Source organism: Kitasatospora sp. NPDC032121 (assembly GCF_055580145.1).
The window spans coordinates 83587-129625 of sequence record NZ_JBVILX010000016.1 but is presented as its reverse complement, the minus strand read 5'-3'; the positions used below and the strand labels follow the sequence as shown (position 1 = coordinate 129625).

Genomic DNA, 46039 nt, shown 5'->3' with positions numbered 1-46039 from the left:
AAAAAGAGAAAAAAAAGAGAGCACGCACCTAGGCAACAGCACCCCCCCCCCCCCCCCCCCTCCCCCTCCCCCCCTCCCCCCCCCTCCTCCCCCCCTCCCCCCCCCCCCCCCCCCACCACCGGGTCGGACTCACTCCGCGGGGGCGATCCGGTAGCCGCCGCGGGCCGAGTGGAGGCTGAGCGCCTCGACCGGGCAGTAGTCCACCGCCTCGCTCAGCCCGTCCGTCAACTCCGCGCCGCCGTCCGCGTACGCGGCCAGCGGCGCGGCCAGCCCGTCGGCGCCGAGGACCAGCGAGTCGGGGGCGCTGAGGGCGCACATCCCGGAGCCGATGCAGCGGTCCCGGTCGACCCGGACGACCACCGGCTCGGTGTCCGCGCGGCCCGTCACCAGGCCACCTGCAGGGAGTTGGGGCTGCGGGTGAGCAGGCCGCGCCGCCAGTCGATCCGCTCGACCGGGCCGGCCAACCGCAAGGAGGGCAGGCGGCGGGCCAGCCGGTGCAGGGCGAGTTCCAGCTCCATCCGGGCGAGCCAGGCGCCCAGGCAGTGGTGCGGTCCGGCGCCGAAGGTGAGCGTGGGGCCGGTCAGCGGGGAGAACAGCTCGGCGGGCAGGTCCCCGGCGAACACCTCCGGGTCGTGGTTGGCGGCGGCCGGGTCGGCGGCGACCACGCTGCCGGCCGGGATGACCACGCCGCCGATCTCGACGTCCTCGACGGTGCGGCGCAGCAGTCCGGGCATGTGCTCCTGGCGGTCGCCGAGCGGGATGGCGCGCAGCAGCTGCTCGGTCGCGACCGTGGCGCTGGCCTCGTCGGAGGCGAGCCGCTGCCAGGCCTCACGGCCGTCCTGGAGCAGGTAGACCAGGGCGTTGCCGAGGCTGGTCATGGTGGTCTCGTGCCCGGCCACGACCAGGCCGATGACCAGCAGGACCAGCTGGCCCTCGGTGATCGAGCCGTCCTCGGCGGCGGCCGCGAGCAGGCCGCTGACCAGGTCCTCGCCGGGGGCGGCCCGGCGTTCGGCGATCACCTCGGCGCCGAAGGCGGCGAACTCGGTCATCGCGGTGACGATCTCCTCGGCGCTGTAGGCGGTGGTGGAGAGCGCGTGGTCGCTCCAGTGCGCGAGCCGCTTGCCGTCCAGGTTGTCCAGGCCCATCAGCCGGCTGATCACCGCGACCGGCAGCGGGCGGGAGTAGGCGGCGATGATGTCGGCCGGGGAGCCGTGGTCGATCAGTTCGTCGATCAGCGACTCGACCACCGAGGCCACCCAGGGCCGCCAGCGTTCGATCGCGCGCGGGGTGAAGGCGCGCTGCACGGTGCGGCGCAGCCGCTGGTGCTCGGTGCCGTCGATGTTCAGCATGCCGTCGGGGTCGTCCAGGATGTTGGGCGTGACCGTGATCGGCGGGGCGTCCGGCGCGTAGAGCGGGGCGCGGCCCAGCCGCGGGTCGGTCAGTACCTGGCGCACGTCGGCGTGTCGGCTGACCAGCCAGACCGGCGTGCCGGTGGGCAGCGCGGCGAGGCGGGGCGGACCGGGTTCGAGCAGGCGGATGCAGTGCAGCGGGGGGAGCGGGGGGAGCGGGGCGGGGCCGGCGCTGGTCGCACTGTTCTCGGTGGACATCCGTACTCCAGACTCCAGGGTGGTGGGCCGCGGAACGCGACCCGACGGAGGGTGAATCCGGGGATGGTGCGGGGCGGGGGACGGGTGATGCGGCCGGCTGGCGGCTCGACACGGGCCGGGTTCGGTCGGGCTCCTGCGGAGGGGGTGGCGCGAAATGTGCGGGCGCGCACGGTCGGTACGCACCCGGCGCGGCCGGCTCGCGGTCGCGCGCCGACGGGTGGGGCGGGTGTGCTGAGCGTGGTCGCGTGGACCGTCTCAGCTACGACCGTACGTGGGCGGCGGGCGCCCGTCTGCGGCACTTCCAGCCAACGCCGGTGCTTTCCGGGCACTTCGGGACGGGCTGACAGGCGCTCAGTGCCACTTGTGCGCCCCCGCCGCCTCCGCCGCGCCGGGTTGTCGCCGGGCCCTCGACGGATACCCGGCGGGCACATGCCGGCTGAGCGCCCGTGAGCCGACGCGACGGCGCCGGAAGTGCCGGAAGTGCCGGGAGCGCCGGGGCGTCGGACGGCGTCGAAGCCGCCGCCGACAGGTCCGGTGAGCCGTATCACACCGCGTCACACCGGATCGCCCCGGGCGCTCCGCAGGTGGTCGGCGGGTGGGCGATACGCTTCGTGGGCAGTTCGTCTTGCAGTCTTTTGTCGCAGGTCACGCCGGTGCAGAGTCGCACCGGCCGACGGAGGTGGAATCGGATGCCCCAGCAGGTCAAGGCAGTCATCGCGCGCGCCAAGGGCGCTCCCGTGGAGGTGACCACGATCGTGGTGCCGGACCCTGGCCCGGGCGAGGCGGTGGTCCGGATCCAGGCGTGCGGCGTCTGCCACACCGACCTCCACTACCGGGAGGGCGGCATCAACGACGAGTTCCCGTTCCTGCTCGGCCACGAGGCCGCGGGCATCGTGGAGTCGGTCGGCGAGGGCGTCACCGAGGTCGAGCCCGGTGACTTCGTGGTCCTCAACTGGCGCGCGGTGTGCGGCCAGTGCCGCGCGTGCAAGCGGGGCCGCCCGCAGTACTGCTTCAACACCCACAACGCCAAGCAGAAGATGACGCTGCTGGACGGCACGGAGCTGTCCCCGGCACTGGGCATCGGCGCGTTCGCCGAGAAGACCCTGGTCGCGGCCGGCCAGTGCACCAAGGTGGACCCGGCCGCCGAGCCGGCCGTCGCCGGCCTGCTGGGCTGCGGCGTGATGGCGGGCCTCGGCGCCGCGATCAACACCGGCAACGTCGGCCGGGGCGACTCGGTCGCGGTGATCGGCTGCGGCGGCGTCGGCGGCGCGGCCGTGATGGGCTCCCGGCTGGCGGGCGCGGCGAAGATCATCGCGGTGGACATCGACGACCGCAAGCTGGAGACCGCCCGCAAGCTGGGCGCCACCCACACCGTCAACTCCCGCACCACCGACCCGGTCGAGGCGATCCGCGAGCTGACCGGCGGCAACGGCGCGGACGTCGTGGTCGAGGCGGTCGGCCGGCCGGAGACCTACAAGCAGGCCTTCTACGCCCGCGACCTGGCCGGCACCGTCGTCCTGGTCGGCGTGCCGACCCCGGAGATGACGCTGGAACTGCCGCTGCTCGACGTCTTCGGCCGCGGCGGCGCGCTGAAGTCCTCCTGGTACGGCGACTGCCTGCCCTCGCGGGACTTCCCGATGCTGATCGACCTCTACCTCCAGGGCCGCCTGGACCTCGGCGCCTTCGTCACCGAGACCATCGAGCTCGACAAGGTCGAGCAGGCCTTCGAGCGCATGCACCAGGGCGACGTCCTCCGCTCGGTGGTGGTCCTGTGAGCGAGAGCGGCACGGCGCGCATCGACCGGCTGGTGACCGCCGGGACCTTCGAACTCGACGGCGGCAGCTGGGAGGTGGAGAACAACGTCTGGATCGTCGGGAACGACGAGGAGGCGGTGGTGATCGACGCCGCGCACGACGCCGAGGCCATCGAGGCCGCGCTCGGCGGGCGCCGGCTGCTGGCGATCGTCTCCACCCACGCGCACAACGACCACATCGACGCGGCCCCGGCCCTCGCCGCCCGCACCGGTGCGCCGATCCTGCTGCACCCCGACGACCTGCCGCTGTGGCAGCTCACCCACCCCGAGCGGCTGCCGGACGGCGAACTGGCCGACGGCCAGCGGATCGAGGTGGCCGGCACCGAGCTGACGGTGCTGCACACCCCGGGCCACGCGCCGGGCGCGGTCTGCCTGTACGCGCCCGAACTGGGCACCGTCTTCACCGGCGACACCCTGTTCCAGGGCGGCCCCGGCGCCACCGGCCGGTCGTTCTCGCACTTCCCGACGATCGTCGACTCGATCCGCGAGCGGCTGCTGACGCTCCCGGCCGAGACCGTGGTGCGCACCGGCCACGGCGACCCGACGACCATCGGCGCCGAGGCCCCGGCCCTGCCGGAGTGGATCGCGCGCGGCCACTGACGGAACGCGCGGGCACGCCGGTACTGCCCGCCCGGCCCGTACGGCCCCCGCGGAACGAGCGTTCCGCGGGGGCCGTACCATCGCGACCATGGCCCACGACCCGCGCGACCTCGACGAATCCTTCCTCGCCTTCTGGCGGGAGCGGCACATCTCCACGCTGACCACCATCCGCCCGGACGGCACGCCGCACGTGGTGCCGGTCGGCGTGACGTACCAGCCGGAGACGGGGACCGCCCGGGTGATCACCAGCCGTACCAGCCGCAAGGCCCGCAACGTCGCCGAGGCCGGGCCCGAGGGCCTGCGGGTCGCGATCTGCCAGGTGGACCGGGCCCGCTGGTCGACCCTGGAGGGCCTGGCGGTGGTCCGCGACGAGCCCGAGCAGGTCGCCGAGGCGGAGCGCCGCTACGCCGAGCGCTACCGGGAGCCGCGGGTCAACCCGGACCGGGTGGTCATCGAGATCGCCGTCGACCGCGTCCTCGGCCGGGCCTGAGGAAGCCCGCTCCCGGGAGTGGCAGTTCCTGGGAACGACGGCTCCCGAGAACGCTCGTTCCCGCTTCCGGAACGAGCGTTCCGCGCGGCTCCGGCCGATCCCGGCGGCACCTGAACGGGCCAGCTCCCCGCGCGGGCGCCGGGCGCCGCCGGTGAGCATGTAGATCGCCCGCCCCGGGCGCCCGGTGCTGTGCGCGCAGCGCGCCGGCGGGTGGAAACGGCCGGCCCAGGCCGCGGCGCGGCCCTTCCGGCCCGCCGGGAACCCCCGAGGAAGGAAGCAGCCGCCATGGAGGCATCCGCACAGATCGGCGTGACGGGGCTTGCGGTGATGGGCCGCAACCTGGCGCGGAACTTCGCCCGCAACGGCTACACGGTCGCGGTGCACAACCGGACCGCGGGGCGGACCGAGGCGCTGATCGAGGAGTTCGGCCACGAGGGCGCGTTCGTCCCGGCGCGGTCGCCGCAGGAGCTGGTGGCCGCCCTGGAGCGTCCCCGCCGGCTGCTGATCATGGTGAAGGCCGGTCAGCCCACCGACGAGGTCATCGAGGAGTTCGCCCCGCTGCTGGAGGCGGGCGACATGATCATCGACGGCGGCAACGCGCACTTCGCCGACACCCGCCGCCGGGAGCGGGCGCTGCGCGAGCGCGGCATCCACTTCGTCGGCAGCGGCGTCTCCGGCGGGGAGGAGGGGGCGCTGCACGGCCCCTCGGTCATGCCCGGCGGCTCCGCCGAGTCCTACGCCGTCCTCGGCCCGATGCTGGAGAAGATCAGCGCCCACGTGGACGGCGACCCGTGCTGCACCCACATCGGCACCGACGGGGCCGGCCACTTCGTGAAGATGGTGCACAACGGCATCGAGTACGCCGACATGCAGCTCATCGCCGAGGCCTACCACCTGCTGCGGGAGGTCGGCGGCTACGCCCCCGCCGAGATCGCCGAGATCTTCCGGAACTGGAACAAGGGCCGGCTCGACTCCTACCTGATCGAGATCACCGCCGAGGTCCTCGCCCACACCGACGCCGCAACCGGCCGGCCCTTCGTCGACATCGTCCAGGACGCCGCCGAGCAGAAGGGCACCGGGCGCTGGACCGTCCAGACCGCCCTCGACCTCGGCTCCCCGGTCACCGCCATCGCCCAGGCCACCTTCGCCCGGGTCGCGTCCTCCCGGTCCGAGCTGCGCGCGGCCTACCGGACGCTGCCCGGCGGCACCCGCCAGGAGCTGCGCCCGCACGAGGCCGAGCGCTTCACCCGGGACGTCGAGCAGGCCCTCTACGCGTCGAAGGTCATCGCCTACGACCAGGGCTGGACCATGATCCGCGACGGCGCGGCCGAGTACGGCTGGGACATCGACCTGGGCGCGGTGGCGCGGATCTGGCGCGGCGGCTGCATCATCCGGGCCGCCTTCCTCGACCGGATCCGCGCCGCCCACGCGGCCAACCCCGACCTGGTCAGCCTGCTCGCCGAGGAGCGGTTCGCGGCGGAGGTCTCCGACGCCCAGGCGGCCTGGCGCACCGTGGTGGCCGGCGCGGCCCAGCACGGCATCCCCGTACCGGCGTTCTCCGCCGCGCTCGCCTCCTACGACACCCTGCGCGGCGAGCACCTGCCGGCCGCCCTGATCCAGGGGCAGCGCGACTTCTTCGGCGCCCACACGTACCGCCGCACGGACCGTCCGGGCAGCTTCCACACCCGCTGGGCCGAGCCCGGCCGCCCCGAGGTGAGCGCGTAGGGCCCGAGGTGAGCGCGTAGGGCCCCGGGGCGACCGTGTAGGCGCGGCCCGCTCGGGCCGCTTCCCGCGGGGGCGCGGCGGGTCAGGCCCCGCCGTCGGTCCGGCGCACCACGGACGGGAGGTTCCTGCCCTCCTGCAGCGTGGGCAGGTTGAGGTGGTCCAGGTCGTGCGGCGGCGGAGCGGTCAGCGGCCAGGCCGAGGGCACCTCGCCGTCGGAGGCGGCGGCGGGCGCGTCGGTCAGCCGCAGCCGCCGGCGCAGGCGGCCGTAGAAGTCGGTCGGTCCCAGCCGGACCGCCCGCAGCCGGGTCGGCGCGGCGTAGACGCCGATCCAGTCACCTGGGTCCAGCACGCCGCGGAGCTGGCCGTCCACGCTGACCGCCGCGCTGCCGGAGTGCGGCAGCAGGCGCATGGCGATCGGCTCGTCCGGTGCGGTGAGGACCGAGCGCTCGAAGACCATGTGCGCCGCGACGGGGGTGAAGACGAGGACCTCCGCCCGGGGCGAGACCACCGGCCCGCCCGCGGCGAAGCTGTACGCGGTCGAGCCCGTCGGGGTCGCCACCAGCAGCGCGTCGCCCGCGTAGGAGGCGAGCAGCCGCCCGGCGAAGTAGACCGCGGCGGCGACCCGGCCGTCCCGGGCGAACTTCTCCACGACGACCTCGTTCAGCCCGAGCAGGTCGAGGGCCACCCCCCAGCCCCCGCCGGCGTCGCAGCCCGGGCGCACCTGCGGTGGGGGCAGGGCCGGCCGGCGGCCGTAGAACTGCGCCGGGCCCTCGTCCTCGGGCGGCGACAGCGGTCGGGAGGCCCGCATGGTGAGCAGCATCCGCTCCTCGACCGTGGTGCGGGACTCCTGGACGGCGTCCAGGGCCTGGAGCACGTCCCGCGCGGGCACCTCGGTGAGGAAGCCGACGTGCCCGAAGTCGATGCCGAGCAGCAGCGAGCCGTTGTGCGCCGCCAGGCGCGCGCCGCGCAGAAAGGTTCCGTCGCCGCCCAGAGTGACGATGAGGTCCGGATTCCCGGCGGCGGCCATCTCCGCCCCGGCGCTGCGTCGCTGGACGCCCGCGTTCCACACGTCGATCTCGGCGCACGGAACGCGGTGGTCGTCGCACCAGGCCCGGACCAGGCCCGAGGCGGCCACGGCTTCGGGCCGCCCCTTGTGCACGACGAGTCCGAGGCGGTGGACCGCCATGGCGCGTCCTCCCGGGCGAGGGGTGGGGTCCCCTCCAGGATGCGCCCGGGCCGGCAGCCCCGGCGACTCGCCCCCGCCCCAGGGGCTCGGACCGGCCCCGCCGTCGGGTTCCCACGGCCAGTGCCGTCGGGCCCGTAAAGGGCGGTGCCGTCGGGCCCGTGAAGGCCGGTGCCGTCGGGTTCCCTGGGCCCGGTGTCGTCGGACTCCCCGCGGCCCGGTACGAAGGGTGACGGCGCTCAGGCGGCCTTCTGCTCGGCCGCCCGCTCGATCCCGGCCAGCATGTCGCGCGGGAACCAGAGGCTGCTCGCGCCCGCCAGGGCGACGGCTGCCGCCCCGACCAGCACCGGCACGATGCCGACCCGGGCGGCGAGCCACCCGCCGACGAAGGCGCCGACCGGCAGGGTGGCGGTCAGCACCGCCTGGAGGAAGGCGTTGACGCGGCCCAACAGGTTTGCGGGGGTGACGAGTTGGCGCCCGGTGGTCATGGCGATCGACCAGATGGTGGCCAGCAGTCCGAACAGCAGCTGGTAGAGCACCAGCACCGGGAACGACAAGCCCAGGGAGGCCACCGGGATGAGGAAGAGGGCGGCCCCCGCGCCGACCGCGCACAGCCGGATGGCCCGGGCCATGCCCAGCGCCCGGGTCACGGAGGCCGCGACCAGCACGCCGGTGCCCATGCCGACGGCGTACGCGGCGTAGACCGCGCCGAGCTGCCACGCGGGCAGCCGCAGCTCCCGGTCGGCGTACAGCACGAACAGTCCGGCGCCGGCGCCGCCGCCGAGGTTGAGCCCGGCGGCGGCCAGGGCCTGGCGGCGCAGCAGGGTCTCACGCCGGATGACCGCGAGGCCCTCCCGCAGGGCTTCGAGTCGGGACCGCGCGCCGTGCCCCGCCTCGTGCGCGGGCCGGTTCAGCGCGGCCGGCAGCGCGAGGAAGAGGGCCCCGCCGACGAGGTAGGCGGCGCACTCGACCAGCAGCGCGGGGGCCGGGTCGACCACGCCGATCAGGATGCCGCCGAGCGCCGGCCCGCCGATCAGGCCGACGGTCCTGGCCCCGGTGAGCGAGGAGTTGGCCGGCAGCAGGCGCTCCGCGGGCACCACCCGGGGCAGGCAGGACTGCAGCGCGACGCTCTGGGCGGAGCCCAGCGCCCCGGAGGCGGCGGCCGCGGCGAACAGGTGCGGCCAGGTCAGGCGGTCCAGCGCGGCCGCGAGCGGCACGCTGCCGATGGCGGGGACCTGTAGCCAGGACACCGAGACCAGCATCCGGCGCAACCGGGCCCGGTCGACGGCGACGCCGATCAGCGGGCTGAGCAGGACGCCGGGCAGGTAGGTCATCGCCAGCAGCGCGGAGGAGCCGAGCGGGCCGGCGCGCAGGTGGGCGATGGCCAGCAGCGGCAGCGCCAGTGCGGTGACCTGGCGTCCCACCGAGCTGCTCAGCTGCTCCGTGACGAGCAGCAGCAGCGGACGGCGCCGACGCAGCGGTACGGGTTCCGGGGCTGGGGGCGCTGTCGTGGGCGGGCCGGACTCCGCCGGTACGGACGACCCCTCGGCCGTGGAAGATCCCATGCGGGGAAGCAAAACACGGCGGGGTCGTCCGCCTGCCCGCCTTTGCCGCCACTCCTGCACGATTGCGCCAATCTCCCAGTACTCCAGGGGACTTGAGTGGTTCGCCGGGCGCCGGATGCTGACCAGCGGAGATCGGGAACGGCCGGGCCGTCGGCGCGGCCCGTCCGGAGGGTCCGACCGGACGCGGAGGATGGCCGAAAGCCGGTGGATCGTCGGGTTTCGGCTCGCCCGGCCCTGCGGGCCGGGGCGTGTCTGACGATTCCCGTCGCACGCCTGGCGCGAATTATCGGACACGCCCTCTAGGCCGGCGCGGAACCGCGCGGCCCGGCGACCAGCCAGTGCGCGGGCAGCTCGATCCGGGTGCCGTCGGGGCCGGACTCCGTGGTGGCCAGCGGCAGTTCACCGGTGGCGAGGACGTCCAGGCCGGCGGCGTGGAACAGCTCGGGGAAGGCCGAGTCGGCGACTCCGGCGGGGGCGAGCCCGTGCGAGAACACCGGGCGCAGCTTCGGGGGCGGTCCGGCCGGCCCGCGGACGAGCTCGGCCAGCACGTCCTTGGCCGCCTCGGCGAGTTCGAACACGAAGGCCCGACCGCGCGCCCCGAGCAGGATGCGAACGGCTTCGACCACCGCGGGGCGGTCGGCCGGTTCGCTCTGGTGGATCACCCCGCGCACGTACACGTTGGCGTCGCCGAGGCGGTGGTGGAGCTCCCGGACGGCCTCGGTGTCGGTGGCGTCCAACCGGGTGAACTCGGCCCGCCCGGCCGGGTCGCCCCGCCGGGCGAGGTCCAGCGCGGCGGCGGACAGGTCGACTCCGAGGACGACGGGGAAGCGCTCGGCGAGGAAGCGGGTCTGGGTGCCGTTGCCGCAGCCCAGGTCGACGACGGGCAGCGCGGGGTCGGCCAGGTGGAGACGGAACAGCGTGAGGTGGCGTTCGGCGCCGAGGGCTGGTTCCGCGTCCCAGATCACCGAGCCCGGCTCCTCGGGCGCATCGCGCCAGAAGCCCTCCCACGCGCCCAGGTAGCGACTCGTCACGGCCATGGTGGGAACCTCCGGTGTCACGCAAGGTGTCTGGCTCGTGTCTATCGGTCCCCGGCGTGGGCGGCAAGCGCGTACGGGCGGCCGGCGGCGTTCGCGCGCGGGTTGCGTACGGCCGGCGCGTACGGCGGCGCGCGGGACGGCCTGCGGCGTGCTGGTCGACGCGCGGGCCGGTGCGGGGCAGTGCGCGCGCGTCAGCTCGCGGTGCGTGCCTGGCGCAGCAGGTAGAGGCCGGAGACGGCGGCGAGCACGCCCATGCAGGCGGCGAAGACCAGGCCCGCCTGGGCCAGGCCGAGCGGCCCGGTCAGCAGGCCCACCCCGATGACCGGGATCGAGATGCCGAAGTAGGCGACCACGAACAGCGCGGAGAGGGCGCCGCCGCGGTGCTCGGTGGTGGCGGCCGCCGCCACCTCGCCCACCGCCCCGCGCAGGCCCATGCCCTGGCCGGCGCCGCCCACCAGGGCGCTGAGCACCAGCAGGGCGAGGACCTCCCGGGCGAGCGAGCCGGCCAGCAGTGCCAACCCGGCGATCAGCACCAGGCAGCCCAGTGGGATCGCCCGGGCGGTGCCGAGCCGGGGCACCAGGAGCTGGCCGAGGGTGGAGGCGAAGAAGACCGTGAAGACCACCAGGCCGACCACCGCGCGGTTGTGGACGCCCAGGTCGGTGGCGAGGAAGGCGGGGCTGACGGAGGTGAACAGGCCCAGCAGGGCGAATCCGGCGAAGGCGGCGACCGCGGCCGGCACGAACACCCGGCGGACCTCCGGCGACAGGCTCGGCCGGTCGGGCCGGGCCGTGCGCAGCGGGCGGGCCCCGGCGACCGTCTCCGGCAGCAGCCGGGTGAGCGCGAAGGAGACGGTGACCAGGCCCAGGTGCACGGCGAACGGCAGCACCAGCGGGTGCGGCGCGTACTGCGAGAGCACGCCCGACAGCAGCGGTCCGCAGCCGAGTCCGCCCATGTTGGCGGCGGTCGCGACGAAGCCCGCCCGGGCCCGGTGCCCGGGCGGGGCGAGCTCCAGCACGTACGCCGTGCCGGTGCCGGTGAACAGGCCCGCCGAGAACCCGGACAGCAGGCGGCCCAGGTAGAGCACGGCCACGCTGTCGGCGGCCATGAAGACCACGGCGCTGGCGGCCGAGCAGGCCAGCCCGCAGAGCAGCACGGGCCGGCGCCCGACGGTGTCCGAGACGTTGCCGACCAGCAGCAGCACGCCGATGACGCCGAAGGCGTACACCGCGAACACGACGGTCACCGTCAGCTCGGAGAAGCCGAGCTTCTCCTGGTACAGCCCGTAGAGCGGGGTGGGCAGGGTGGTGCCCGTCATGCAGACGGCGAAAGCGGCGGCGGCGACGAGGTGGCCCACCCGGGCGACACCAGGCCGGACGGTCCGACGATCGGTCATTCGCCCACCATAGGTGCGGCCCCGGACCGGGGCCGTGCCGCGCGGGGGAGCGCTGCGCCGAATGGCTGTCCGCGCCCGGCGCCCGTCCGCGGCCGGCCGCCGCCGGTCGCGAACGGGCGCCCGGTGGCCTCAGCGGTCCGGGTGCCAGGCGGCTTCGAGGGCGGTGGTGCCGTCCGGCCGGGACACCGGGTGCCACCGGGCGCGCGGCCCGGCCGGGCGGGCGGACGGGCGGGGCGTGCCGATCGCGCCGAGCACGGTGTTGTCGAGCGGGCTGGCGGCGAGGCGGTCCAGCACCCGGGCGACGGCGGTGCGCAGGCCGTGGCGGCGCACGTCGGGGAGGACGGAATGGAACGTGGCGGGGACGGACATGCGGCTCACCTCCGGGACGACCTGCGGGGCTTGCAGGTGTGATGGGTCCAGCTTCCGCCCGCCCGCGCCCGCCGGGGCCCGGATTGACGCACTGCTGACACTCCGCTGACGACCTGCTGACGCGGAGGTTCCCTCCCAGTGGTCCGTGGGTGGTCCGCGGGCGGTCCGCCGTGGTCCGCCGGTGCCTCAGACCCGGTACGCGGCGACGTAGCGGGCCGGGTCGCGGCGCAGTTCGCCGTGCCAGCGTTCGAGGCACTGCTCGGCGAAGGTCCGGCCGGTGGCGAGGACCTCCTCCAGCGGGTCCAGGTACCCGAGCACGTGCGGCGGTTCGAGGCCGGCCGCGATCCGGGCGGAGAGGCCGGCCCGGGCCAGCCGCAGCAGTTCGGCGGCCAGCGGGCGGACCGGTTCGCCGCCGAGCCGGGTGGCCAGGCCGAGGGCGGGCAGTGCGGCGAGTGCGGCCCGGTGGTCGTGCAGGGTGTAGCGGCCGAGCAACTCCCAGGCGGCGTCGCAGGATTCGGGGTGGTAGCTGAGCCCGGCCCAGAGTGCGGGGACGGCGGGGATGAACGGGTACGGCGGGCCGTCCGAGGCGCGCAGCTCCAGGGTGTTGCGGACCCTGGTGTTGGTCCAGAGCTGGTTGAGGTGGGCGGCCCAGTGCGCCGGGGTCGGGCGCGAGCCGTCCGGGTAGCCGCGCCGGAGCAGTTCGTCGAAGGTGAGCTCCGGGGGCGCCGGGTGGTAGCGGCCGTCCGGGGTGCGGTAGTGGATCAGCGGGATGCCGAGCGCCCAGTCGACGACGGACTCGACGGTGACGTCGGGGCGCAGCGCGGGCGGCAGCACTCCGCCCCGGCGCGGGTCCATCCGCTGCCAGGCCCAGCACCGGTGGGACAGTCGCCCGCTGGAGGAACTCCCTTCCTGGAGCGGTGAGTTGACGAGCATCGCGGAGACCACCGGGGCGGCGGCCATCTGCATCCGCAGCTTCCGGGTGAAGTCGGCGGGGGAGAGGTAGTCCAGGGTCACCTGGGTGGACAGCGACAGCGCCATCACGTACCGGGCGCGGCTGCCGGGCTCGCCCAGTCCGGTGAAGTAGTCCCGCATGATGGCGCCCCGGGTCATCGGCACCCACTGCATGTCGGCGAGCCGGTCGAAGGGCAGGTAGGCGCCGGGCAGCAGGGCGAGGCCGAACCGGCCGACCAGATCGGCGAGTTGCTCCAGTGCGGCGCGCATGTCGTCCACCGCCTCGGCCACCGAGGGCGCGGGCGTGGAGGAGTACTCCAGCTGGCCGCCGTGTTCGAGGGTGATCTGGCTGCCGTCCGGGAGCAGTACCCCGGTCAGTCGCCCGGTGTCCTCCTGCGGTTCGCCGCCCCACCGGGCCAGCACCGCCTCCAGGACGGCCAGCACCCCGTTCTCGCCGGCGTAGCGGGCGGCCAGCCCGGTGGCCGGGTCGACCAGGCCGCACTCGACCTCGATGCCGACCAGCTCACCACGGCCGGGCCGGAACGGGGCGAGCAACTCGGCCCGGCCGAGTGCCGGGGCGGGGGCCGGGGCCGGTTCCGGGGCGACTGCGGGGCCGGATGCGGTGCCCGGCGCCGGGCCGGGGTCGGCGACCGTCACACCGCCCCCACCCGGGTGACGATCCGGGGGTGCCCCGCCCGGTCGAGCAGCGCGCCCACCGCGCCGAGGGCGGACTGCGCCGCGCCCTGGCACCAGGCGTGGGCGCCGGACAGGTGCTCGCCGGCGAAGAAGACCCGCGGCCGCTCCGCCGGGTACGGGGAGCCGAGCACGCTCAGGTAGCGGCTGTGCTCGCCGGGCGTGAGATGGGCGAACGCGCCGCCGCCCATGCCGCTCTGCACGTCCCAGTTGCAGTGCACGATGTCGTCCACGTCCGCCGTGATGCCCGGGTGGAGCCGTTCCAGGCACTCCAGCACCAGCGCGTCCCGCTCGGCCGGCTCCAGCGCGGCGAAGCGGCGGGCGTTGGCACCCCACAGGTACGCGCCGAGCAGGGCCGTCGGCTCGGCCGAGCGCAGCGGGTCGCGCGCGACCCAGTGCGGGCCGCCGCTGCCGTTGACCCCGTCCTTGCCCCGCACCGCGTTGTCGGAGGGGTACCAGCACTGCTGGATCGGGAGGTCGGTGAAGCTGCCGCCGCCGTGGATGCCGTCCTCCAGCTCCCAGCGGCGGCGGGTGAGGTGCAGGACGGTCTTGATGCTGCTGGCGTAGCTGATGCCGCGGATGGCGTGCCGCTGGGCGTGCGGCAGGCCCGGGGTGACGGTGATCTGGTCGAGCGCGGGTGCCGGGACGCAGCACACCACGTAGTCGACGTCGTCGTGCAGCCGGGCGCCGATCCGCCGGCCGTGGAGCCGGACGCCGTCGGCGGTCAGCGCCAGTTCGTCGACCTGGGTGGAGAGCTGGAGCGTGCCCGGGCGCAGCGAGTCGACGAAGGCGTGGATCAGCGCGTCCAGCCCGTCGACCAGCTCGACCTGCCCGCGGTGGAACAGGCCGAAGTAGTCGACCAGCACCTCCAGCAGCGAGGACTGCTCGTAGTGGGCCAGGCCGCTGGCGTGGCCGAAGAGGTCCCAGGCGTCCTGCGACAGGTGCTCGTGGACGAACTGCCACAGTGACACCGAGGCCGCCCGCTCCAGCGCCGGGTCGTCCCAGTGGCCCTCCAGGGTGCGGCGCTGCTGCTCCACGGTCAGGGTGCGCCACACCGAGCCGAGCAGGTGGTCCAGCACCGGGGTCGGGGCCTGGCGCTCGGCCGGGCGCAGCTCGTACGCGGGGAACAGCGACGCCACGTCCTGCACCCGGACCCGCCGGCCGCGCAGGTGGTAGTAGGCGCGCGGGTTGGAGTTGACGAACGGGCGGGTCGCCAGCCGGAACCGGGAGACGTAGTGCAGCACGCAGTGGTGGTTGCCGGGGATGCGCATGGCGCCGAGGTCCACGTGGGTGCCGTCCCAGAACCGGTGGGTGCGAACCCGTCCGCCCGGCCGGTTCGCCCGTTCGTACACGACGACGTCGAAGCCCCGGCGCTGCAGCTCGTACGCGCACACCAGCCCGGCGACGCCGGCTCCGACCACGGCCACCCGCCCCCGGGCACCTGCGACCGGTTCCAGCAGCGAGCGGGGGAACGCAAAGCTCGATTCGAACATCGGCACCGTACCCATCTGAGGCGAGACCCCCCGGGCCCAGCCTTGGCCAGGCCGCCGTCGGATGCCACTTCGCGGCGCCGATGCGGGTGACGGGCGGGTGACGGACGGGGGTGTGACGGGGATGGAGCGGCCGCGGCGGCCCTGCGGGCTCCTACCCGGGGTCCGTCCGTCCAATCGCGGGCCTTCGGAGGGGCGTCCTCACCCGGATGCCCCAGCCGGTCGGCGGGCACGGCCACGCCGGGCCGGGCCGGGCCCCCGGATCCGGTCGGACCGTACGGCCGGGAGCACGGCTGAAGGAGTTCCTCCGGTTCACCTGAACCGCTGGTGGCGGAGGGCTCGTTGAGCGGGACGGGGTGCACGGAGCGCCCCTTGCCACTTCGGGAGGGACCGCATCGGAAAACCCTCCGCTCGACCGGCTACCGATCGGTACCTTCGTTCGGTGGCACCCGGCGCTCGCCGAGTGCCATCGGACAGCACCGAGTGCGAGTGAGTGCGACGGAGTCGGAAGGAGCGTGAGCCCCGTGAACGGGACGGGGGAGGGACTTGGCACGGCCGCGAACGGACCGGAGGCCCGGGAGTTCATCGCGGCCCTGGTGCGGTCGGGAACGCCGAGCGTGGCCGGGCCCGCCGCGTTGGCGGTGCCCGAGGCGGCGGCGGGGGAGGTGATCGCGGTCGCCCGGCGGCTGGCGCTGCGCGCGGTGCCGGAGGGCCGGCTGTGGCCGCGGCCCGCGCCGGGACTGCTGGGCCTGGCGACGGCGCTGGTGGTGGACGAGCACCCGTCCGCTCCCCGGTGGTCGGCGGCGGAGCGCCGGCGGCTGGCGACCTGGGTCGCGATGCTGATCGAGCACCGGGGCGAGGACGGGGTGCGGGAGCTGCTCCGGGTGCTCGCCGAGGGCTGACCGGCCCCCGGCCGGCGGTGCCCCGCCGGAGCCGCGGCGCACGGCCGCTAACGACCGGCCAACGGTCGTCGGCGTCCGCCAACGGTGGCGTCCGCGGCCGGGCCGAGCGCTGCGCGCGGAGGCGTTGGCCGATCCTTGGCGCGGACTTGGCGGCCTCCGGCAGTGTGCTGGTGCAGCCACCGCCGGGGATGTCCGGCCGGTGCCCAGCACGCCTGCCCGTGCTGCGACCTCTGCCCGTGCTGCGCCCCTTGCCCGACCTGAGAGGTAGCGCGTGTCGATGCCGCCCGTCGCCCAGTCAACGTCCGCCACCCCGCCGCCCGGGGGCCCCGCGGACACGCCGGAAGGTGCCGGCGCCCCGGCCCGTCCGACCCTCGACCCCGACACGCTCGCCGAGATCCACCGGCTGCACGGCGGCTACCTGCTGCGCTCGCTGCTGCGGGCCACCGGCGGGGACAGGGGCAAGGCCGAGGACATCCTCCAGGAGACCCTGCTGCGCGCCTGGCAGCACCCGGAGGCGCTGGCCGCCGGCCCGGCGGCGAGCCGGCCCTGGCTGTTCACCGTGGCCCGGCGGATCGCGATCGACCACTACCGGATGGCCGCCGCCCGCGCCAAGGAGGTGATCGGCGAGCCGGTGGAGGACCGGCCGCTCGCCGACGACCCGTACGAGCGGGTGGTGGTGGCCCGGGACATCGCGCTGGCGCTGCGCCGGGTGCAGAAGCACCACCGCGAGGTGCTGGTCGAGCTGCACCTCGAGGACCGCTCGGTGCTGGAGGCCTCCGCCCGGCTGGGGGTGCCGCCGGGGACGGTCAAGTCCCGCAACTTCTACGCGATCCGGGCGCTGCGCCCGGTGCTGGCGGCGGAGCACGGGTACGCCCCGCCGGAGCACGGGGCCGCCTCGGCCACCGGCTGACCGGGCCGGCGGTGGCACCGGCCCCGGGCCGCGCGGCTCAGTCGTGCGCGGGCCGCCGGTCGGCGCGGAGGTCGAGCGACTCCTCCAGGCCCGCGGTGAACTCGCTGAGGTAGCCGGCCTGCCGGTCGTGCGCGCGGAAGCGGTCCAGCGCCCTGCGAAGCCGTCCTCCGGCCTCCGGCTCCCGGCCCCGGGCCGTCAGGTGGGCGGCGTAGGCCTGTTCGGCCACCGCGTGCAGGTACAGCAGGCCGGCCTCCTCGCAGGCGGCGAGCAGCCGGTGCCAGGCGAGGTCGGCGGCGTCGTCGCGGACCGTCGGGGGGAGGGCCTGGGCCTCGGTCAGCAGCGACCAGAGGTGGACCTGGGTGACGGGCGTGGCGGGCAGCAGCTCCCGGGCCTCGCGGGACCGGCGCTGGGCGCCCTCCCGGTCCCCGACGGCCAGGCTCACCCAGCCCTGGTGCACCTTGGCGTCGACCAGCCGGCGGCGGTCGCCCGACTCCAGCGCGAGCGCGGTGGCGGAGGCCGCCAGCCGTTCGGCCTCGGCGCAGTGGCCGAGCATCGCGGTGACCAGCGCCAGCGTGGCGAGCGCCCGGACGCGCGCGGACGCGGCGGCGGGCCCGGTCGAGGACTCGGCGGCGGCCACCGCCCTGCGCGCCGCCTCCGCGGACTCCGGCCGGCGTTCCAGCGCGACCAGGGCCTGTGCCCGGCAGGTGAGCAGCAGCGCGACCGCGACCGGGTCGCCGCACCGTTCGGCCGCCGCCAGCCCCAGCCGGGCGCAGGCGAGCCAGTCGGTGAAGCGGCTGGCGCCGTAGTAGAGCGAGCCGCAGGTCAGCGCGAGCCGCCAGGTGCGGGCCGGATCGGTGCCGGGGGACGCGATCAGCGCGGAGATCGCGGGTTCCTCGGCGTCGAACCAGTCGAGCGCGGTGCGGATGTCGACGGCGGCGGGCACGGCCTGCGCCGGACCGGCGGGCGGGGCGGCGGGCGGGGCGGTGTCCTCCTGGCCGGGGTCGAGGAAGGAGCCGCAGTGCCGCAGGGCCGTGAGGTAGTGGTCGGCCAGGCGTTCGCGGAGCAGCCGTCGGTGCTGTTCGGGCCGTTCGGCGAGCAGGCCGGCGCCGTACAGCCGGACCAGGTCGGCCCGGGCGTGGCGGCCCGGGGCGGTGTCGGTGAGCAGGTGGTGGGAGGTCAGTTCGCCGAGCGCCCGGTGGGCGGTGGCGGTGTCGCTGCCGAGCAGGGCGGCGCTCGCCTGGGCGTCCACCTCGCGGCCGGGATGCGCGGCCAGGGCGGTCAGCAGCTCGGCCGCGGGTTCGGAGAGCCGGCGGTGGGTGAGCCGGAGCCGGCCGGCGACGGAGAGCGTGCCGTCGGCGTCCAGGACGGCCAACCTGGCGCGCTCGTCGGCGAGTTCGGCGACCAGACCGGCGACCGTCCAGTCCGGCCGGGCGGCGAGGCGGGCGGCGGCGATCCGCAGGGCGAGCGGCAGGTGGTCGCAGAGCCCGGCGAGCCGGGCGGCGGCCTCCGGCTCGGCGCGCAGCCGCTCCGGCGTCAGGGCGCGTTCCAGCAGGTGCAGGGCGTCGTCCTCGGGCAGCGCGGCCAGGCGCAGCAGGCCGGCCCCCTCCAGGGCGACCAGGCCCTCCAGCGGGCCCCGGCCGGTGACCACGGCGGTGCCGGTCGGTCCCGCGGGCAGCAGGTCGGCGACCTGCTCGGCGTCGGCGGCGTCGTCCAGCAGCACCAGCAGCCGCCGGCCCCTGGTGCGGTCGCGGTAGAGCGCGGCCCGGGCGGCGCGGTCGGCGGGGATGTCCTCATCGGGTACGCCGAGCGCGCGCAGGAAGCCGGCCAGCACGGCCTCGGGCCGGGCCGGGGCTTCCGGCGAGCCGGGGGCACCTGGGGTGTGCGGGTCGGCCGGAGTGTCCGGGTCGGCGGGGGTGTTCGGGTTGGTCGGGGTGTTCGGGTCGGTCGGGGCGAGGCCGTGCAGCTCGGCGTGGAGCACGCCGTCCGGGAAGCGGCTGGCCGCCCGGTGGGCCCAGGCGGTGACCAGCGCGCTCTTGCCGACGCCGGCCGGGCCGACCACCAGCACCGGGCCTTCACCGGAACGGTCGGGCCCGCAGGCCCGGTCGAGGCGGGCCAGGTCGGCGAGACGGCCGACGAAGTCCGGGTCGCGGCGAGGGAGCCGGCGCGGGACGGGCGGGGCCTGCGGGGTCGGCGGCGCCGGCTCGGCGGCCGGCGGCAGCTCCACCGTGCGGTCGTCGGCCAGCACCTCGGCGAGCGCGGCCCGCAGCGCCGGGCCGGGGTTGATGCCCAGCTCGTCGGCCAGCCGCACCCGGGCCTGGTGGTAGGCCGTCAGCGCCTCGGCGGGCCGGCCCGCCTGGTGCAGGCAGCGCATCAGCAGCGCCACCAGCTCCTCGCGCAGTCCGTCCACCCGTACGCCCTGCTCCAGCAGGGGCACGGCCGACGCCCCGGTGCCCTGGCTCAGCCGCAGTCCGGCCCAGCGGACCAGGACGGAGGTGCGGGACTGCTCCAGCCGGTCCACCGTGGCGGCGCGCAGGGGGGTGTCGGGCAGGTCGGCCAGCGGCTCGCCGCGCCACAGCCCCAGTGCCTCCTCCAGCAGCGCGACCGCCGCGGTGCGGTTGTCGAGCCAGGTCTGCCGGTCGGCCGCGGCCGCGAGCTCCTCGAAGCGCAGCGCGTCCACCGCGCCGACCGGCCCGTCCAGCAGGTAGCCGGAGTCCCGGGTGTGCAGCTCGAACGGGGTGTCCGCGAGCACCTTCCGCAGCGCGGCGACGTGCCCCTGCACGGCCGCCCGCGCGCTCGGCGGCGGCTGCTCGTCCCACAGCATCTCGTACAGCTGCTCCATGGCGACCAGACGCCCCAATCGCAGCGCCAGCAGGGCCAGTACGGCCCGCCGCTGCGCGCCCGCCACGCCGTCGAAGCCCTCTGCCCCGACCCGCAACTCCACCGGCCCGAGCAGCCGAATCCGCACCAGTACCCCCGTTTCACCGCGAACCGCACATCACACCCGAAGCCTCGGGGTGGAGCAGTGTAGTGCGACATCGTGTCCCGTCCGTGCCGGACGGGGCTCCCGTCGCAGGCCACACCCCCCTGAGGGATGCCACCGCGGCAGCCGGGGGTTGCACGGGCCGGCGGACGCCGCGCCCGGTGTCGTACCCGCCGGGTACCGTACGGCCGACTGCAAGGGCCGGTCGGCCCTATCCTCGATCCGGCCGGGAATCGACGGCGGGGAGGGGAACGGGCGCGTGCACATCGATCTGCTCGGACCGATGGCGGTGCGGCGGGAGGACGGGACGGCGGTGACGCCCTCGGCGCCCAAACGCCGGGCGCTGCTGAGCGCGCTCGCCGTCCGGCTGAACCGGACGGTGGCCACCGAGGAGCTGATCGAGCTGGTCTGGGAGGGCAGCGCCCCGCCCACCGCCCGCGCCGCCCTGCAGGGCCACGTCACGGCGCTGCGCCGACTGCTGGACGGCTCCGGCCTGGAACTGGGCACCCGAGCGGCCGGCTACCTGCTGGCCGGTGAGCCCGACCGGGTCGACGTGCTGCACTTCGGCCGGCTCTGCGAACAGGCGGGCGTGCTGCTCCCCGAGCCCGCCGCCCCGGAGGAGGACGCCACGGCGGACCGGGCACTGTTGCGACTGCGCGCCGCGCTGGACCTGTGGCGCGGCCCGGCGCTCGCCGACTGCGGCTCCGCCCTGCTGCGCGAACGGACCCTCCCGCACCTGACCGACCTGCGGCTGCGCGCCCTGGAGCGGCTGGCCGACGGCCTGCTCCGGGACGGGCGGGGCGGCGAGCTGACCGCCGAACTCGCCGAGGCCGCCGACGGCCACCCCGCCCGGCAGGAGCTGGCCGCCCGGCTGGTGCGCTGCCTGGAGCAGGACGGGCGGAGCGCCGAGGCCCGGGCGCGGTACGAGCGCGCGGTGGCCCGGCTCACCGGGCCGCCCGGTCCGGAGCTGCGCCGGGCCGGCGAGCAGTCCGGTGCCCGGCCCGCCACTGCCCGGCCCGCCGCTGCCCGGCCGGCCACCGACCCCTGGCTCGCCGCGGACCCCCGGTTCGTCGGCCGGAGCGCCGAACTCGCCCGGCTGGACCAGGTGTTGCCCGCCGCCCGGGACGGCCGCCCGATCCTGGTCACCGGCCCCGCCGGGGTCGGCAAGACCAGCCTGGTCCGGCACTGGACGGCCCGGCGCGGCGCCGCCCACTTCCCGGACGGCATCCTCCGCGCCGACCTGCGCGGCTTCGACCCGGACGGGCCGCGCGAACCCGCCGAGGTGCTCGGCGAGCTGCTCTCCGCCCTCGGCGTCGCCCCGGACGCGCTGCCCGCCGAACCCGAGGACCGCGCCCGCCGCTACCGCGAACTGACCGGCGGTCGGCGGATGCTGGTCGTCCTGGACGACGCCGCCGACTACCCGCAGCTCGCCCCGCTGCTGCCCGACCCGCCGGCCACCGACAGCGAGCCCGCCCCGGTCACGATCGTCACCAGCCGCAGCCGGCTGCGCCACCTGCTGGTCCGCACCGGCGGCATCCCGCTGCCGCTGGGCGTGCTCGGCCCCGACGAGGCCGCCGCCCTGCTCGCCCGCGCCCTCGGCGCCGACCGCACGGCCGACGAGCCGGAGGCCGTCGCCGAACTCGCCGAGCGCTGCGACCACCTGCCGCTCGCGCTGCGGCTGGCCGCCGCCCACCTGGCCGCCCGGCCCGACTGGTCCGCGGCCGACCTCGCCGCCGAACTCGCCGACGAGCAGAGCGGCCTGGCCGCCCTCTCCGGCACCGGCGCCACGCGCGGCCCGCTCGGCCTCACCGCCGCGCTGGACCGGACGTACCGCACCCTGGCCCCCGACGCCGCCCGGCTGTTCACCCTGCTCGGTCTGCACCCCGGCGCCGAGATCGGCACCGACACCGCCGCCGCCCTCGCGGACCTCCCGCCCGCCACCGCCCGCACCCTGCTGACCCGGCTCGACGCCGTGCACCTGCTGGAGGAGACCGGCCCCGGCCGCTACGCCCGGCGCGAGCTGGTCCGCCGGCACGCCGCCGCGCGGGCCTCCGAACTCGCCTGCGAGGAACGGTTCCTGGCGCTCGACCGGTTGATCGCCCACTACCTCGACGCCACCGCCGGCTGGACGTCCGAGGGCACGGCGGCCGGCGGCCGGGCGGAGGACTGGTTCCGCCGCGAGGAGAGCGCCCTGCGCGCGGTGGTGCTCTGCGCCGAGCAGCAGGACCGGCCCACCGCGGCCTGGCAACTCGCCCACCGGGCCTGTCGGTTGTACGAGACCACCGACCACGACCGGACGCACTGGCGGGCCGTGGCCGAGGCCGGGCTGCGCGCCGCGCACGCGGACCGGGACGAGGCGGCGATCGCCCGGCTCGCCACCGACCTCGCCGTCCTGCACGTCGACCGCGCGGCCCACCGCACCGCCGCCGACCAGCTGGAACGAGCCCTCGCGGCCGCCGACCTGGCCGGTGACCGGGCCCTGCGCCACCACTGCCGCAGCCGGGTGGCCGCCGCCCTGCTGCGGGCCGGCCGGTACGAGCGCGCGGTACCCATGCTGGGCGACCTGGTGGCCACCGCCCGTACCTCGGCCACCGACCACCTGCTGGTGCGCGCGCTCACCGACCTCGCCGACGCGCTGGTCCTGGCCGGCGACCCCGAGCCCGCCCTGCGCCACGCCGACGAGGCGGTGCGCGCCGCCACCGCCCGTTCCGGCGGTGCCGAGGCCGTCCTCGCCACCCACAGCCGGGCCCGCGCCCTGCACGCCCTCGGCCGCCGGGACGCCGCGCTCTCCACAGCCCGACTCGCCGTCGCCCTCGGCCGCACCGTCGGCGACCCGGCCCTAGAAACCCGCTCCCACACCCTCCTCGCCGACCTGCTGGACGCCCTCGGCCGCACGGCCGAGGGCGCGGAGGCGAGGCGGCTCGCGTAGGGGCGTGTCGTCGAACTCCGCTCCGGTCCGTCGGCCGCCGCCGGCGGCGGAAACCGCCGATCGGTCGGCGGAACCACAGGCGGAACTACCGGCGGTTCGCCCGACCTGGAACCGCCCGCGTTCCTCCGTCCCGTCCCCGCCGGACCCTCCTGACCTGGGAGGATGCCCTCGGATCGGGCCGAGTAGGAGGAACCCGGCCACCGGGGCATACTTCTGCCTGGAACGAAACCGCCGGAGGCGACTCCAGGCAGAAGTGCGGAACTGAGCGGGATCGAGCGAGTGGGGGCGGGGCATGGCGGCCGGGGGCGGCACGGGCACGGACGCGAACGAGTTCAGCCGTCTGCTGGCCGGGCACCGGGTGGCGGCGGGCCTGACCCAGGAGGAACTCGCCGCGGCCGCTGGGGTCAGTCTGCGCGCCCTCGGCGACATGGAGCGCGGCCGCACCCGCGGACCGCAGCGCCGCACCGTACGGGCCCTGGCCGAGGCGCTCGGTCTGGACGACGCGCAGGCGCGGGCGCTGGACGGGGCCGCGCAGTCCGGACGTCCGCGCGGGGCGCGGCAGGCCCTCACACCTGCCGCGAGCCCCGCCCGGTCCCGCCGGTCCGCCCCGCGCACGGCCGCCTCGGCCCCGACTGCGGCCGACACTCCGAGTGCGGCCGAAGCGCGGAGCGCGGCTGAAGCGCGGAGTACGGCCGACGCCCCGTCCGTGGCCTCCGCCGAGGCCGGCCAGAGCGCCCTCGCGCTGCCCCGCGACATCGCCGACTTCACCGCCCGCGAGGACGCCCTCGCCCTGCTGGCGGGACTGGCGCAGGACGAGCACCCGGCCCACCCGCGCGTGGTGCTGGTCAGTGGTCAGCCCGGTCTCGGCAAGACCTCCTTCGCGCTGCACGCCGCCCACGCCCTGGCGCCGCGGTTCCCGGACGGCCAGCTCTCCCTGGACCTCGGCGGCATGTCCACGCAGCCGTTGTCCGCCCGGGACGCGCTCGGCCAGGTGCTGCGCGCCCTGGGCGTCGCCGATGCCGCGGTGCCCGCCGGGACGGAGGAGCGGGCCGGCCTCTACCGGGCGCTGGTCCGCGAGCGGCGGCTCGTCCTGGTGTTGGACAACGCCGCCGACGAGGGCCAGGTGCGCCCGCTGCTGCCCGGTTCGGGCCCGGCCGTGACCATCGTGACCAGCCGCAACGTGCTGCCCGGCCTGGAGTCGGTGCACCGGCTGAACCTGGACGTGCTCTCCCCGGTCGAGGCGGCCGGCCTGCTGGCCAGGATTGCCGGCCGGGAACGGATCGAGGCCGCCCCCGACGCCACGGCCGAGCTGGCCAGGCTCTGCGGCTACCTGCCGCTCGCGCTGCGGATCGCCGGGCAGCGCCTGGTCGCCCGCCCGCAGCAGCCGGTCGCCCACCTGGTGCGCCAGCTCGCCGCGGAGGAGAACCGGCTGGACCTGTTGGAGACCGGCGACCTGGCCGTCCGTCCGGCCTTCGAGCTGTCCTACCGGCGGCTGCCCGAGGAGTCGCAGCTCGTCCTGCGGCGCTGCGCCCTGACGGCCGGCCAGGACTTCACCGCGGAGATCGCCGCGGCCTACGCGGGCCGGTCGGCGGCCCGCACCGAGCTGGTGCTGGAGCAGCTCGTTGACGCCGGACTGGTGCGGGCCGCCACCCCGGACCGTTACCGCCTGCACGACCTGGTGCGGCTCTACGCGGGCGAGCGGCTGGCCGCCGACGAGACGCCCCAGGAGCTGGCCGAGGTCCGCACCCGGGCCGGCCGCTGGATCCTCGGCCGGGCGGCCGACTACGGACTGCGGTTCGACCCGGACCACGCCACGGCCGGGACCGGCACCGACGGCCCGGCACCCGCGTACCTCACCGAGGCGGCCGCCTGGCTGGAGTACGAGCACCCGGAGTGGCTGGCGGCGCTGCACCAGGCGCAGCGGGCCGGCCGGTACCGGGAGGTGGTGGACACCGCCGAGGCGATGCACTGGTTCTCGGACCGGCTGCTGAGCTGGGGCATCTGGGCCGAGGTGTTCCAGCTCTCGGCGGACGCCGCCCGGGCGATCGGGGACCGGCGGGTCGAGGCGGTGCACGTCAACTACCTGGCCTGGACGCACGTCACCTGCCTGCACCGCTACCAGCGCGGCATCGAACTGGCCGCCGAGGGACTGGAGCTGGCCCGCGCGGTCGGTGACCGGGAGCAGGAGGGCTGGGCGCTCACCTACCTCGCCTCGGGCCTGCGCTACCTCCAGCGGCACCGCGAGGCGACCGACGCCTTCCACCGGGCGGCGGACGCCTTCACCGAGGTGCCCAGCCGCTCGGCGATGATCGGCCGGCTGGTCACCCTGCGGGGCGCCGCCAACTGCCTGCGGGAGTCCGGCCGGGCGGAGGAGGCGGTGGAGTCGCGCCGGCGGGCGCTGGCCGGGGCGCTGGAGCTGGTGGAGCGCTGGTCCTCGCCGCTGATCCACCTGCTCGCGGCCATGACCGCGCACGAACTCGGCCTGGACCGGGCGGCGTTGAAGCGGTGGCCGGCCGCCGAGAAGGCCTACCGGCAGGCCCTGCTGCACTTCGAGGCGGTGGGCCGCCCGGACAGCATGACCAAGACGCTGACCGAACTGGGCACCGCGCTGATCGAGCAGGGCCGCGCCGAGGAGGCCCGCGAGCTGCTCACCGAGGCGCTCACCGACCTGAGCGCGGAAGGACCCCGCTCGGCGAGTGCCCGGCACTGACCTGCACTGACCGGCACCGACCGGTGTGCCCGCTCCCGGTCGTACCGGGCGCGGGCACACCGGCTGAGCGGCCGGTGTCAGATCCTGGTGTCCTCCACCACCGGCAGCGAGTTCACCGGTGCCGAGGCCGGGTCGGCGGCCGGCGCCGACGCCGGTGCGAACGCCGTCCGCGACTCGGCGGCGGGCCGCTTGCCGCAGAAGGCCGGCTCCAGGGTGTTCATCAGCCCCTGCGTCACCGAGCCGTTGTTGGAGGCGTTGGCGAAGACCACCACGCTGCGCCGCCCGTCCGGGGTGGTGAAGGACTGGCTGTTGAAGCCCTGCACGATGCCGCCGTGCCCGTACACGTCCCCGCAGGAGAGCGAGATGCGGCGCAGGCCCAGGCCGTAGGAGATCTTCGCGGTGGGCGTGGGCAGGGCGGCGGTCATCTGCCGGAGCGAGGCGTCCGAGACGAGCCCGCCGCTGCCGCCGGCCGTCAGCGCGGCGAGGAAGCGGTCGAGGTCCTCGGCGGTGGAGATGACGGCCCCGGCGCTCCACACCCAGGAGCCGGTCTGCTCGGTGGAGTCCAGGAGCGGCTTCGTCCGGTCGTCGTTGGTGAGGTAGCCGGTGACGTGGGCGCCGCGGATCGCCTGCTCGGGCACCACGAAGGAGGTCCTGCGCAGGCCGAGCGGCTGGATGATCCGCTCGTTCAGCACCTCCGGGAACGGCCGGCCGGTGAGGTGTTCGACCGCCAGGCCCATCAGCACGAAGTCGGTGTTGGAGTAGGAGTAGCGGGTGCCGGGGGTGTACTGCACGCCGTGCTTGACGGACATCGCCACCAGCTCGCGCGGGTCGTACACGGTGGTGCGGATGCGCGCCTCGAACGCGCTGGTGGTCTCCTCGCCGGCCTGCTCCAGCAGGTCGTCGGTGTGGTCGAAGATCCCGGCCCGGTGCTCCATGACCTGGCGGCCCGTCATGGTCCAGCCCTCCGGCAGGGTGCCGTCGGGCAGGTACTCGCGCAGCGGCCGGTCGAGGTCGATAAGGCCCTCCTCCACCAGCTGCATCACGAGAACGGCGGTGAACATCTTGCTGTTGCTGCCGACCCGGAACCTCCACGAGGAGTTCATCGGGGTCCCGTCCAGGTCGGCCAGGCCGACGTTCACCGAGCGGGTCCGGTCGATGGTGCCGTGGTCGCGGATCACCGCGAAGGCGCCCGGGGCACCGGCCGCGGTGGTGGCCTCCAGGGCGGCGCGCACGCCGGCGAGGTCGGGGGCGGTCGCGTCGGTGGTGTCCCGGCCGGCCGCCGCGGCGGGCAGGGCGCCGGTCGCCACGAGGACGGCGCCGGCGGCGGCCACCGCGAGCGGACGCAGAAGGCTGGTCATCGCCATGTTCCTCGGCTCTCTCGTCAGCTGACGCGGTGTCGGACCGCGTCGTTCGGAGATCACTATCACCGTCCCGGCGGCCGGTGGCAATGTGAACCGATTCGCCCGCATTCTCCGTTGTCAGCGGGGGGTCCGACCGGTCTCACCGTCCGTTTCCCACGCCGGGGCCAAGGTTTCACCTGCCGCCGCCTACCCATGTCGGCGGCGGAGCCCCATGCTGTTCGGGCGCCTTTCTCGCCGGTCGCACCCCAGGCGCCGCACCGGAACGCCGCATCCCGGCGGCAGGCACCTCCCGTCCCGGGCCCGCTCACCGGGCCGTCTCCCACCCGAGGAATTGTCATGACTTCGTCCATGAAAGCCATGAGCCCCCGCTCCCGTCGCACCGCGACCGCGATCGGCTCCGCCGTCGCTCTGCTGGCCGCCTCCGCCGGCCTCTGGGCGGCGACCGCCACCACCGCGCAGGCGGCGGCCCTGCCCACGCCCGACCACATCGTCGTGGTGGTGATGGAGAACCACGCCTACTCCCAGGTCGTCGGCAGCAGCAGTGCGCCGTACCTCAACAACACCCTGATCGCGGGCGGCGCCAACCTCACCCAGTCGTACGGCATCACCCACCCGAGCGAGCCGAACTACTACGCGCTGTTCTCCGGCTCCACCCAGGGCCGGGTCGACGACAGCTGCGTGAAGGTCGGCGGCTTCCAGAGCGCCAACCTGGCGTCCGAGGTGATCGCCGCCGGCAAGACCTGGGCCAGCTACAACGAGACCCTGCCCAGCGAGGGCAGCACCGTGTGCAGCAGCGGCAAGTACGCGCAGAAGCACAACCCCTGGTTCGGCTTCGGCAACGTGCCGCTCAACTCGGCCAAGACCTTCGCCCAGTTCCCGGCCGACTACAGCACCCTGCCGAACGTCTCCTTCGTGGTGCCGAACCTCTGCAGCGACATGCACGACTGCTCGGTCGGCACCGGCGACACCTGGATCAAGAACAACCTGGGGGCGTACGCCGCCTGGGCGCAGACCCACAACAGCCTGCTGGTCGTCACCTTCGACGAGGACAACTCGCTGTCCGGCAACCGGATCCCGACCGTGGTCTACGGTGCCCACGTGACGCCCGGCAGCAGCAGCTCCACCACCTACAACCACTACAACGTGCTGCGCACCCTGGAGGACCTGGCCGGCACCACCGGCCACGCGGGCAACGCGGCCTCCGCCGCCGACATCACCGGCATCTGGAACTGACCCGCGGCGATCAGGACCTGATCCCGGCCCGAGCCCCGGCCTGGGGCTGAGCCTCGGCCTGGGGCTGGGCCTCGGCCTGGGTCCGCGCCGGGTTCCGATCCCGGGCCGGTGGCCGGACGGCCACCGGCCCGGGTGCGGTCACGGGCTCGGCTCCGGCCGCCGCCCGGGCGCCGTACCGCCGGACGCCGGGTACCGCCGCCGTGCCCGCGCAGCACAGCGTCACCAGGGCCGCCGTCGCCAGCAGCGGCGTCCGCTCGCCCCAGGCGTCGGCGGCCAGCGGCGCCAGGACGTACCCGATCGGGGCGGCGGCCAGCGAGAGCAGCCAGTCGTACGAGGTGACCCGGGCCAGCGTCCCCGGCGGGAAGTCCTGCTGGACCACCGTCTCCCAGAGCGGGTTGAGGAAGCCCAGCCCGGCCATCGCCACCGCCTGCGCGGCCACCGCGACCGGCGCCGGGGCCGGGAGGGCGAGCGCGATCAGCGGCAGCCCGAACAGCGCGAGGGCGAGGTTTCCGACCAGGACCGGGCGGCGGGGCCGCAGCCGTCCGGCGATCAGCGAGCCGACCAGCAGGCCCACCGCTCCCGCCTGGGTCAGCGCCACCCAGGCGCCGTCCCCGCCGAGCCGGGTGGCGGCGATCAGCGGGCCGAGGGTGAGCAGCACGGCGCTCGCGCCGTTCCACACCCCGTGGGCGATCAGGCTGGTCCAGTACCAGTCCCGGGAGCGCACCTCGCTCCAGCCCTCGACGAGGTTCCGGCGCAGCGAGCGCGGCTCGGCGGGCACGTGGTCGACGCGCAGGCGGGAGAGCAGCGCGGCGCTCAGCGCGAAGGACGCGCCGTCCAGCACGAACGCCCAGCCGGGCCCGGTGGTGTACACCAGCAGGCCGGCGAGCGCCGGTCCGCCGAGTCGGGCGGCTCCGGTCGCGGTGCCGAGCAGGGCGTTGGCGCGCAGCCGCAGCTCGCCCCGGACGGTGGCGGCGACCAGTGGCGAGGCGGTGGGCATGGCGAAGGCGGAGGCGATGCCGCCGACGGCCGAGGCGGCCGCGATGTGCGGCAGGCTCGGGTGTCCGCCGAGCAGTTCGAGGCCGACGAACAGCTGGGCGAGGGCCCGGACGAGGTCGGTGGCGAGGGCGACCAGGCGGGCGTTGTAGCGGTCCCCGATCACCCCGCCGACCGGCAGCAGGAGCAGCTTGGGCACCATCGCGCAGCCCAGGACCAGGGCGAGTGCGGCGGAGGAGCCGGTGGCGCGGGTGATGGCGATGGCCAGGGCGGCCGGGACCGCGGCGTCGCCGAGGGTGGAGACCGTCCGGCCGATGAAGAGCAGGCGGAAGCCGCTCAGGTGCAGGGGGTGTCGTGTCACGCATCGCACTGTATTTCGGTAGCGAAATTTCGGCAACGAATATTTTGACGCCGTCGTTTCTGTGGTGGTTTGTAGACTCCTCGCATGGCCGAGCATCCTCCCGAGCGCCCAACCGAGAAGCCCGCCGCGTCCCGCGACTGGACGGACGGTCACGTCGACCGCTGGCAGCCGGTGCTGCCCGGCCTCGACCCGGACATCGAGGCCTCCGTGACCCGGATGTCCCGGCTCACCCGCCACCTCGGCCGGGTCCGCGAACAGGGCGTCGCCGACTACGGCCTGCACAAGCACGAGTTCGACACCCTGCACGTGCTCGCCGGGCGCGGCGGCCACGCCGCCCCCTCCGACCTGCGGGCCGACCTCAACCTCGCCCCGGCCTCGGTCACCGGCCGGCTGGAGACCCTGGAGCGCCGCGGCTTCGTCCTGCGCACGCCGTCCACGGAGGACCGCCGGAAGGTCGACATCGTGCTGACCGAGGCCGGGCGCGCCGCCTGGCAGGAGGCCCTGGAGGTGGTGGGCCGGGAGGAACGGCGGCTGCTCGGAGTGCTGTCCGAGGATGAGCGGCGCACCCTGGCCGACCTGCTGCGGAAGGTGATGCTCGCTCAGGAGGGCGAGGAGTAGCGGCACCCGCCCCGGCGGCCGGGGTCGACCCGCGCGGGCCGTCCCTGGTGCCGATGGGGGCGTGCGATTCGAACCCGCGCCGGTGCCCGACGACGTGGGGGCGCGGCCCCGGGACGGGCGGGGCTACCCGGTGCCGGCGATCACGCCCTGGCAGGGCGACGTGCCGCAGTTCGCGCTGACCGACCACGGGCGCAGCGCCGACTGCGCGTCGGAGCGGCTGTGCTCGGTGTGCGGCCGGTTCATGGAGCGCGGCCCGGCTGCTGCTGGAGGCGACGACGGCCCGGTAGCCCCTCGCCCGGCCGCCCCGGACAACCGCCCTGCGGTCGGGGCGGACCGCACCGGGCAAGCACATTTCGCGTCAACACGCGTTTATCTCCCATTGATCGTCGCCGCCTAGCCTCGGGCCCATGGACGAGAGAGTGGCCGAGTGGCCGGGGGCGTTGCCCGAGGGGCGGATGACGGAGCAGGACACCGAGCGGTTCCGGCAGTTGCTGGCGCGGCTGGAGGACTCGCTGGCGGTGGACCGGAAGGCGGCGGGCCGCGATGCCTGAGTGCGCCGAGCTGTGCCCGCCGGCGGTGATGCCGGTGGCCGTCCTGCCGCTCTGGCGGCGCGGCGAGGCGGGGCAGGACCGGAACGCGGACCGGCCCGGGGTGCTGCGGGGGCACCCCGGGCCGGTGGCGGCCGGTCAGGAGCGGGAGGCCGACGCCGCCCGGAGGGGCTGACCGGCCGACCGCGTCAGCAGTCGCACCCGCAGTCGCACCCGCCGCAGCAGTCCCCGTCGCAGCAGTTGCAGCAGTCACAGCAGCCGGAGCAGTCGCAGTCGGGGCAGTCGCAGTCGTGCCGCTGGCAGAAGCCCTCGCGGCGCTCGCGGCTGAACGGGTCGTTGTGGTCGCAGCAGAGCAACTGGCAGCTGCAGGCCATCAGCGCCCACACGGCGCACCCGGCGAGCAGGTTGCGCGGGTTCGGCGGCTTCTCGCCGGGCGGGGTGAAGCCGGGGCCCTGCGGCACCCACGGCGGGACCGGCGCCTGGCCGGGGGGCGTCTCCCGCGGCGGAGCCTGGTGCGGGTGCTCGCCCGTGGTGCCGCCCGCCGCACCCGTGGTCGCGGCATCGCCGGCCGAGGCCGGACGGCGGCAGCTCGCCCCGTGCCGGGCCGGGCCGAAGACCCGCTCCACCGCGCGCTCGGTCTCGTGCGCGAGCAGGACGTGCACCAGCGCGCGGTCGGTCAGTTCGACCTCGCCCAGCGCGAGCCGGATGCCGTGCACGGCGTCCCGGCAGAGCCGCTCGGCCTCGGCGCGGTCGGTCCCGGTGGCGGTCAGCGGGTTCCAGGCGCCGGAGGCCGCGTCGGCGGCCTGGTCCTCGGCGGCGTCCAGGAGGTGGGCGAGCCGGCCGAACAGCCGCCCGGCCTCGGCGAGCGGGGCGGCGTTTCCGGGGCGCCCGGCGATCACGGCGGTGTGTGCGAAGGCGGCCGCGGTGGCGGTCTCGGTGGGCTCGGTGACCAGCAGGACGGAGCCGCCGGGTCGCAGCGAGCGCTCCAGCTCGCCCTGCCGGGAGGCCGCGTCGAGCAGTACGGCGGTGTCGAAGCCGACGATCGAGGCGCTGCCCGCGCTCTTCCGGTCCCAGCGCCGGGTGACGGCCCGGGCCCCGGCGGCGACCGGGCGGCGGGCGAAGACGCCGTCACGGTCCTCGACGTGGTCGCGGATCTTGACCGAGGCGAGTGCCAGGGACACGGCGGCGGCGAGGCGGGCGCCCTCGCCCTTGGCGACGGAGGCGGTCCGCATGCCGCGCAGCGGGCAGGGCCCGGCGGTGCGGCGCCAGGAGGAGTCCTCCCGGGCGGCCTGGGACTCGACCAGCACGGAGATGATCAGACCGTCGTAGTTGGTCGCCGTCCGGGCGAGCTGCCCGTGGTCGTCCCGCAGCGCGAGGCAGAGCCCGCACAGGTGGGCCATCCACGAGGTCTGCAGGCGCTCGGACAATCGATGCCTACACGGTCTGATGATGCCGAACACGCTGGTCCCCCTCGCCTCACGGGCCGCCGACCGGCCACGATTCGGCGCACATCATATGATCGGCGCCCCTCGCGGGCCGAGGCCCCGTCAAGCCGCGGCTTCGAGCGGGACGACGGTCGCCCACCCCTCCTGGGGTTCCGGGGATCGCGTCACTCCTGAGGTTCCGGGCAGACGGATCCGGCGGCCCTCGCCCGGTGAGTGGATCTCAGATCCGGGATAGCATCACGAATATGGGAATCGACACGGCCGCCGACGAGCGGCTGGCACAGCGGCTCGCCGAGCTGAGGCTGGAACACGGGTGGACCCTGGAGGAGTTGGCCCGGCTGGCGGACGTCAGCCGGTCGACGCTGTCACGGGTGGAGCGGGCGGAGGTCAGTCCGACGGCCGCGCTGCTCGGGCGGCTGTGCGCCGTGTACGGGCGGACCATGTCGCGGCTGCTGGCCGAGGTGGAGTCAGGCCCGGACCGGCTGGTGCGCGCCGGGGAGCAGCAGGTCTGGCGGGACGGGACGACCGGGTTCGTCCGCCGGTCGGTCTCGCCGCCGCACGGCTCGCTGCGGGCGGAGATCATCGAGGGCCGGCTGCCGGCCGGCGCGGACATCGCCTACGACCGGGCCTGCCCGCCCGGCCGGGAGCACCACCTCTGGCTGTTCGAGGGGAACCTGGAGCTGACGGTGGACGGCGAACCGCAGCCCCTGGGCCCCGGCGACTGCCTGCGCTACGTCGGCGCCACCAACCGCTTCCGCAGCCTCGGCCCTGGCGAGGCCCGGTACGCGTTGGTGGTGGTCGAACCGTGAGCGCCGCCACCGGCCCGATAGCCGAGGAGCCCGGGAGGAGCAGGGCCCCCGAAGGGTCCGGGAAGTCCCAGCAGCCCAAGGAGCGCTTCGACGCCGCCGGGCGCCGGGTCCTGTTGGTCTGCGTCGCGGGCGGCTTCACGACGCTGCTCGACCAGTCCGTCCTCAACACCTCCATCCCCGCCCTGCGCGAGACCCTGCACGCCGGGCCCGCCGACCTCCAGTGGATCGTCGCCGGCTACTCGCTCGCCTTCGGCCTCGCACTGATCCCCGGCGGGCGGCTCGGCGACGTCAGGGGCCGCAAGTGGTTCTTCGTCACCGGCCTCGCCCTGTTCACCCTGGTCAGCCTGGTCTCCGCGACCGCCACCGAACCCGGCGTGCTGATCGCCGCCCGGCTGGTGCAGGGCGCGGGCGCCGGCCTGGTCAACTCCCAGATGATCGGCACCCTCCAGGACGTCTTCGACGGACAGCTGCGGGCCCGTGCCCTCGGCATGTACGCCGTCACCGGCAGCCTCGCCTTCGCGCTCGGCCCGCCGATCGGCGGCGCGGTACTGGCCCTGGCCGGCCCCGAGCACGGCTGGCGGCTGACCTTCCTGCTCAACGTCCCCTTCGGCCTGGCCACCGTCGCCCTGGCGGCCCGTCACCTGCCGAAACCCCGCCCCAGCGCGCGGAACGCCAACCTCGACGTCGTCGGGCTGCTGCTGGTCGCGGCGCTCACCCTGGCCCTGATGCTGCCCTTCGTCCGGCCGCCCGGCTGGACCGGCTGGCTCGCCTTCGCCGCCGCCGCCCTGCTGCTGCTCGGCGCGCTCGCCTGGTGGCAGCGCCGCTACGCCCGGGCCGGCGGCCGGCCACTGATCCACCCGGCCCTCACCCGCTCCGCACCGTACGCGCTCGGGACGGCCACCGCGATGGCCCAGTTCGGCTCCTCGCTGGCCGCCTCGCTGGTCCTGACCATGTTCCTCCAGGACGGCCTCGGCCTCTCCCCGATGGGAGCCGCGCTGGTCGCGCTGCCCTCCGCCGTGGCGATGGGCGTGGCCTCCGCGCTGGCCTGGCGGGTCGTCCAGCGCCACGGCCGGCGCACCGTCACCGCCGCGATGGCCGGCTCCGCGCTCGCCATACTGCTCAGCGGGCTGCTCGCGCACTGGGCGTCCGTCGCCGTCCTGCCCTGGCTGCTGGCGCTGCTGCAACTGCTCGGCGGCGCCTCGATCGGCCTGATGGGCTCCACCAACCAGGCGTACGTGCTGCGCCACGCGCCGGCCGAGGCGGCCGGGGTGAGCGGGGCGATCCTGCAGATGGCCCAGCGGATCGCGGCGGCCGTCGCGGTCTCGGCGCTGTCCGGGGTCTACCTGCGGGAGACCGCCGGCGGCGGCGGGCACCGCTCCGCCTACCTGACGGCGAGCGTGGTGTGCGCCGCGGTGGCCGGACTCGCCGTCCTGACCTCGGTGTTCGCCGGCCGGGCCGCGGCGCGGGAGCAGCGCGAGGACGAACCGGTCGCGGTGAGCCGAGGGCGAACGCCGGTCCGCTAGCCGAGACCGGCCCGTACCGTGGCGGGCATGACCGACGTACGGAACCGGACCGTGGACCTGCCCGGAGCGACGCTCGCCTACCGCGAGAGCGGACGGCCAGGCGGACCGCCGCTGGTACTGCTGCACGCCCTCGGCGAACGCGCCGCCGACTGGGACACCGTCCTGCCGGACCTCGCCCCCGCCCACCGCGTGTACGCGCTCGACCTGCGCGGCCACGGCGACAGCTCCCGCACCGCCTCCTACTCCCTGGAGGCGATGCGGGACGACGTGCGGGCCTTCCTCGACGCCCTCGGCCTCGCCCGGGTCGACCTGGTCGGCCACTCGATGGGCGGCGCCGTCGCCTACCTGCTCGCCCAGGCCGCGCCGGAGCGGATCGACCGGCTGGTCCTGGAGGACATCCCCGCGCTGTACCCGCGCCCGGCGAGCGCGCTGCCCGAGGACCCGGACCCGGACGTGCACTTCGACTGGGCGATGGTCCGGGCGGTCCGGGCCCAGCTCGACGACCCCGACCCGGCCTGGCGGGCGGGCCTGGCCCGGATCACCGCCCGCACGCTGGCGGTGGCGGGCGGCCCGGCCAGCCACATCCCGCAGGAGCGGATCGCCGAACTCGCCCGGCTGATCCCGGACTGCCGCCTGGTCACCGTCGAGGCCGGGCACCTGGTGCACGCGGCCCGGCCGGCGGAGTTCGTCGCCGCGGTGGCGCCGTTCCTGGCCCGCTGAACCGCCGGGGCCGCCCGCTGAGCCGCCAGGGGCCGGGCGGATCAGACGCCGTGCTCGACGGGCAGCCGCCCGTTGCGCACCGCCGTCAGCAGGTCCGCGTGGTCGGCCTCGGTGCGGTCCGCGTAGGCCACCGCGAAGGCGGCGACCGCCTCGTCCAGCGCCTCGCTCTTGCCGCAGTACCCGGCCAGCAGGCCCGGGTCGACGGTGTGCGAGTGCGCCCGGGCCAGCAGGGCACCGGTGATCCGGGCGTAGTCGTCCAACTGCGAGGGCTGCAGCGCGGCCGGGTCGACACTGCCCTTGCGGTTACGGAACTGCCGTACCTGGTACGGGAGTCCGTCCACCGTCGTCCAGCCCAGCAGGGTGTCGCTGACCACCTGCATGTGCTTCTGGCCGAGCACCACCCGGCGGCCCTCGTGCCCGTCCGGCTCCGACTGCGCCCCGGCCGGCAGGTACGGCAGCAGCACGGACGGACGGGCCTCCTTCACCTGCAGCACCAGCGGCTGGTCGCGGTGGTCGGTGAGCAGCACCACGTACGAGCGGGTGCCCACGCTGCCGGTGCCCACCACCCGGAACGCCACGTCCTGCACCCGGTAGCGGGACAGCAGGGTGCGCACCTCGGCCGGCACCGTCTTGACGTACGGGCCGAGCGCGTGGGCGACGGCGCGGGCGGTCGCGTCGGTCACCTCGGTGAGCACCGGGGGAGCGGCCGTGAAGCGCCAACCGCCGTCCGCGGTCCGGGTGGTGCTGCGGGCGGCGAACCGCGCGCTGGTGTTGCCGAGCGCCTTCGCGCCGACCTTCCGCAGCACCTCGGCGAGGTCGTGCGCCTCGGCGAAGGAGACCAACTGCTCGTCCGCGATGGCGTTCCAGGCGTCCAGTCCGGGGAGCTTGGCGAGCGTGCGCACGGTCCGGCGGTAGGAGCCCGCCACGTGCTGGGCGGCCTCGCGCGCGGTGGCCTCGCTCGCCCCGGTCTCCCGGGCGGCCAGCACCAGGCTGGCGGCGAGCCGCTTGAGGTCCCACTCCCAGGGGCCGCGGACGGTCTCGTCGAAGTCGTTGATGTCCAGCACGATCTGGCCGCGCGCATCGCCGTACAGGCCGAAGTTCGCGGCGTGCGCGTCCCCGCAGAGCTGCGCGTTCACCCCGGTCACCGGGGTGCCCGCGAGATCGGCGGCCATCAGTCCGGCCGAGCCGCGCAGGAAGGCGAACGGGGTCGCGGCCATCCGGCCGACCCGGATCGGCACCAGCCGGGCTATTCGGCCGGTGTTGGAGGCCTCCAGCGCGGTCACGGCCGTCGGCCGGTCGGGCGCGGGCGTGAACTCCGCGTGCCGCTCCCGGGGCACCCGCGTCCGCAGCTCCTTGCCGCGTTCCCGCGCCCGCCCGTCCTGCGCCGAGGCGAACCCGGCCACCGCGAACCCGCGCCGGGTCCGCTCGTCCCGCCCCGCCGTCGGCCCCGACTGCGCCTCGACCACCTCGGCCCCACCCACGTGCGCCACTGTCCCAGCCCGTCCCTTCCGGTCCTCACCCCGCCCGCGACCTGCGCGGACGTTCGTTCGGGGGGATGGACGTACGGGGTGGCGTGGTGGTTCCGGGGGAGGGCGGTCCGCTTGCGGTGTGCGGTGTGCGGTGTGCGGTGTGCGGTGTGTGGGGGCGGCGAGGAGTGCGTGGGGCGCGGGCGCGGCGGAGAGGGCGAAGGCCCCTGGGGCAGCGTGCGTTCGAGGGAGGGGAGGTGCCGGGTAGCGTGGTGCGGGTGAACGATCTCGGGGGGAACGGTCTTCGGGCGCACCGGCGTACGCGCCTGGCGGCGGGGTGCGCCGCCGTGCTGACGGTGGTGGCCGGGCTGGGCGTGCGGGCGGTGCTGGGCGGGGAGTTCGCCAAGTGCGCCGGGGACGCGCTCTACACCGTCCTGCTGTACGCCCTGCTGGTGCTGGCCGTGCCGAGGGTGCGCCCCGGCCGGGCCGCCCTGCTGGCCGCCGCGCTCAGCTGGGCCGTGGAGCTGTTCCAGCTCACCGGTCTGCCGGACGCCTGGGGGCGGCACAGCACGGCGGTCCGGCTGGTGCTGGGCTCGACCTTCAACCCGCCGGACCTGCTCTGGTACCTGGTCGGCGCGGGCTGTGCGGGCCTGCTCCACCGGCTGCTGCGGACCTCACGGGTCGCAGCAGCCGGTGGAGCGGGAGTCGCCTGAGCGGGAAGCCGCCCGATCCGACCGTCCTGACGGAGTGTCAGAGCGGAAGCAGCTCCGGTCGCTTGGGCTCGAGGTGGTCGCCCGAGGACTCGCCGCGCAGACGCCGGCCGACCCAGGGCAGCAGGTGCTCACGGGCCCACTGGATGTTCTCCCGCCGCTGGTCGGCGGGGCTGAGCGCGCGGGCGTTCGGCCACGGGGCCTCCGGGTCCTGCTCGGTGCGCAGGCCCAGCGAGCGGGCGGCCAGCAGGGCGACCCGCTGGTGGCCCTCGGGGGACAGGTGCAGGCGGTCCTCGCTCCACGCGTGGCGGTCCTGCACCGCGCGCAGCGACCACAGGTCGGCCACCTTGCAGCCGTTGCGGTCGGCGACGGCGCGCATGTGCCCGTTGTAGGTGGCGATCTTGCCGCGCAGGTGCTTCAGCAGCGGCACGTCCTTGGTGTCGAAGCCGGTGCAGATCAGCACCGTTCCGGCGTTCTCGGTGAGTTGGACGACGGCGGCCTCGAAGCGCTCGGCGACCTCGTCCGGGTCGGCGCCCAGCCGGAGGATGTCGTTGCCGCCGGCGCAGAAGGTGACCAGGTCGGGCTGGAGGCGCCGCACCTGCGGCACCTGCTCGGCGGTGATCTGGTCCAGCAGTCGGCCGCGCACCGCGAGGTTGGCGTAGCGGAAGGCGCCCGGCGGGCGTCCGGCGGCGAGGAGCCCGGCGAGGCGGTCGGCCCACCCGGCGAACCTGCCGTCGACGCCAGGATCGTTCAGACCCTCGGTGAAGCTGTCCCCGAGGGCGGCATACGAATCGAGGTCAAGGGTCTCCTGGAGATTCGGCATGAAGGAGATAGTTCACCCAATCAAGTGACCTACGCCACCGTAGGTGACCCCGGCGGCACGTGAGATGGGCCACGTGCCCTCCTCGGCCCTCTCCGCCGGGCGCCGGGCGGCGGCTGCCGCCCGGCGCCCGGCGGCAGCCACCCGATGTCCGCAGAACGGCCCCGGCGGTCCGATGCGCCGGTGCCTGCGCCGGGTGCGCGGGGGCGTGCGACCGCCGGGAGCGCCCGTCCGGTGTGCGAACGGTTCCGTCGGGGCAGCCGCCTTGGGAACGAAGGTGTTCGGCCCCGCGAACCCCGAACTCCACGCGACGAACTCCCCGCGATCCAAGGATGGTTGAGCCATGCTCACGCAGAATCCGGAGCGCCACGCCCGGCCGCGGCGCTACCTGATGTGCCGGCCGACGCACTTCACCGTGAACTACACGATCAACCCGTGGATGGACCCCTCCCAGCCCACCGACACCGCGCTCGCCCTGCGGCAGTGGGAGCGGCTCTACTGGACGTACCGCCGGCTCGGCCACACCGTCGAGCTGATCGACCCGGTGCCCGGCCTGCCCGACATGGTGTACTCCGCCAACGGCGCCACCGTGCTGGACGGCCGGGCCCTGGTCGCCACCTTCCGCCACCCGGAGCGGGCCGCCGAGTCGGAGGCCTACCAGGCCTGGTTCCGCGAGCGCGGCTACCGCGAGGTGCGCCGCGCCGGGCACGTCAACGAGGGTGAGGGCGATCACCTGGTGGTGGGCCGCCGGGTGCTCGCCGGGACGGGCTTCCGCACCTCGCGCGCCGCGCACGCCGAGGCCGGGGAGCTGTTCGGCGTCCCCGTGGTCAGCCTGACCCTGGTCGACCCGCGCTTCTACCACCTGGACACCGCACTGGCGGTGCTCGGCGACGACCACGTCATGTACTACCCGGAGGCCTTCGACGCCGACAGCCGCTCGGTGCTGCGCGCGCTCTACCCGGACGCGATCCTCGCCGACCGCTCGGACGCCGAGGTGTTCGGGCTCAACGCGGTCTCCGACGGCCGCCGGGTGCTGCTGCCGGAGGCCGCCAAGAACCTGGCCGGCCGTCTGGTCGAGCACGGGTACCAGCCCGTCCCGGTGGACGTCTCGGAGCTGTTGAAGGGCGGCGGCGGGGCGAAGTGCTGCACCCTGGAGCTCAGGCCGGAGTGAGGGCCCGCCCGGAGCCGGTTCCCGGCGCCGTGACCAGCAGCACCTCCAGGGTGCGCGGCCCGTGCACCCCCTCCACCCGGTCCAGCTCGATGTCGCTGGTGGCGGACGGCCCCGAGATCCAGGTCTGCGGCCGTACCGGATCGAGTCGGGGCAGCGCCAGCGGCACCGAGGCGACGACCTGCTCCGGCGCCCGCACCACGCAGACGTGGTGGTCCGGGACGAGTGAGAGCAGCCGCCGCCCCTGGCCGGGGCCCGCGTCCAGCACGATCGTCCCGGTCTCGGCGACGGCCAGCGCGCAGCCGGTCACCACGCTGTCCACCGCTTCCAGTCGGGCGGCGGTCAACGTCCCGTCGTCCGGGAGGAGTTCGATCCCCTCGGCCTCGGCCGCGGTGAGCCAGGCGGGCGGCAGCCCGGCGGGCACCACGGCCGTCCTGCTGCCCCGCTCGACCAGCAACCCGGCGATCCTCCGGGGCAGTTCGTCCTCGGGGCAGCGGTGCACCAGGGCCCGGTAGTCGGCCAGGTTGCGGTGCAGCAGGTCGAGCAGCGCCGCTGGGTCGTCCGGCGGCACGTGTGCGGTCAGGTAGTCGCGGGGCAGTGGCTGTTCGGCGACGGCGGCGGTGTCGCCGAGCGCGGCCCGGATCCGGCCGAGGACCAACTCGCGGGAGCTGGACGGCCGTTCGGGCGGGTTGCGGTCGGACGTGGTCATCCGCGGTTCCTCTGCCACCAGTCGCGGAACGGTTCGGCCGGCACCTCCGGCAGGTCCCGGGTGTCGCTCCAGGCCCGTCCGGGCCCGGGCAGCCGGCGCGGGTGCAGCCGCCGGGTGCGGCCGGCCAGCCGCTCGGCGGCGGTGAGCGCCGCCGGGTGGTCCAGCACGAACCCGGCGGCCGCCATCGCGGCCCGCTCCAGCGGGTGTCCGCCCTGCTCGGCGACCCGCTCGCGCAGGTGCACCAGTACCTCGGGGATGTCGATCGCCACCGGGCAGACCTCGTAGCAGGCCCCGCAGAGCGAGGAGGCGTACGGCAGCGAGGCGTCCACCGGGCTCGCGGTACCGCGCAGTTGGGGCGTCAGGATGGCGCCGATCGGCCCCGGGTAGACCGAGCCGTAGGCGTGCCCGCCGGCCCGCTCGTACACCGGGCAGACGTTGAGGCAGGCCGAGCAGCGGATGCAGCGCAGCGCCTGGCGGCCGATCCGGTCGGCGAGCGCGGCGGTGCGGCCGTTGTCCAGCAGCACCAGGTGGAACTCGGACGGGCCGTCGCCCGCCGTCGTCCCGGTCCAGAGCGAGGTGTAGGGGTTCATCCGCTCGGCCGTGGAGGAGCGGGGGAGCAGTTGGAGGAAGACCTCCAGGTCCCGCCAGGTCGGCACGACCTTCTCGATCCCGACCACGGAGATCAGCGTGCGCGGCAGGGTGAGGCACATCCGGCCGTTGCCCTCGGACTCGACCACCACCAGGGTGCCGGTCTCGGCGACCATGAAGTTGGCGCCGGAGACGGCGACTTCGGCGCGCAGGAACTTCTCCCGCAGGTGCAGCCGGGCGGCCTCGGCGAGTTCCGCGGGGGAGTCGGTGAGGCCCTCGGGCGCCGGGCGGCCCCAGGAGGCCATCCGGTCGGCGAAGACCTCCCGGATCTCGGCGCGGTTGCGGTGGATCGCCGGCACCAGGATGTGCGAGGGCCGGTCGTCGCCCAACTGCACGATCAGTTCGGCGAGATCGGTCTCGTAGGCGGTGATCCCCTCGGCCGCCAGCGCCTCGTTGAGCTCGATCTCCTGGGTGGCCATGGACTTGACCTTGACGACCTCGGTCCGGCCGGTGGCCCTGACCAGTCCGGCGACGATCCGGTTGGCCTCCTCGGCGTCGGCGGCCCAGTGCACGGTGCCGCCGGCCGCCGTGACGGACTCCTCCAACTGCACCAGGTAGCGGTCGAGGTGGCGCAGCGTGTGGTCCTTGATCGCCTTCCCGGCGGCGCGCAGCCGCGCCCAGTCGGCGAGTTCGGCGACGGCCCGGGCCCGTTTGTCGCGGATGGTGTGGGTGGCGTGCCGCAGGTTGGCGCGCAGCCGCTCGTCCCGTACGGCCCCGGCAGCGGCCTCGGGGAAGGCGGGCATGCCGAGGAACGCGTGCCTCACGACGGCCTCCAGGGGTGTTCCTCGGTGCTGGCCAGGATCTCCGCCAGGTGCAGCGGCCGCAGCGGCGCGCCCCGGCGGCGCAGGGTGCTGCCGAGGTGCAGCAGGCAGGAGTTGTCGGCGCCGCACAGCACACGGGCGCCGGTGCTCAGCGCGTTGGCGATCTTGTCTTCGGCCATGGCGGCCGACACCGCCGCGTTCTTGACCGCGAAGGTGCCGCCGAAGCCGCAGCACTCCTCCGCCCCGGGCAGCTCGACCAGTTCCAGGCCCCTGACGGCGCCCAGCAGCCGGCGCGGGCGCTCGCCGAGGCCGAGCAGGCGCAGGCCGTGGCAGGACGGGTGGTAGGTGACGGTGTGCGGGAAGTACGCGCCGACGTCCTCGACGCCGAGCACGTCGGTCAGGAACTCGGTCAGTTCGACCACCCGGGGCACCAGCGCGGTGGCCAGGTCGGCGAGTTCGGTGCCCCGGCCCTCGGTGGCGGCCCGGGCGCCGATCCGGGGGTAGTTGTCCCGGACCATCGCCACGCAGGAGCCCGAGGGCGTCACCACGTGGTCGTACCCGGCGAAGGCCCTCGCCGTCCGCCTGAGCAGCGGCTCGCAGGCCCTGCGGTAGCCGGTGTTGTACTGCGGTTGCCCGCAACAGGTCTGCCCGGAGGGGAAGTCCACCGCAACGCCGAGCCGTTCCAGCAGCCGGACGGTGGCCACCGCCGTGGCGGGGAACAGCGCGTCGTTGACGCAGGTGGCGAACAGCGCGACCCGCATCCGGGCTCCCTCCTGCCGAACTCCTGCCGAATTCCTGCCGAACTCCCGGCGGACGTACGGACGTACGCGCGCACGGACGGTGCCGGACGCCGAGCGGCACCGGGCCGCTCGTGATCGTACCGAGCGGACCGGTGCCGCGGTGGGACCTCGGGCGCCGAGCCCGGGCTCAGGCCCGGGGTCCGGGACTCAGGCGCCGAGCCACAGGTCCGGGCCGAACACCTCGTAGTGGATGTCCGCCGCCGGGACGCCCGCGGTCAGCAGTTGCTCGCGGACGGCGCGCAGGAAGGGGAGCGGGCCGCAGAGGTAGGCGGTGGTGCCGGCCGGGACCTCGACGGTGGAGAGGTCCACCAGGCCGGTGCGCTCGGCCGGCCACTCGCCGAGCGGCTGCTCGTAGAAGACGTGCGAGGTGGCGTTCGGCAGCGCGCTGGTGAGCTGCGCGAGCTCGGCCCGGAAGGCGTGGCTCAGCTGGTCGCGGTCGCCGTGGACGGAGACGATCCGCCGGGTGGAGCCGGTGGCGGCAAGGTGGTCGAGCATGGCGGTCATCGGGGTGTTGCCGATGCCGGCGGAGGCGAGCAGCACCGGGCCGTCGCCGTCGGCCAGGGCGATGTCGCCCAGCGGGGGCGCCAGCTCGATGGAGTCGCCGGCCTTCAGGTGGTCGTGCAGGTGGCCGGAGACCTCGCCGCCGTCCTCGCGCTTGACGCTGAAGCGCAGCGCGCCGTCGGCGCCGCCGGAGAGGCTGTACTGGCGGATCTGGTGGGCGCCGTCGGCCAGTTCGGTGCGCACCGAGACGTACTGGCCGGGGCGGAAGGCGGGCACCGGACGGCCGTCGGTCGGGCGGACCAGGTAGGTGGTGACGGCCTCGGTCTCCTGGACGCGGGCGACGACGGTGTAGGTGCGCCACAGGTCGGCCGGGTCACCGCCGGCGGCGACCTCGGCGCGCAGCCGGTCCTCGATGGCGATCAGCGCGTTGGCCATCAGCCAGTAGACCTCGTCCCAGGCGGCGGCGACCTCGGGGGTGACGGCCTCGCCGAGCACCTCCACGATGGCGGCGAACAGGTGCTCGTGGACGATCTTGTACTGGTCGTTGCCGATGCCGACGGAGACGTGCTTGTGGGCGATGCGGGCGAGCATCGCGTCCGGCCGCTGGTCCGGGTCGGCGATCAGCGCGGTGGCGAAGGCGGCTATCGAGCCGGCCAGGGCCTCGCGCTGGCTGCCGTTGGCCTGGTTGCCCCGGTTGAAGAGGTCGCGCAGCAGTTCCGGGTGCGCGGCGAACATCCGGTCGTAGAAGCGCGGGGTGATGTCACCGATGGCGGCGCCCACGACGGGCAGGGTGGCCTCGATGACCTCGGCGGACTTCGCGGACAGCATCAGACGGCTCCTTATTGGTATCTGAGATGCGTATTAAAGGCCGCAGGGTGGTACGCGGCCCCGGGTGGGCTGATCAGCCGGTGGGTCCGGCGGTCCCGGTGGGTGCGGTGGTCAGATCGAGCAGGACCGGACCGGTGGGGGAGGCCACCAGATCGGCGACCGAGAGGTGGTCGAGCGCCGCGAAGAACGCCTCCTGGGCGCCCCGCAGTGCCCCGCGCAGCCGGCACGCGGCCCGCAGCGGACACGGCGGATCGTCCTCGCAGCCGACCACGTCGCCGACCCCCTCCAGCTCCCGCAGCAGCAGCCCGAGCGAGCCGGTCCGCCCGGCGAAGGTGAGCGTCAGCCCGCCGCCGCGACCGCGTCGGGCCTCCACCACTCCCAGGTGCTGCAGCCGGCTGACCACCTTCGCCGCGTGGGTGTACGGCACGCCGACCGACTCGGCCACCTCGCGGGTGGTCGGGGTGTCGCCCTCGTCCAGGACGGCCAGTCGCATGGCGATCCGTAGGGCGATGTCGGTGCTCTTGGTCAGCCTCACGTTCGAAACGCTATCGAATGCGACTCTCCAACTCCAATTTTCTGCACGACTTCGATCGAGACCCTCGACACACCGGTTCGAAGAGGGTGCTTGCGATCGAATCTGAACAGTTGGCGACATTAGTGGTCACTCACTGACGGAGCGTCAGGGCGGCTCTTACGCTTCCCCCGGCTCCGAACACCACCACATCCGCACCGTTCGTACCGCCGAGCAGCTGGAGAGATCCGTGAGAACAGCCCGCACACCCCGCCGTACCCGGACGGCCGTGGCCGCGATAACCGCGACCACGGCCGCGCTGCTGGCGCTGCCCGCGACGGCCGAGGCCGTCACGCCGCCGCCGGGCGTCGCCGCGCACGTGGCGGTGGCGCCGTACCCGGCGGGCGTCGCGCTGACGCCGGACGGCGGCCACGCCTACGTGACCAGCCAGAGCAGCGGCGCGGTCAGCGTGCTGGACACCGCGAGCAACACCGTTTCCGGCACCTTCACCGCCGGGACGGGCTCGTACGCCGTGGCCGTCTCGCCCGACGGGCACCGGGCCTACCTGACGCACCACCTGGACAACACCGTCAGCGTCGTGGACACCGCCACCGACACCGTCACCGCGACCGTCCCGGTCGGCGCCCAGCCCTGGGGCCTCGCCCTCTCCCCGGACGGCTCCCGCGCCTACGTGAGCAACGCCGCCGCCGGCACCGTGAGCGTGCTGGACACGTCGTCCGCCACCGTGACCGCGACCGTCCCGGTCGGCGCCGAACCGCACGGACTGGCCCTCTCCCCGGACGGCACCCGGCTGTACGTCGCCGCCTCCGGCGCCAAGGCGGTCACTGTGGTCGACACCGCGACCGGCACGGTGAGCGGCACCGTCCCGGTCGGCCACAGCGCCTTCGGCCTCGCGCTCAGCCCGGACGGCACCCGGCTGTGGGCCGCCGACGGCGACGACGCCACCGCCGCGGTGATCGACACCGCGGCCGGTACGGTCCTCGGCACCGTCGCGGTCGGCTCCGGCCCCTACGCCGTGGCCCTCTCCCCGGACGGCGCGGCGGCCTACGTCTCCAACTACGCCGACAACACCCTCAGCGTGGTGGACGCCGCGAGCCGGACGGTCACCGCGACCGTCCCGGTGGGCGCGAGCCCGTACAGCCTGGCCCTGACCGCCGACGGGCGGCACGGCTACCTCGCCGACTTCGCCGGCAACGCCGTCGACGTGGTGAACTTCCCGCTCCCGGTGCCGGACGTGACCGCGATCAGCCCGAACGGCGGCTCCGGGCTGGGCGGCACCACGGTGACCATCACCGGCACCGACCTGGCCGGCGCCACCGGCGTGACCTTCGGCGCGGCCGGCGCCGCCACCTCCTTCAGCTGCACCAAGGCGAGCTGCACCGCGACCGCCCCCGCCACCACCGTCACCGGGCCGGTGGACGTCCGGGTCACCGCGCCCGGCGGCACCAGCGCCGTCGTCGCCGCCGACCGCTTCACCTACGCCGCCCCCGCCGCCCACCTGGGCGTCGCCCTCACCGCGACCCCGGTGACCGGGCTGCTCTCCAGCCGGGTCGACTACACCGTCACCCTCACCGGCCAGGGCCCCGACCCGGTGACCACGGCCACCGTCGCCGCCGACCTGCCCGCCGGGCTGAGCGCGACCTCCGGCGACTGCACGATCGCGGGAGGGAAGCTCGGCTGCGCGCTGACCGCGCCGCTGGCCAAGGGCGCGAGCACCACCCGGCACTTCTCGATCACGGTCGGCCTGTTCTCGCTGCTCCGCAGCTGGGACGTCACCGTGGCCCGCACCGCCGGGGTGCCCGCCGACCCGTCGCCCGCCACCAGCCGGGCCACCCGCAGCTGCAGCGCCGTCCTCGGCCTGCTGGTCACCTGCAAGTAGCGCCTGCCGGCCGCGTCCGGGCAGCCGCGTCGGGCCCCGCCGAAACCTTTCGGCAGGACCCGACGCGGTCTGGCGCGTCCCGGCGCTGCCTGGCGGGCGAACACCGACCGGCTCCGCAGGCGCCGAAGCACCTGGAAAGCGGCCGGGGGGGGGGGGGGAGGGGGGGGGGGGGGGGGGGGGGGGGGGGGAGGGGAGAGGGGGGGGGGGGGGGGAGGCGCAGTCCTACATCTGCTGGGGCAAAAACAACCGCTCGGCGTT

38 protein-coding genes are annotated in these 46039 nt (G+C 75.5%); 18 read left to right on the top strand and 20 right to left on the bottom strand.

Annotated features, from left to right (window positions below):
• Positions 1-129 precede the first annotated feature (129 nt).
• Both ACZ5OX_RS30665 and ACZ5OX_RS30660 read right to left on the bottom strand, forming a co-directional pair.
• Positions 130-387 carry a ferredoxin gene (locus tag ACZ5OX_RS30665; RefSeq protein ID WP_392878018.1) on the bottom strand — a complete coding sequence of 86 codons (258 nt, stop codon included), beginning with the start codon at positions 385-387 and terminating at the stop codon, positions 130-132.
• On the bottom strand, positions 384-1607 hold the full coding sequence (locus ACZ5OX_RS30660) for a cytochrome P450 (protein WP_465634499.1): 1224 nt from the start codon (positions 1605-1607) through the stop codon (positions 384-386). Before ACZ5OX_RS30660 ends, ACZ5OX_RS30665 begins: the two co-directional genes overlap by 4 nt.
• Positions 1608-2296: 689 nt before the next feature.
• Between ACZ5OX_RS30660 and ACZ5OX_RS30655 the strand changes: the two genes are divergently transcribed.
• The 4 genes from ACZ5OX_RS30655 to gndA all read left to right on the top strand — a co-directional run bounded on the left by ACZ5OX_RS30655 (position 2297) and on the right by gndA (position 6235).
• Positions 2297-3382, top strand: a complete 1086-nt coding sequence (locus tag ACZ5OX_RS30655; protein WP_392915596.1) for an S-(hydroxymethyl)mycothiol dehydrogenase — start codon at positions 2297-2299, stop codon at positions 3380-3382.
• Entirely contained in the window at positions 3379-4020 is a 642-nt protein-coding gene (locus tag ACZ5OX_RS30650; RefSeq protein ID WP_465634497.1) for an MBL fold metallo-hydrolase, read from the top strand. Before ACZ5OX_RS30655 ends, ACZ5OX_RS30650 begins: the two co-directional genes overlap by 4 nt.
• Positions 4021-4108: 88 nt before the next feature.
• Complete coding sequence (locus ACZ5OX_RS30645; RefSeq protein WP_465634496.1) at positions 4109-4510, top strand: pyridoxamine 5'-phosphate oxidase family protein; 402 nt, start codon at positions 4109-4111, stop codon at positions 4508-4510.
• A gap of 285 nt (positions 4511-4795) precedes the next feature.
• A complete protein-coding gene (gndA, locus tag ACZ5OX_RS30640; RefSeq protein WP_465634494.1) occupies positions 4796-6235 on the top strand; it encodes an NADP-dependent phosphogluconate dehydrogenase in 1440 nt (479 codons plus the stop codon).
• Positions 6236-6317: 82 nt separating this feature from the next.
• Here gndA and ACZ5OX_RS30635 read toward each other — a convergent pair whose 3' ends face one another.
• The 7 genes from ACZ5OX_RS30635 to ACZ5OX_RS30605 form a co-directional block, all read right to left on the bottom strand.
• On the bottom strand, positions 6318-7421 hold the full coding sequence (locus ACZ5OX_RS30635) for an NAD(+)/NADH kinase (RefSeq protein WP_465634493.1): 1104 nt from the start codon (positions 7419-7421) through the stop codon (positions 6318-6320).
• Between the two features lie 236 nt (positions 7422-7657).
• Entirely contained in the window at positions 7658-8983 is a 1326-nt protein-coding gene (locus tag ACZ5OX_RS30630) for an MFS transporter (RefSeq protein ID WP_465634492.1), read from the bottom strand.
• Positions 8984-9282: 299 nt separating this feature from the next.
• On the bottom strand, positions 9283-10020 hold the full coding sequence (locus ACZ5OX_RS30625; RefSeq protein WP_465634490.1) for a class I SAM-dependent methyltransferase: 738 nt from the start codon (positions 10018-10020) through the stop codon (positions 9283-9285).
• 191 nt (positions 10021-10211) lie between these two features.
• Positions 10212-11414, bottom strand: a complete 1203-nt coding sequence (locus ACZ5OX_RS30620; RefSeq protein ID WP_465634489.1) for an MFS transporter — start codon at positions 11412-11414, stop codon at positions 10212-10214.
• 129 nt (positions 11415-11543) lie between these two features.
• The gene (locus tag ACZ5OX_RS30615; protein ID WP_465634487.1) at positions 11544-11783 is read right to left on the bottom strand and encodes a hypothetical protein; all 240 of its coding nucleotides are present in this window, start codon (positions 11781-11783) and stop codon (positions 11544-11546) included.
• A 186-nt stretch (positions 11784-11969) separates the two neighbouring features.
• Positions 11970-13391: a glutamate-cysteine ligase family protein gene (locus tag ACZ5OX_RS30610; protein WP_465634486.1), complete on the bottom strand. Its 1422-nt coding sequence runs from the start codon at positions 13389-13391 to the stop codon at positions 11970-11972.
• Positions 13388-14854 (bottom strand): flavin monoamine oxidase family protein, encoded by a 1467-nt coding sequence (locus tag ACZ5OX_RS30605; protein ID WP_465634485.1) that lies wholly within the window; start codon positions 14852-14854, stop codon positions 13388-13390. Before ACZ5OX_RS30605 ends, ACZ5OX_RS30610 begins: the two co-directional genes overlap by 4 nt.
• Before the next feature lie 587 nt (positions 14855-15441).
• Here ACZ5OX_RS30605 and ACZ5OX_RS30600 point away from each other — a divergent pair.
• Together ACZ5OX_RS30600 and ACZ5OX_RS30595 are read left to right on the top strand one after the other, a co-directional pair.
• Positions 15442-15819 carry a hypothetical protein gene (locus ACZ5OX_RS30600; RefSeq protein WP_465634483.1) on the top strand — a complete coding sequence of 126 codons (378 nt, stop codon included), beginning with the start codon at positions 15442-15444 and terminating at the stop codon, positions 15817-15819.
• Positions 15820-16096: 277 nt separating this feature from the next.
• The gene (locus ACZ5OX_RS30595; RefSeq protein WP_449790708.1) at positions 16097-16729 is read left to right on the top strand and encodes a sigma-70 family RNA polymerase sigma factor; all 633 of its coding nucleotides are present in this window, start codon (positions 16097-16099) and stop codon (positions 16727-16729) included.
• 37 nt (positions 16730-16766) lie between these two features.
• Here ACZ5OX_RS30595 and ACZ5OX_RS30590 read toward each other — a convergent pair whose 3' ends face one another.
• Entirely contained in the window at positions 16767-19694 is a 2928-nt protein-coding gene (locus tag ACZ5OX_RS30590) for an AfsR/SARP family transcriptional regulator (RefSeq protein WP_465634481.1), read from the bottom strand.
• A 274-nt stretch (positions 19695-19968) separates the two neighbouring features.
• Between ACZ5OX_RS30590 and ACZ5OX_RS30585 the strand changes: the two genes are divergently transcribed.
• Both ACZ5OX_RS30585 and ACZ5OX_RS30580 read left to right on the top strand, forming a co-directional pair.
• Positions 19969-22638 (top strand): AfsR/SARP family transcriptional regulator, encoded by a 2670-nt coding sequence (locus ACZ5OX_RS30585; protein WP_465634480.1) that lies wholly within the window; start codon positions 19969-19971, stop codon positions 22636-22638.
• A gap of 292 nt (positions 22639-22930) precedes the next feature.
• Positions 22931-25348, top strand: coding sequence for an ATP-binding protein (locus tag ACZ5OX_RS30580; protein ID WP_465634478.1), 2418 nt, complete (start codon positions 22931-22933; stop codon positions 25346-25348).
• A 77-nt stretch (positions 25349-25425) separates the two neighbouring features.
• On the opposite strand, the gene ACZ5OX_RS30575 is transcribed toward ACZ5OX_RS30580, so the two are convergent.
• On the bottom strand, positions 25426-26706 hold the full coding sequence (locus ACZ5OX_RS30575; protein ID WP_465634476.1) for a serine hydrolase domain-containing protein: 1281 nt from the start codon (positions 26704-26706) through the stop codon (positions 25426-25428).
• Between the two features lie 339 nt (positions 26707-27045).
• On the opposite strand from ACZ5OX_RS30575, the gene ACZ5OX_RS30570 reads away from it, so the two are divergent.
• Positions 27046-27942: an alkaline phosphatase family protein gene (locus ACZ5OX_RS30570; protein ID WP_465634475.1), complete on the top strand. Its 897-nt coding sequence runs from the start codon at positions 27046-27048 to the stop codon at positions 27940-27942.
• A gap of 10 nt (positions 27943-27952) precedes the next feature.
• Here the strand turns inward: ACZ5OX_RS30570 and ACZ5OX_RS30565 are convergent, their stop codons facing one another.
• On the bottom strand, positions 27953-29296 hold the full coding sequence (locus ACZ5OX_RS30565; protein ID WP_465634473.1) for an MFS transporter: 1344 nt from the start codon (positions 29294-29296) through the stop codon (positions 27953-27955).
• An 84-nt stretch (positions 29297-29380) separates the two neighbouring features.
• Here ACZ5OX_RS30565 and ACZ5OX_RS30560 point away from each other — a divergent pair, with 84 nt between their 5' ends.
• From ACZ5OX_RS30560 to ACZ5OX_RS30550, 3 genes are all read left to right on the top strand, one after another.
• Positions 29381-29914, top strand: a complete 534-nt coding sequence (locus tag ACZ5OX_RS30560; protein WP_449790691.1) for a MarR family winged helix-turn-helix transcriptional regulator — start codon at positions 29381-29383, stop codon at positions 29912-29914.
• Positions 29915-30321: 407 nt separating this feature from the next.
• On the top strand, positions 30322-30465 hold the full coding sequence (locus tag ACZ5OX_RS30555; protein ID WP_465634471.1) for a hypothetical protein: 144 nt from the start codon (positions 30322-30324) through the stop codon (positions 30463-30465).
• Positions 30458-30637 carry a hypothetical protein gene (locus ACZ5OX_RS30550; RefSeq protein ID WP_392877972.1) on the top strand — a complete coding sequence of 60 codons (180 nt, stop codon included), beginning with the start codon at positions 30458-30460 and terminating at the stop codon, positions 30635-30637. The genes ACZ5OX_RS30555 and ACZ5OX_RS30550 overlap by 8 nt, the downstream gene beginning before the upstream one ends.
• A gap of 13 nt (positions 30638-30650) precedes the next feature.
• Here ACZ5OX_RS30550 and ACZ5OX_RS30545 read toward each other — a convergent pair whose 3' ends face one another.
• Positions 30651-31922: a DUF5685 family protein gene (locus tag ACZ5OX_RS30545; RefSeq protein ID WP_465634470.1), complete on the bottom strand. Its 1272-nt coding sequence runs from the start codon at positions 31920-31922 to the stop codon at positions 30651-30653.
• Positions 31923-32152: 230 nt separating this feature from the next.
• Between ACZ5OX_RS30545 and ACZ5OX_RS30540 the strand changes: the two genes are divergently transcribed.
• Genes ACZ5OX_RS30540 through ACZ5OX_RS30530 form a run of 3 tightly spaced genes read left to right on the top strand, consistent with a single transcriptional unit; the run spans position 32153 to position 34959 of the window.
• Complete coding sequence (locus ACZ5OX_RS30540; RefSeq protein WP_392915644.1) at positions 32153-32716, top strand: helix-turn-helix domain-containing protein; 564 nt, start codon at positions 32153-32155, stop codon at positions 32714-32716.
• The gene (locus ACZ5OX_RS30535) at positions 32713-34239 is read left to right on the top strand and encodes an MFS transporter (protein ID WP_465634468.1); all 1527 of its coding nucleotides are present in this window, start codon (positions 32713-32715) and stop codon (positions 34237-34239) included. Before ACZ5OX_RS30540 ends, ACZ5OX_RS30535 begins: the two co-directional genes overlap by 4 nt.
• A 27-nt stretch (positions 34240-34266) precedes the next feature.
• Positions 34267-34959, top strand: coding sequence for an alpha/beta fold hydrolase (locus tag ACZ5OX_RS30530; protein WP_449790696.1), 693 nt, complete (start codon positions 34267-34269; stop codon positions 34957-34959).
• Between the two features lie 41 nt (positions 34960-35000).
• Here the strand turns inward: ACZ5OX_RS30530 and ACZ5OX_RS30525 are convergent, their stop codons facing one another.
• On the bottom strand, positions 35001-36449 hold the full coding sequence (locus ACZ5OX_RS30525) for a DUF2252 domain-containing protein (RefSeq protein WP_465634467.1): 1449 nt from the start codon (positions 36447-36449) through the stop codon (positions 35001-35003).
• Between the two features lie 248 nt (positions 36450-36697).
• Here ACZ5OX_RS30525 and ACZ5OX_RS30520 point away from each other — a divergent pair, with 248 nt between their 5' ends.
• Positions 36698-37138 (top strand): ribosomal maturation YjgA family protein, encoded by a 441-nt coding sequence (locus ACZ5OX_RS30520; RefSeq protein WP_465634575.1) that lies wholly within the window; start codon positions 36698-36700, stop codon positions 37136-37138.
• 37 nt (positions 37139-37175) lie between these two features.
• On the opposite strand, the gene ACZ5OX_RS30515 is transcribed toward ACZ5OX_RS30520, so the two are convergent.
• Positions 37176-37958, bottom strand: coding sequence for an SGNH/GDSL hydrolase family protein (locus tag ACZ5OX_RS30515; protein WP_465634465.1), 783 nt, complete (start codon positions 37956-37958; stop codon positions 37176-37178).
• 340 nt (positions 37959-38298) lie between these two features.
• Between ACZ5OX_RS30515 and ddaH the strand changes: the two genes are divergently transcribed.
• On the top strand, positions 38299-39126 hold the full coding sequence (gene ddaH, locus ACZ5OX_RS30510; protein ID WP_465634464.1) for a dimethylargininase: 828 nt from the start codon (positions 38299-38301) through the stop codon (positions 39124-39126).
• Here ddaH and ACZ5OX_RS30505 read toward each other — a convergent pair.
• The 5 genes from ACZ5OX_RS30505 to ACZ5OX_RS30485 all read right to left on the bottom strand — a co-directional run bounded on the left by ACZ5OX_RS30505 (position 39113) and on the right by ACZ5OX_RS30485 (position 43905).
• Positions 39113-39832 (bottom strand): LutC/YkgG family protein, encoded by a 720-nt coding sequence (locus tag ACZ5OX_RS30505; RefSeq protein ID WP_465634462.1) that lies wholly within the window; start codon positions 39830-39832, stop codon positions 39113-39115. The genes ddaH and ACZ5OX_RS30505 overlap by 14 nt on opposite strands.
• Positions 39829-41223 (bottom strand): lactate utilization protein B, encoded by a 1395-nt coding sequence (locus ACZ5OX_RS30500; RefSeq protein WP_465634574.1) that lies wholly within the window; start codon positions 41221-41223, stop codon positions 39829-39831. Before ACZ5OX_RS30500 ends, ACZ5OX_RS30505 begins: the two co-directional genes overlap by 4 nt.
• Before the next feature lie 17 nt (positions 41224-41240).
• Positions 41241-42002, bottom strand: a complete 762-nt coding sequence (locus ACZ5OX_RS30495; protein WP_465634460.1) for a (Fe-S)-binding protein — start codon at positions 42000-42002, stop codon at positions 41241-41243.
• 186 nt (positions 42003-42188) lie between these two features.
• Positions 42189-43370, bottom strand: a complete 1182-nt coding sequence (locus tag ACZ5OX_RS30490; protein ID WP_449790702.1) for a globin domain-containing protein — start codon at positions 43368-43370, stop codon at positions 42189-42191.
• 73 nt (positions 43371-43443) lie between these two features.
• Positions 43444-43905 carry an RrF2 family transcriptional regulator gene (locus tag ACZ5OX_RS30485; protein WP_465634459.1) on the bottom strand — a complete coding sequence of 154 codons (462 nt, stop codon included), beginning with the start codon at positions 43903-43905 and terminating at the stop codon, positions 43444-43446.
• A gap of 265 nt (positions 43906-44170) precedes the next feature.
• Here ACZ5OX_RS30485 and ACZ5OX_RS30480 point away from each other — a divergent pair, with 265 nt between their 5' ends.
• On the top strand, positions 44171-45781 hold the full coding sequence (locus ACZ5OX_RS30480; protein WP_465634458.1) for a YVTN family beta-propeller repeat protein: 1611 nt from the start codon (positions 44171-44173) through the stop codon (positions 45779-45781).
• Positions 45782-46039 lie beyond the last annotated feature (258 nt).

Excerpts from the sequence above, each read along its gene's own strand:
- ACZ5OX_RS30505 (WP_465634462.1), bottom strand. The coding sequence starts at position 39,832 with ATGACCACGTCCGACCGCAACCCGCCCGAACGGCCGTCCAGCTCCCGC.
- ACZ5OX_RS30580 (WP_465634478.1), top strand. The coding sequence starts at position 22,931 with ATGGCGGCCGGGGGCGGCACGGGCACGGACGCGAACGAGTTCAGCCGT.
- ACZ5OX_RS30570 (WP_465634475.1), top strand. The coding sequence starts at position 27,046 with ATGACTTCGTCCATGAAAGCCATGAGCCCCCGCTCCCGTCGCACCGCG.
- ACZ5OX_RS30615 (WP_465634487.1), bottom strand. The coding sequence starts at position 11,783 with ATGTCCGTCCCCGCCACGTTCCATTCCGTCCTCCCCGACGTGCGCCGC.
- ACZ5OX_RS30575 (WP_465634476.1), bottom strand. The coding sequence starts at position 26,706 with ATGACCAGCCTTCTGCGTCCGCTCGCGGTGGCCGCCGCCGGCGCCGTC.
- ACZ5OX_RS30660 (WP_465634499.1), bottom strand. The coding sequence starts at position 1,607 with ATGTCCACCGAGAACAGTGCGACCAGCGCCGGCCCCGCCCCGCTCCCC.
- gndA (WP_465634494.1), top strand. The coding sequence starts at position 4,796 with ATGGAGGCATCCGCACAGATCGGCGTGACGGGGCTTGCGGTGATGGGC.
- ACZ5OX_RS30495 (WP_465634460.1), bottom strand. The coding sequence starts at position 42,002 with ATGCGGGTCGCGCTGTTCGCCACCTGCGTCAACGACGCGCTGTTCCCC.
- ACZ5OX_RS30645 (WP_465634496.1), top strand. The coding sequence starts at position 4,109 with ATGGCCCACGACCCGCGCGACCTCGACGAATCCTTCCTCGCCTTCTGG.
- ACZ5OX_RS30630 (WP_465634492.1), bottom strand. The coding sequence starts at position 8,983 with ATGGGATCTTCCACGGCCGAGGGGTCGTCCGTACCGGCGGAGTCCGGC.
- ACZ5OX_RS30620 (WP_465634489.1), bottom strand. The coding sequence starts at position 11,414 with ATGACCGATCGTCGGACCGTCCGGCCTGGTGTCGCCCGGGTGGGCCAC.
- ACZ5OX_RS30515 (WP_465634465.1), bottom strand. The coding sequence starts at position 37,958 with ATGCCGAATCTCCAGGAGACCCTTGACCTCGATTCGTATGCCGCCCTC.
- ACZ5OX_RS30635 (WP_465634493.1), bottom strand. The coding sequence starts at position 7,421 with ATGGCGGTCCACCGCCTCGGACTCGTCGTGCACAAGGGGCGGCCCGAA.
- ACZ5OX_RS30595 (WP_449790708.1), top strand. The coding sequence starts at position 16,097 with ATGCCGCCCGTCGCCCAGTCAACGTCCGCCACCCCGCCGCCCGGGGGC.
- ACZ5OX_RS30540 (WP_392915644.1), top strand. The coding sequence starts at position 32,153 with ATGGGAATCGACACGGCCGCCGACGAGCGGCTGGCACAGCGGCTCGCC.
- ACZ5OX_RS30560 (WP_449790691.1), top strand. The coding sequence starts at position 29,381 with ATGGCCGAGCATCCTCCCGAGCGCCCAACCGAGAAGCCCGCCGCGTCC.
- ACZ5OX_RS30655 (WP_392915596.1), top strand. The coding sequence starts at position 2,297 with ATGCCCCAGCAGGTCAAGGCAGTCATCGCGCGCGCCAAGGGCGCTCCC.
- ACZ5OX_RS30530 (WP_449790696.1), top strand. The coding sequence starts at position 34,267 with ATGACCGACGTACGGAACCGGACCGTGGACCTGCCCGGAGCGACGCTC.
- ACZ5OX_RS30500 (WP_465634574.1), bottom strand. The coding sequence starts at position 41,223 with ATGCCCGCCTTCCCCGAGGCCGCTGCCGGGGCCGTACGGGACGAGCGG.
- ACZ5OX_RS30490 (WP_449790702.1), bottom strand. The coding sequence starts at position 43,370 with ATGCTGTCCGCGAAGTCCGCCGAGGTCATCGAGGCCACCCTGCCCGTC.
- ACZ5OX_RS30625 (WP_465634490.1), bottom strand. The coding sequence starts at position 10,020 with ATGGCCGTGACGAGTCGCTACCTGGGCGCGTGGGAGGGCTTCTGGCGC.
- ACZ5OX_RS30555 (WP_465634471.1), top strand. The coding sequence starts at position 30,322 with ATGGACGAGAGAGTGGCCGAGTGGCCGGGGGCGTTGCCCGAGGGGCGG.
- ACZ5OX_RS30550 (WP_392877972.1), top strand. The coding sequence starts at position 30,458 with ATGCCTGAGTGCGCCGAGCTGTGCCCGCCGGCGGTGATGCCGGTGGCC.
- ddaH (WP_465634464.1), top strand. The coding sequence starts at position 38,299 with ATGCTCACGCAGAATCCGGAGCGCCACGCCCGGCCGCGGCGCTACCTG.